Source organism: Nocardia miyunensis NBRC 108239 (genome assembly GCF_001613065.1).
Classification (GTDB): Bacteria; Actinomycetota; Actinomycetes; order Mycobacteriales; family Mycobacteriaceae; genus Nocardia; species Nocardia miyunensis.
This window is the reverse complement of the sequence record NZ_BDBQ01000053.1, coordinates 57,672-114,578: the sequence shown is the minus strand read 5'-3', so window position 1 is coordinate 114,578 and position 56,907 is coordinate 57,672. Positions and strand designations below refer to the sequence as shown.

At 67.3% G+C, this 56,907-nt stretch carries 56 protein-coding genes (2 of these 56 running past the window's edge); 35 read left to right on the top strand and 21 right to left on the bottom strand.

What is annotated here, in order from left to right; all coding sequences use genetic code 11:
• From NM2_RS23665 to NM2_RS23650, 4 genes are all read right to left on the bottom strand, one after another.
• A protein-coding gene (locus tag NM2_RS23665) for an LLM class flavin-dependent oxidoreductase (protein ID WP_067672896.1) crosses the window boundary here: on the bottom strand, positions 1-599 show its 5' portion. Its footprint begins 205 nt before the window's first position; only the first 599 of its 804 coding nucleotides appear in the window; the start codon lies at positions 597-599; its stop codon lies off the left edge, out of view.
• 234 nt (positions 600-833) lie between these two features.
• Positions 834-2,129 carry an MFS transporter gene (locus NM2_RS23660; RefSeq protein ID WP_084531477.1) on the bottom strand — a complete coding sequence of 432 codons (1,296 nt, stop codon included), beginning with the start codon at positions 2,127-2,129 and terminating at the stop codon, positions 834-836.
• A 164-nt stretch (positions 2,130-2,293) separates the two neighbouring features.
• Entirely contained in the window at positions 2,294-2,998 is a 705-nt protein-coding gene (locus NM2_RS23655) for a GntR family transcriptional regulator (protein WP_067672892.1), read from the bottom strand.
• Between the two features lie 47 nt (positions 2,999-3,045).
• Positions 3,046-4,461 carry an aldehyde dehydrogenase family protein gene (locus tag NM2_RS23650; RefSeq protein ID WP_084531475.1) on the bottom strand — a complete coding sequence of 472 codons (1,416 nt, stop codon included), beginning with the start codon at positions 4,459-4,461 and terminating at the stop codon, positions 3,046-3,048.
• Between the two features lie 87 nt (positions 4,462-4,548).
• On the opposite strand from NM2_RS23650, the gene NM2_RS23645 reads away from it, so the two are divergent.
• The 12 genes from NM2_RS23645 (at position 4,549) to NM2_RS23590 (ending at position 16,373) form a co-directional block, all read left to right on the top strand.
• Positions 4,549-5,463, top strand: coding sequence for a dihydrodipicolinate synthase family protein (locus NM2_RS23645; protein WP_067672889.1), 915 nt, complete (start codon positions 4,549-4,551; stop codon positions 5,461-5,463).
• Positions 5,464-5,600: 137 nt separating this feature from the next.
• The gene (locus NM2_RS23640) at positions 5,601-6,611 is read left to right on the top strand and encodes a dihydroxyacetone kinase subunit DhaK (RefSeq protein WP_067672886.1); all 1,011 of its coding nucleotides are present in this window, start codon (positions 5,601-5,603) and stop codon (positions 6,609-6,611) included.
• Positions 6,608-7,246 carry a DAK2 domain-containing protein gene (locus NM2_RS23635; RefSeq protein WP_067672883.1) on the top strand — a complete coding sequence of 213 codons (639 nt, stop codon included), beginning with the start codon at positions 6,608-6,610 and terminating at the stop codon, positions 7,244-7,246. The genes NM2_RS23640 and NM2_RS23635 overlap by 4 nt, the downstream gene beginning before the upstream one ends.
• Before the next feature lie 151 nt (positions 7,247-7,397).
• Positions 7,398-8,783, top strand: coding sequence for an ABC transporter substrate-binding protein (locus NM2_RS23630; protein WP_067672880.1), 1,386 nt, complete (start codon positions 7,398-7,400; stop codon positions 8,781-8,783).
• A 27-nt stretch (positions 8,784-8,810) separates the two neighbouring features.
• Entirely contained in the window at positions 8,811-9,761 is a 951-nt protein-coding gene (locus NM2_RS23625; RefSeq protein ID WP_067672877.1) for a carbohydrate ABC transporter permease, read from the top strand.
• A gap of 8 nt (positions 9,762-9,769) precedes the next feature.
• Entirely contained in the window at positions 9,770-10,627 is an 858-nt protein-coding gene (locus NM2_RS23620) for a carbohydrate ABC transporter permease (protein WP_067672874.1), read from the top strand.
• A 43-nt stretch (positions 10,628-10,670) separates the two neighbouring features.
• A complete protein-coding gene (locus tag NM2_RS23615) occupies positions 10,671-11,876 on the top strand; it encodes a lactonase family protein (protein WP_067672871.1) in 1,206 nt (401 codons plus the stop codon).
• Entirely contained in the window at positions 11,873-12,772 is a 900-nt protein-coding gene (locus NM2_RS23610; protein ID WP_067672868.1) for a hypothetical protein, read from the top strand. Before NM2_RS23615 ends, NM2_RS23610 begins: the two co-directional genes overlap by 4 nt.
• On the top strand, positions 12,765-13,745 hold the full coding sequence (locus NM2_RS23605; RefSeq protein WP_084531472.1) for a substrate-binding domain-containing protein: 981 nt from the start codon (positions 12,765-12,767) through the stop codon (positions 13,743-13,745). Before NM2_RS23610 ends, NM2_RS23605 begins: the two co-directional genes overlap by 8 nt.
• 47 nt (positions 13,746-13,792) lie before the next feature.
• On the top strand, positions 13,793-14,656 hold the full coding sequence (locus NM2_RS23600; protein WP_067672865.1) for an amidohydrolase family protein: 864 nt from the start codon (positions 13,793-13,795) through the stop codon (positions 14,654-14,656).
• Positions 14,657-14,664: 8 nt separating this feature from the next.
• A complete protein-coding gene (locus NM2_RS23595) occupies positions 14,665-15,699 on the top strand; it encodes an amidohydrolase family protein (RefSeq protein WP_067672862.1) in 1,035 nt (344 codons plus the stop codon).
• The gene (locus tag NM2_RS23590; RefSeq protein ID WP_157121264.1) at positions 15,696-16,373 is read left to right on the top strand and encodes a 4-carboxy-4-hydroxy-2-oxoadipate aldolase/oxaloacetate decarboxylase; all 678 of its coding nucleotides are present in this window, start codon (positions 15,696-15,698) and stop codon (positions 16,371-16,373) included. Before NM2_RS23595 ends, NM2_RS23590 begins: the two co-directional genes overlap by 4 nt.
• 18 nt (positions 16,374-16,391) lie before the next feature.
• On the opposite strand, the gene NM2_RS23585 is transcribed toward NM2_RS23590, so the two are convergent.
• From NM2_RS23585 to NM2_RS23570, 4 genes are all read right to left on the bottom strand, one after another.
• Positions 16,392-16,832 (bottom strand): hypothetical protein, encoded by a 441-nt coding sequence (locus NM2_RS23585; RefSeq protein ID WP_067672859.1) that lies wholly within the window; start codon positions 16,830-16,832, stop codon positions 16,392-16,394.
• The gene (locus NM2_RS23580; protein WP_067672856.1) at positions 16,825-17,148 is read right to left on the bottom strand and encodes a hypothetical protein; all 324 of its coding nucleotides are present in this window, start codon (positions 17,146-17,148) and stop codon (positions 16,825-16,827) included. Before NM2_RS23580 ends, NM2_RS23585 begins: the two co-directional genes overlap by 8 nt.
• A gap of 173 nt (positions 17,149-17,321) precedes the next feature.
• Positions 17,322-17,579 (bottom strand): alpha/beta fold hydrolase, encoded by a 258-nt coding sequence (locus tag NM2_RS23575; protein ID WP_157121263.1) that lies wholly within the window; start codon positions 17,577-17,579, stop codon positions 17,322-17,324.
• Complete coding sequence (locus NM2_RS23570; protein WP_157121262.1) at positions 17,525-18,154, bottom strand: alpha/beta fold hydrolase; 630 nt, start codon at positions 18,152-18,154, stop codon at positions 17,525-17,527. The genes NM2_RS23575 and NM2_RS23570 overlap by 55 nt, the downstream gene beginning before the upstream one ends.
• 237 nt (positions 18,155-18,391) lie before the next feature.
• Here NM2_RS23570 and NM2_RS23565 point away from each other — a divergent pair, with 237 nt between their 5' ends.
• Complete coding sequence (locus NM2_RS23565; protein ID WP_067672847.1) at positions 18,392-19,627, top strand: multidrug effflux MFS transporter; 1,236 nt, start codon at positions 18,392-18,394, stop codon at positions 19,625-19,627.
• 47 nt (positions 19,628-19,674) lie between these two features.
• The gene (locus NM2_RS23560) at positions 19,675-20,412 is read left to right on the top strand and encodes a GntR family transcriptional regulator (RefSeq protein WP_067672844.1); all 738 of its coding nucleotides are present in this window, start codon (positions 19,675-19,677) and stop codon (positions 20,410-20,412) included.
• A gap of 123 nt (positions 20,413-20,535) precedes the next feature.
• On the opposite strand, the gene NM2_RS23555 is transcribed toward NM2_RS23560, so the two are convergent.
• The gene (locus NM2_RS23555) at positions 20,536-20,958 is read right to left on the bottom strand and encodes a DUF6924 domain-containing protein (protein ID WP_067672841.1); all 423 of its coding nucleotides are present in this window, start codon (positions 20,956-20,958) and stop codon (positions 20,536-20,538) included.
• 447 nt (positions 20,959-21,405) lie between these two features.
• Entirely contained in the window at positions 21,406-22,026 is a 621-nt protein-coding gene (locus NM2_RS23545; RefSeq protein ID WP_067672836.1) for a hypothetical protein, read from the bottom strand.
• Between the two features lie 375 nt (positions 22,027-22,401).
• Here NM2_RS23545 and NM2_RS23540 point away from each other — a divergent pair, with 375 nt between their 5' ends.
• The 3 genes from NM2_RS23540 to NM2_RS23530 all read left to right on the top strand — a co-directional run bounded on the left by NM2_RS23540 (position 22,402) and on the right by NM2_RS23530 (position 25,879).
• Positions 22,402-22,980, top strand: coding sequence for a DinB family protein (locus NM2_RS23540; protein ID WP_369690333.1), 579 nt, complete (start codon positions 22,402-22,404; stop codon positions 22,978-22,980).
• Positions 22,981-23,111: 131 nt separating this feature from the next.
• Complete coding sequence (locus NM2_RS23535) at positions 23,112-24,461, top strand: long-chain-fatty-acid--protein ligase (RefSeq protein ID WP_067672833.1); 1,350 nt, start codon at positions 23,112-23,114, stop codon at positions 24,459-24,461.
• On the top strand, positions 24,458-25,879 hold the full coding sequence (locus NM2_RS23530; RefSeq protein WP_067672830.1) for an acyl-CoA reductase: 1,422 nt from the start codon (positions 24,458-24,460) through the stop codon (positions 25,877-25,879). The genes NM2_RS23535 and NM2_RS23530 overlap by 4 nt, the downstream gene beginning before the upstream one ends.
• A gap of 77 nt (positions 25,880-25,956) precedes the next feature.
• On the opposite strand, the gene NM2_RS23525 is transcribed toward NM2_RS23530, so the two are convergent.
• The gene (locus NM2_RS23525) at positions 25,957-27,648 is read right to left on the bottom strand and encodes a DUF885 domain-containing protein (protein WP_067672936.1); all 1,692 of its coding nucleotides are present in this window, start codon (positions 27,646-27,648) and stop codon (positions 25,957-25,959) included.
• A 91-nt stretch (positions 27,649-27,739) separates the two neighbouring features.
• On the bottom strand, positions 27,740-29,200 hold the full coding sequence (locus NM2_RS23520; protein WP_067672827.1) for a FadR/GntR family transcriptional regulator: 1,461 nt from the start codon (positions 29,198-29,200) through the stop codon (positions 27,740-27,742).
• A 136-nt stretch (positions 29,201-29,336) separates the two neighbouring features.
• On the opposite strand from NM2_RS23520, the gene NM2_RS23515 reads away from it, so the two are divergent.
• The 5 genes from NM2_RS23515 to NM2_RS23495 all read left to right on the top strand — a co-directional run bounded on the left by NM2_RS23515 (position 29,337) and on the right by NM2_RS23495 (position 35,108).
• Positions 29,337-30,380 (top strand): zinc-dependent alcohol dehydrogenase, encoded by a 1,044-nt coding sequence (locus tag NM2_RS23515; RefSeq protein ID WP_218025970.1) that lies wholly within the window; start codon positions 29,337-29,339, stop codon positions 30,378-30,380.
• Positions 30,381-30,492: 112 nt separating this feature from the next.
• A complete protein-coding gene (locus NM2_RS23510) occupies positions 30,493-31,347 on the top strand; it encodes an SDR family NAD(P)-dependent oxidoreductase (protein ID WP_067672934.1) in 855 nt (284 codons plus the stop codon).
• Between the two features lie 205 nt (positions 31,348-31,552).
• A complete protein-coding gene (locus tag NM2_RS23505) occupies positions 31,553-33,343 on the top strand; it encodes a glycosyltransferase family 39 protein (RefSeq protein ID WP_067672821.1) in 1,791 nt (596 codons plus the stop codon).
• 284 nt (positions 33,344-33,627) lie between these two features.
• Complete coding sequence (locus NM2_RS23500) at positions 33,628-34,926, top strand: cytochrome P450 (protein WP_067672818.1); 1,299 nt, start codon at positions 33,628-33,630, stop codon at positions 34,924-34,926.
• A complete protein-coding gene (locus tag NM2_RS23495) occupies positions 34,923-35,108 on the top strand; it encodes a ferredoxin (protein ID WP_067672815.1) in 186 nt (61 codons plus the stop codon). The genes NM2_RS23500 and NM2_RS23495 overlap by 4 nt, the downstream gene beginning before the upstream one ends.
• 34 nt (positions 35,109-35,142) lie before the next feature.
• Here the strand turns inward: NM2_RS23495 and NM2_RS23490 are convergent, their stop codons facing one another.
• Positions 35,143-35,955 (bottom strand): SDR family NAD(P)-dependent oxidoreductase, encoded by an 813-nt coding sequence (locus NM2_RS23490; RefSeq protein ID WP_067672812.1) that lies wholly within the window; start codon positions 35,953-35,955, stop codon positions 35,143-35,145.
• 126 nt (positions 35,956-36,081) lie between these two features.
• The gene (locus tag NM2_RS23485) at positions 36,082-37,689 is read right to left on the bottom strand and encodes a class I adenylate-forming enzyme family protein (RefSeq protein WP_084531469.1); all 1,608 of its coding nucleotides are present in this window, start codon (positions 37,687-37,689) and stop codon (positions 36,082-36,084) included.
• 323 nt (positions 37,690-38,012) lie between these two features.
• Between NM2_RS23485 and NM2_RS51780 the strand changes: the two genes are divergently transcribed.
• On the top strand, positions 38,013-38,738 hold the full coding sequence (locus NM2_RS51780; protein ID WP_245718177.1) for an SRPBCC family protein: 726 nt from the start codon (positions 38,013-38,015) through the stop codon (positions 38,736-38,738).
• Between the two features lie 33 nt (positions 38,739-38,771).
• Here the strand turns inward: NM2_RS51780 and NM2_RS23475 are convergent, their stop codons facing one another.
• Positions 38,772-39,128, bottom strand: a complete 357-nt coding sequence (locus NM2_RS23475; protein WP_067672801.1) for a hypothetical protein — start codon at positions 39,126-39,128, stop codon at positions 38,772-38,774.
• A gap of 134 nt (positions 39,129-39,262) precedes the next feature.
• Here NM2_RS23475 and NM2_RS23470 point away from each other — a divergent pair, with 134 nt between their 5' ends.
• The 6 genes from NM2_RS23470 to NM2_RS23445 are packed head-to-tail and all read left to right on the top strand — an operon-like array spanning position 39,263 to position 44,138.
• A complete protein-coding gene (locus NM2_RS23470; protein WP_067672798.1) occupies positions 39,263-40,189 on the top strand; it encodes a cyclase family protein in 927 nt (308 codons plus the stop codon).
• A 31-nt stretch (positions 40,190-40,220) separates the two neighbouring features.
• A complete protein-coding gene (locus NM2_RS23465) occupies positions 40,221-41,441 on the top strand; it encodes an alpha-hydroxy acid oxidase (protein WP_067672794.1) in 1,221 nt (406 codons plus the stop codon).
• 46 nt (positions 41,442-41,487) lie between these two features.
• Positions 41,488-42,291 (top strand): HpcH/HpaI aldolase family protein, encoded by an 804-nt coding sequence (locus NM2_RS23460; protein WP_067672790.1) that lies wholly within the window; start codon positions 41,488-41,490, stop codon positions 42,289-42,291.
• A 38-nt stretch (positions 42,292-42,329) separates the two neighbouring features.
• Positions 42,330-42,518, top strand: coding sequence for a ferredoxin (locus NM2_RS23455; RefSeq protein WP_067672787.1), 189 nt, complete (start codon positions 42,330-42,332; stop codon positions 42,516-42,518).
• Positions 42,518-43,735 (top strand): cytochrome P450, encoded by a 1,218-nt coding sequence (locus tag NM2_RS23450; RefSeq protein ID WP_169816229.1) that lies wholly within the window; start codon positions 42,518-42,520, stop codon positions 43,733-43,735. The genes NM2_RS23455 and NM2_RS23450 overlap by 1 nt, the downstream gene beginning before the upstream one ends.
• Positions 43,736-43,757: 22 nt before the next feature.
• The gene (locus tag NM2_RS23445; RefSeq protein ID WP_067672781.1) at positions 43,758-44,138 is read left to right on the top strand and encodes a nuclear transport factor 2 family protein; all 381 of its coding nucleotides are present in this window, start codon (positions 43,758-43,760) and stop codon (positions 44,136-44,138) included.
• Positions 44,139-44,219: 81 nt separating this feature from the next.
• Here the strand turns inward: NM2_RS23445 and NM2_RS23440 are convergent, their stop codons facing one another.
• Positions 44,220-45,611 carry an aldehyde dehydrogenase family protein gene (locus tag NM2_RS23440; RefSeq protein ID WP_084531467.1) on the bottom strand — a complete coding sequence of 464 codons (1,392 nt, stop codon included), beginning with the start codon at positions 45,609-45,611 and terminating at the stop codon, positions 44,220-44,222.
• Positions 45,608-46,090 (bottom strand): SRPBCC family protein, encoded by a 483-nt coding sequence (locus NM2_RS23435; RefSeq protein ID WP_067672778.1) that lies wholly within the window; start codon positions 46,088-46,090, stop codon positions 45,608-45,610. The genes NM2_RS23440 and NM2_RS23435 overlap by 4 nt, the downstream gene beginning before the upstream one ends.
• 288 nt (positions 46,091-46,378) lie before the next feature.
• On the opposite strand from NM2_RS23435, the gene NM2_RS23430 reads away from it, so the two are divergent.
• From NM2_RS23430 to NM2_RS23415, 4 genes are all read left to right on the top strand, one after another.
• Positions 46,379-46,570, top strand: a complete 192-nt coding sequence (locus NM2_RS23430) for a ferredoxin (protein WP_067672930.1) — start codon at positions 46,379-46,381, stop codon at positions 46,568-46,570.
• Positions 46,571-46,634: 64 nt separating this feature from the next.
• Entirely contained in the window at positions 46,635-47,615 is a 981-nt protein-coding gene (locus NM2_RS23425) for a phosphotriesterase family protein (RefSeq protein WP_067672775.1), read from the top strand.
• Positions 47,612-48,856, top strand: coding sequence for an NAD(P)/FAD-dependent oxidoreductase (locus NM2_RS23420; RefSeq protein WP_169816228.1), 1,245 nt, complete (start codon positions 47,612-47,614; stop codon positions 48,854-48,856). The genes NM2_RS23425 and NM2_RS23420 overlap by 4 nt, the downstream gene beginning before the upstream one ends.
• Before the next feature lie 12 nt (positions 48,857-48,868).
• Positions 48,869-49,840, top strand: coding sequence for a zinc-binding dehydrogenase (locus tag NM2_RS23415; protein WP_067672772.1), 972 nt, complete (start codon positions 48,869-48,871; stop codon positions 49,838-49,840).
• Positions 49,841-49,901: 61 nt separating this feature from the next.
• Here the strand turns inward: NM2_RS23415 and NM2_RS23410 are convergent, their stop codons facing one another.
• The 4 genes from NM2_RS23410 to NM2_RS23395 all read right to left on the bottom strand — a co-directional run bounded on the left by NM2_RS23410 (position 49,902) and on the right by NM2_RS23395 (position 54,379).
• Positions 49,902-50,873, bottom strand: coding sequence for an SDR family NAD(P)-dependent oxidoreductase (locus tag NM2_RS23410; RefSeq protein WP_067672769.1), 972 nt, complete (start codon positions 50,871-50,873; stop codon positions 49,902-49,904).
• A gap of 16 nt (positions 50,874-50,889) precedes the next feature.
• Entirely contained in the window at positions 50,890-51,882 is a 993-nt protein-coding gene (locus tag NM2_RS23405; protein WP_067672766.1) for an alpha/beta hydrolase, read from the bottom strand.
• 16 nt (positions 51,883-51,898) lie between these two features.
• Positions 51,899-53,548 carry a flavin-containing monooxygenase gene (locus NM2_RS23400; RefSeq protein WP_067672763.1) on the bottom strand — a complete coding sequence of 550 codons (1,650 nt, stop codon included), beginning with the start codon at positions 53,546-53,548 and terminating at the stop codon, positions 51,899-51,901.
• Positions 53,549-53,731: 183 nt separating this feature from the next.
• Positions 53,732-54,379, bottom strand: coding sequence for a TetR/AcrR family transcriptional regulator (locus tag NM2_RS23395; protein ID WP_067672760.1), 648 nt, complete (start codon positions 54,377-54,379; stop codon positions 53,732-53,734).
• Between the two features lie 226 nt (positions 54,380-54,605).
• On the opposite strand from NM2_RS23395, the gene NM2_RS23390 reads away from it, so the two are divergent.
• Positions 54,606-55,817, top strand: a complete 1,212-nt coding sequence (locus tag NM2_RS23390) for an acetyl-CoA C-acetyltransferase (protein WP_067672926.1) — start codon at positions 54,606-54,608, stop codon at positions 55,815-55,817.
• A gap of 27 nt (positions 55,818-55,844) precedes the next feature.
• A protein-coding gene (locus NM2_RS23385) for a 3-hydroxyacyl-CoA dehydrogenase NAD-binding domain-containing protein (protein WP_067672757.1) crosses the window boundary here: on the top strand, positions 55,845-56,907 show its 5' portion. 1,178 nt of this gene lie beyond the right edge of the window; only the first 1,063 of its 2,241 coding nucleotides appear in the window; it begins with the start codon at positions 55,845-55,847; its stop codon lies off the right edge, out of view.

Here is a 56,907-nt window from a genome sequence, read left to right as displayed (position 1 = left end):
TCACCGATGATCGGCACATGTAGTGCGAGTTCGGGATCCCCGAGCGCACGGACCTCATGTGCCAGCCGGGTGACTTCGGCCCGCGACTCGTGCGGCATCAGGGCGAAGTTGACCGTATCCGCGACCTGGGCCGCCAGCGCCCGGGCCTTGGGGCCGCGCACGGCCATCACCACGGGGGTGTGAAGGTCGGGGCCGTCGAGATCGCGCAGCGCTGTGATGGTCCCCCGCACCTGTGCCAGCCGCTCGCTCGGCGGGATCACGGGCAGTCCCAGTTCGCGCAGTTCGTCCTCGATGCCGGGTCTGCCGGTGCCGATGCCGAATTCGAAACGGCCGTCGGTCAGTAGCGACAGCGAGTGCGCTTCCCACGCCGTCATCCAGGCCGGGCGCAGCGGGGCGGCGTACACCCAGGTGCCCACACGCAGGTCGGTGAGGGCCGCGGCGGTCGCCAGCATGGGGCCGGGCGCTGGTTGCATGCGCGGGACGTCGGGCGCCAGCAGTGTCGAGTAGCCGCTGTCGGCGATGCGGCGCACGCGATCTCGCCAGATCGACGGGTCGGTTCTGAGCGGGGCAACGACTCCGAATCGGAACGGTCTCGTCATGCCTGGACTCCTGTCTGTCGGTATATCCAGAGGTATCGACGACGGACCCGCTCGAAACTCATCGGTGCAGGGCGATTCGGCCTCCCTCGATCCCCCGCGAACGACCCCGAGGTCGTATCTCCGGATCCGGAGATCTTGCGTAAGGCGTTGGAGGGCAACCTCATTGCGCCGTTCCTCAGCGGGCGGGTACGTCATCGCGGCGACGATCGATGGTGACGGTGCGTCAGCGGTCGCTCACGGCTCGGTGCGGTCGCCGGTCCGGTTGAGCGGCCGCCAGCACGCGGCCGCGCAGGCGGTGAAGCAGATCGCGATGACGACGAAGGACCACCGCGGTCCCCAGTGGTCGGCGATGGACCCGACACCGATTCCGGTGATCGGGCCCATGCCGGGCATGACCATCGTCCAGGCGCCCATGATGCCGCCGCGCAGGTCGTCGGGGGAGGCCAATTGGGTGACCGTGTTGGCAAGTGCGATCAGGCAGATCGAGCACATGCCGCACAGCACCGCTCCGGGGAAGGCCAGTGCGGCCGGGCCCAGACCGGTGATCAGGGTTGCCAAACCTGTTGCGGCGGCGGCGAATACGACTCGCCGTCCCCGGTCGCGCCGGCCGAGCTTGGATGCGAGGATCGCGCCCGGCAGCGAGCCGACGCCCAGGCAGGCCACCAGCGCGCCGTAACCGGCGCTGGGCAGATGCAGGGATTCGGAGGCGAATTGCGGGAAGTAGGACGTGGTGCTGACCAGGGTCGTGCTGACCACCGCGAGGAGCAGGCAGGAGCGGATCGGCGGTGAGCGCAGCGCGACACGCACCGCGTCGCGGACCCGTCGCCGCGGCGCGGCGGCATGACGAGGCGGGCTGAACCGTGGCGGATAGCGCAGCAGGACCAGGGCGGGCGGTAGATATGTGATCGCGTTGACCAGGAAGCAGACCGCTGGTCCGAGCGTGCCGAGCAGGACGCCGCCGATCGCCGGGCCCGTCATGCGGGCCAATGACAGGCTGACCTCGTAGAGTCCGATCGCCTGGGGGAGATGTTCGCGGCCGACGTACTGCACCACGATCAGCTGGCGCGCGGGGCCGTCGAAGGCGGTGATGACACCGGCGACGAAGGTCAGCGCGTAGATGATCCTCACGTCGGGTGCGCCGCTGGCGAGTGTGATCACGCCGAGCGAGCCGCTGGCGACCAGCGCCGCGATCTGCGTGCACAGCAGCACCGCTCGCGGGCCGAGCCGGTCCACGACGGTGCCGGTGAACAGGCTCAGCAGCAGCCCGGGGCCTTGGCCGGCGACGATCAGCAGCGCGAGCGCCAGCCCACTGTGGGTTTGCAGGTAGACCAGCCAGGCCGCGCCGATGTTCTGCGTCTGCAGTCCCGCCGAGGACAGGATCTGGGCGAAAAACCAAGAGCGGTAGTCGCGTTCGCGCAGCAGACCGCCGCGGCCGGACCGGCTGACCGCGGATGTCGGTGGTGCGGATTCGGGCGCGGTGCTCCCGGTCTGGCAGTCCGGGCGGATCATGGTCACCTCTGGTGCGGTCATCGAGCGGACGCTGCGCTGGGGCGAACCGGCCGATGTCTTTGGGCCGGAACCGATCCGGATCTCGGCGGCGGGGTCCGTCCGTGCGCGAGGACCGCTGTGGCAGATAGTTCTCGGGTGGCTGTGAATGCGTCCTGGCGGTCGATCGACCGGTAGGACGTGCGGGTTCAGGTCGCGGGCTGCTCCCCGTCCACCTTCGAGACGACGATCTTGATCTTCTGCAGAGCGCGGGTGAGGTGGCCGCGGAACTCTTCCTCGGCTTCGGCCGCGGTGCCGTTCTCGAGCGCCGAGAGCAGCGTGAGGTGGTCCGGAATCAGCCTGCTGAGGTCGTCGGGATTCTTGCGGGACAGGAATGCGCGCACTCCACGGAACTGCATCACCACCGAATGCCAGGTCTTGACCAGCAGGGCGCTGCCGGCCAGTTCGCATACGGCCTCGTGGAAACGCAGGTCGGCCTCCAGGGCCGCCATACCGTCCTTCGCGGCGACCGCCGCGGACAGCTGTTCCAGGGCGGCTCGGCACGCGCTGGTGTCGACGGTGTCCTCGCGACGCTTGATGCGCCGGACCGCCCACGCTTCGAGTTCCTCACGCAGCTCGTAGGTTTCGGCGATCTCGTTCCAGCTGAACGAACGAACAGCCCAGCCTCGATACGGGAGACTCGAGATGATGCCCTCGTCGGTCAGCTGCCGGAGCGCTTCACGCACCGGAGCCTGTGAACTGCCGTATTCGTCGCAGAGCTGCGCGACGATGAGCCGGTGTCCCGGCGGGAACGTTCCGTCCAGTATGCTCGCCCGGACGCTGGCGTAGATCCGCCGCTGGACGGTCGTGTCCAGGATCCGATCGGTCCGCCCTGCTGCCTGCCCACCTGCCATGCGCGCAACCGTACCGTGTGCCGGCTGTTGGTCATCCGACCGGCTAATCATGACCGGGAGCCCGGGCTCGGCCGGTCGGGGAAGTTCTGCAATACGACCGGACGCAGGAATCGATCCAGGGCGAAGCGGCCGACGGCGGTGTCCCGGGCGGAACTGCTGGCGGGGTAGGGGCCGCCGTGCTGCATCGCCGTGGTCACCGCGACTCCGGTCGGCCACTCGTTGAGCAGGACCCGTCCGGCGAACCGGGCCAGCCGGTCGGCCAGGGTCCAGGTCGGGAGGTCCGGTTCGGCGGTATGGATAGCGGCGGTCAGCTCGCCCCGGAACAGGCTCGCCGCGGCGAGCAGTTCGTCTTCGTGGTCGTAGCGGACGAAAACCGCTGCCGGGCCGAAGAGTTCGGCGAGATAGGGCTCCGGGTCGTCCAGGACGGCGCGCAGCGAGACCTCGTAAGCCCGTGGTGCGACGGCGTCCCCGTCGTCGTTGCCCGCGTAAATCGTGGTGACGCCGGGAAGGGCGGCGAGCCGGGAGGTTTCGGCGAGGAAGCGCTCGCGGATGGAACCGGTCAGCATCCGGGCGGCGGACACGGCGGCGGCCTTCTGCCCGATGACCTCCAGGTCGGCCGACGCGGGCAGGAATACGATGCCGGGCTTGGTGCAGAACTGCCCGACACTCAGGGTGAACGAGGTGACCAATCCGGCGAGGGTGTCGTTGTTCGCGGCGGAGGGCAGGATGAAGATCGGGTTGACGCTGCCGAGTTCGCCGTAGAACGGCACCGGGCGCGGCCGGGCGGCGATCAGGTCCGCGAGTAGGCGGCCGACGGCCGTGGATCCGGTGAACGAGACCGCTTCCACGCCGTCGTCGACGATGAGGGCGCGACCGGCCTCATCGCCTTCGATCAGGGCGAATGTGCCTGCGGGATAGCCCTTTTGCTCGATGACCTCCGTGGCGAGGGCCGCGACGGCACGGGAGAGTTCGAGGTGGCCGGGGTGCGCCTTGACGATCACGGTGCAGCCGGTCGCCAGTGCCGACGCGGTGTCCCCGCCCAGCACCGAGAACGCGAAGGGAAAGTTCGAGGCGGCGAAGACCGCCACCGGCCCGAGCGGCACCAGCCGCCGAGCCAGCCTCGGGCGGGGCGCGACCGGCCAGTCCGGATCGGCGTCATCGGTTCCGCCGTCGAGGAATTCGCCATCGGTGACCTGGTCGGCCAGGAACCGTAGCTGAAACGCCGTGCGGCCCAGTTCGTTGTGCAGTCGCGGCAGCGGCAGCGCCGTCTCGGTGTGCGCGATCGCGACGAGTTCGGATTCGTGCTCCTGCAATGCGTCGGCCAGCGCTCGAAGCAGATCGGCGTGTTCGGTTGGCGTCCGCGCGAGATTCGTCGCGAAGGCGGTGGTCGCGTGCTGCACGACCGATTGCACGAACTCGGTGTCCGCCGCGTTCTGCACGGCTGGGGTGTTCACGACCGTCACTCGTCTGCCTCCTCGGTAGTTGCGCGATTATCGATTATCGACCATAGTCTCTCTGGACGACAGCACCAACAGAAGGATCCGATTCACATGGCAGTGCTCACCAAAGACGACGTGCGCGGCATCTTCCCCCCGCTGTACACACCCTTCGACGCGGACGGTGAGATCAACGAGGCGGCGTTCCTGGCCGACATCGACTACCAGCTGCAATTCCCGGTGACCGGCCTCGTCGTCGGCGGCAGCACCGGTGAGGGGCATGCGCTTTCGGGGGAGGAGCTGACCAGGCTGACCCGCCTGGCCGTCGAGCGGGTGGCGGGCCGGGTTCCGGTTGTGACCGGGATCATCACCACGACCACCCGCGACGCCGTTGCCCGCGGCCGCGCGGCGAAGGACGTCGGCGCGGTCGGCGTGATGGTGACCCCGCCGATCTACCAGGCCCCGAGCTTCGACGGATTCGTCGATTTCTACGACCGGATCCACCGTGAGACCGAGCTGCCGGTCATCATCTACAACGTGCTGGCCTCGGCCTCGGTGACTCCCGAGGTCACCCGCAAGCTGGCGGACATCGACGCGGTCATCGCCACCAAGGAGAGCGTTGGCGGCTCGTTCGCGACGCTGTCGGAACTGCTCGATACCGTCGCCGACCGGATCTCGGTGACGTGGGCGCAGGACCACCTGCTGTTCCCCGGACTCGCCCTGGGCGCGACCGGTTCGATCTCCGGCACCGGCGCGATGTTCCCCGCCGAGAGCATCGCGATGTTCGACGCCATCCAGCGCAACGACTTCGCCGAGGCCCAGCGCATCCACTACGCCATCGCGCCGCTGACGCGTGCGGTGATGAACGGCAAGAACTGGCCGTCGTGGGTCAAGGCGGTCGCCACCCTGCAGGGCCGCGAGGTCGGACCGGCGCGCGCACCCTTCGTGCCGCTGTCGAAGGAGGAGCTCGAGTTGCTGGAGCAGGGGCTTGGAGTGGCGAAGACCGCGCTGTCCGGGAACGCGTCCTGAGCTGAATTCGCAGTTCCTGGTGATCGAGGTGGCAGGGGGATGGCCGGGACGGTGACCACCGCTGTCCTGCCGCCCGCCGCCTGCGCCGCGACAGCTGTGAGGGGGCTGTACGCGGTGTCCCGGACAAGGAGACTTTCGTGAAGAAACTGATCAATCAGCCGGACCGATTCGTCGACGAGGTCATCGACGGGCTGCTCCTGGCGCACCCCGATCAGCTGCGCTCGGCATCGGAGGACAACCGGGCGCTCGCCCGGGCCGATGCCCCGGCGGCCGGACGGGTAGGCATCGTGACCGGCGGAGGGTCTGGGCACCTTCCGATGTTCCTGGGGTATGTGGGCCGGGGACTGTGCAGCGCGGTCGCGATCGGCAACGTGTTCTCCTCGCCGTCGGCCGAGCAGATGCTCGCCGCGACGCGAGCAGCCGACGGCGGTGCGGGTGTGCTTTACCTGTACGGGAACTACGGCGGGGACGTGTTCAACTTCGACCTCGCCGGTGATCTGGCCGAGGTGGAGGGTATCGACACCCGGACCGTCCTGGTCACCGACGACGCGCTCAGCGCACCCGCCGAGCGGGCCTCGGAACGTCGCGGTGTCGCGGGAATGGTGTTCGCCTTCAAGATCGCGGGGGCCGCGGCCGAACGCGGCGACTCCCTCGACGAGGTCGCTCGGCTGGCCGCCAAGGCGGTCGCCGCGACCCGCACGGTCGGCGTCGGTCTTTCCCCGACGATCCTGCCCGAGGCGGGCAAGCCCACCTTCACGATCGGCGATGACGAGATGGAGATCGGCATCGGGATCCACGGTGAGCCGGGAGCCGAGCGGACGAAGTTGAAGTCCGCGGACGAGATCGCGACGACCCTCATCGAGGCCGTGCTCGCGGATCTGCGGCCGGAATCGGGAAGCCGGGTGGCGATCCTGGTCAACGGGCTCGGCGCGACACCGCCGGAGGAGCTGTATCTGCTGTACCGCCGCGCGCGGGCCGTGCTCGACGCGAACGGCCAGGTCGAACATCGCAACTACATCGGCGAATTCGCGACCAGCCTCGAGATGGCGGGTGCTTCGATCACGGTCATCGCTCTCGACGATGAACTCGCCGAGTTGCTGGACGCGCCCGCGTCCTCGCCCTTCTTCACCCAGGCAGTGCGATCATGAGCGCGGATCTGCCCACCGATATGGTCGTCGGGATCCTCGACGACGCTCTCGACCGGCTCACCGGCCGGACCGAGTACCTGCGCGAACTCGACGCCGCCGTGGGCGACGGCGATCTCGGTATCACCGTCGGCCGGGGCGCTGCCGCGGTCCGGGAAGCGCTGCGGACCGCCACGCCCGCGGACCTCGAGGGAGTGCTGATCACCGCGGCCTCGGCCTTCTCCCGGGCGAACCCGTCCACGATGGCGGCGTTGGTCGGCACGGGACTGCTCGCCGCGGCCAAGGGCGTCGCGCCCGGCGTGCTGTTCTCCCCGGCTCTGGTCCCGGACATCCTGCGGGCGGTCTACGACCGGATCGCCGAGCGAGGCAAGGCCGACCTGGGCGACAAAACCGTTCTGGACGCCATCGCGCCCAGCATCGTGGCGGCCGCGAACGTCGCTCCGGGAACGCTTCTCGCCGCCATGATCGACGCGGCGCAGAGCGGACTCGACGCGACGACGAATCTGCCGGGCCGGCGCGGCCGGGCGGGATGGGTCGGGGAGCGCGGGGTCGGGCACCCGGACCCGGGTGCGGCGTTCTACGTGGAGCTGCTGCGGGCGATCGCCGCCGCGGCCGAGTCGTCGGCAGAGCCGAACTGACCGCAATTTATCGATAATCGAGTATCCCTTTGTCCTGGTGGCGACGATGTGATCGGGTGAGCCATATGGCTCCACCGCCGGATCTCGTCCCGCCGACCTCCGCACGAGGTGGGACTCGAAGCACGACTCAATGACGAGATACGAGGTCTCAATGACGAGAGCACTCAGGTACCGCGGAACGACCGTGATACTCAGCGGTCTGGTGGTGGTGCTCGTTTTCGCGACGAGCGCCTGCGGCCGGCACTGGCCGACGGCGACCGGCGGGGGATCGGCAAAGGCGGTGGCGTTGCCCGCAGAGCTGACCCGCGCGGCCCAGGACAGGGCGACCGCCGACAACGGCGGCAAGAAGATCGGCGGTTCGCTCAACGTCGTCGGCATCGTCAGCGGACCGGAGGGCGCCATCCTGGCCGCGGCGCTGAAACCGTTCGAGGACGCGACGGGTATCAGGGTCAACTATCAGGGCTCGCACGACGCGAACACCATCGTGTCCACCCGCCTGAGCGCGGGCACGCCCCCGGACGTCTATTACGCGGGCACATCCGGCGGCCTGAAAACATATCTGAAGGGCGGACACCTCGTGCCGCTGAACACGTTCATGGACGTCGACGCTCTGCGGAACGAGTTCTCGCCGCAGCTGATCAACTCGATGACGGTCGAGGGAAACCTCTACGGCCTGTTCGCCGAGACCGACTCGTACGTCCTGTGGCACAACCCGAAGAGCTACACCGGCCCCTCCTCCTTCGGCGCCTGGGAAGATCTCGCGGCCTGGTCCAAGCGCCAGGCCGAGACCGGCACCGCGCCGTGGTGCATGGCGTTCAGCCAGGGCGCGGGCACCGGCGCGGCAGCCACGTACTTCATCGAGAGCATCATGCTCGCCCAGCACGGACCGCGGGTCGTGGACCGGTTCACCCGCGGCGAACTGCCCTTCACCTCCCCGGAGGTGAAACAGGCGTTCAGCGAGTTCAGCAAGATCGCCAGCGATGACCGCATGGTCGACGGCGGCCCGTACCAGGCATTGTCGACCCCGACCGCGCAGATCGGCGCGGGAATGTTCACCCGGCAGCCCTCGTGTCAGCTGACCCAGTACGGCGAATTCGGGCAGAACGTGTTCATGTCGAACAGCCCCCGCAAGCTGGCGCCCGGCGTCGACATCGCATCCCTGCCGTTCCCGCCCGGTCACTCCGGCGGCAGCCAGCTGATGAACGGTCACGTCGCCTATCTGATGAAGGACACCCCGCAGGGCCGGGCCTTCATGCGCTATTACGCGAGCGCGGAATTCCAGTCGCTGCTGGCGGCGGGCGGCGAATGGACAGTGGCGAACAAGAAGGTCGCACCGTCGGCGCTGCCGAACCAGCCGATGCGTGACATCCAGGCGCATATGGACCACGCCACCTCCGCGGTGCTCGGCTCGCTCACGCAGATGGACCCGGTTCTGCTCAGCGCGTACTACCGGGCCTGCGTCAACGTGATCGCCGATCCCTCGAGTCTGGACGCGATCCTGCAGGGCATCGAAGAGATCCGGGCCGGAAACGAGTAGCAACATGGCTGTTCCAGGAGTGAATCCATGACGAATCTGATCGTCGGCGTGATCGCCATCCCGATCGTGGTAACCGGTTGGCTGATCGCGACCGAGAAGGTCACGGTCCCGATCCGCAGGACGAGCCTGCGAGCGCGGGTCCGCGCGGGAGCGTGGTTCCTGCCCGCCGCGGCGGTGCTCGGCGCCGTTCTGATCTACCCGGTGCTGTACAGCATCGTGAAAAGCTGCTACAACGCCGACGGATCCGACTTCGTGGGCTTGTCGAACTACTGGCGGATATTCACCAACGCCTCGGTACTGCCCGTGCTGCGGAACAACCTGATCTGGGTCGTCGCGTTCACCGTGGTGACCACCCTGGTCGGGCTGATCGTGGCGATCTGCGCGGACCGCGTCCGCTACGAGCGGATCGCGATGACGATCGTCATGCTGCCCACCGCGATCTCGCTGACCGCGACGGCCGTCATCTTCCAGCTGATGTACCAGTACCGGTCGGAGCACAAGCCGCAGACCGGCACCGTTTCCGCGCTGGCCTCGCTGATTCCTGGCATCGGGTCGCAGGCATGGATCCAGAACCCGCGGCTGAGCACGTTCTCGATCATCCTGGCCGCGGTGTGGGTGCACGCGGGCATCGCCACCATCATCCTGTCGACCGGCGTCAAGGCGATCCCGGCCGAACTCGTCGAGGCCGCCCGGATCGACGGGGCCAACGGACTGGGGATCCTGCGGCACGTCACGCTGCCGGTGCTCTGGCCGACCATCGTGACCGTCGGGACGATCCAGGTCATCTACGCCCTGAAGATCTTCGACATCGTCTACATCATGACCGGCGGTTCCTACAACTCGGACGTCCTCTCCAACAAGATCTACACCGAGCTGTTCCTGGCCAACGACCTCGGACAGGCCAGTGCGCTGTCGGTGTTCCTGGTCGTGCTGGTACTGCCCATCGTCTACTTCAACATCAGGCAGCTGCGGAAATGAGACAGCCCATGCGTACAGCCACCGCGTCGGTGGCTCGGCGACTCGCACGGATCCCCACCCACGTGTTTCTCATCGTGGTGTGCGTGGCGTGGGTGGTGCCGATCCTCGGAATGCTCGTCAGCTCGTTCATCCCGAACACGTTCAGCGTGAACAACGGCTGGTGGACGGCGGTGGCGAGAGCCCCGTTCGGCGTGAACAACTATCTGAACGCCTTCAACCAGAACCATCTCGGGCCGAAGTTCCTGGCGAGTATCGCGATCGCCGTGCCCACCACGGTGATCGGCGTCCTGCTCTGCTGCGTCGCCGCGTTCGTGCTGACCATCATGTCGCTACCCGGACGCCGGGCGGTCCTGCTCTTCGTCACCGCACTGCAGGTGATCCCGCCGCAGATCGTGCTGGCTCCGCTGTTGCGCATGGTGCACAGCGTCGGCTTGGACGGGACCGTGGCCTCGGTGTGGATCTACGAATTGGGATTGTCGGTCCCGTTCGGAATCCTGGTCCTGACCGCCGCGTTCGAGTCGGTCCCCCGGGAACTGGTCGAGGCCGCGTCGATCGATGGCGCGTCGAATGTCGACACCTTCCTGCGCGTCGTGGTCCCGGTGACCCGGGGCAGCATCGCCGGGGTCGGCGTCATCTTCTTCCTCTGGGGCTGGAACGAGTTGCTCGGTCCGCTGATCTTCATCGGCGCGCAGGGCAGCAACTCCCCGCTGACGACGACGATCGCCAGCCTGGCCCAGGGGGAGACCCAGGACCAGAACCTGATCCTGGCCGCCGCGGCGCTCTCGATCGTGGTGCCCGCCGCGGTATTCCTTGCCCTGCAACGGTTCTTCGTGCGAGGCGTGCTCGGCGGCGCGGTCAAGGGGTGAGCTGTGTTCGTCCCCGGCCGGGGCTCGACTGGAGGAAGGAAATATGAACCTCACGGCACATGAACGACTCGTGATGGTGTCGTCCTGGACCGACGGCCTGTACGGCGCGGGCGATCGCGGGGGAGTGCACGTCTACCGAATCGCCGAGCCGGACGGAGAATGGGAGCTCGTCGGCACCCACGACACGAACCTGAACGTCGGTTTCCTCGCGTTCGATCCGGTTCGGCCCGCGGTCTACGTGCTCGATGAGCGCAAGGACATCGTCGGCGGGACCGGCGGCGGCTTCGCCACCAGCTATGCGATCGACCCGGAAACCGGGCGGTTGACCCGCGAGGACACGGTGTCCTCGGTGGGGCCCAACCCGTCGTATGTGAGTGTCGACCCGAAGGGCCGGTTCGTCTTCGTGGCCAACCACGGCAACGCGCACCACGCGGCGGTTCGCGTCCGCTGGGACGACCGGACGCGCACCGCCGCGGCGGACATGCTGTACGACGACGGGACGGTCGCCGTGCTGCCGGTCCGGTCCGGGGGGCTCGGCCCGGTGTGTCACGTGGAGATTCTGGCCGCCGAACCGGGCCCCGACCCGACCCATCAGCGGGGTTCGCACCCGCACGCCGCCCTGATCGATCCCACCGGGCGTTTTCTGGTCGTCTGCGACAAGGGCACGGATCGGATCCGGACGTTCCGGATCCACGAGGACGGCCGCCTCGGCGCGGCGGGCGGCTATTGGTCCGCGGCCGGGCGCGCGCCTCGGCACCCGGCGTTCCACCCGTCGAACGGGCTGCTCTACGTGGTGAACGAATTGCATTCCAGCATAGACGTTTTCGCGTTGAACACCGACGACGGTTCGCTCGAATACCGGCAATCGGCATCGACGGTGCCGTTCCGCGACCCGGGCGACAACCACCCGTCCGATATCGCCTTCCATCCCGGCGGCGGCTACCTGTACGCGAGCAATCGCGGCGATGACTCGGTCTGCGTCCTGGCCGTGGACCCGGCGGACGGCACGTTGGAGCCGCTCGAACTCGTCGATGCCGGAGGCGGGCGACCGCGCGGGATCACCGTGGACCCGGACGGTCGCGCGGTGTACGTGGCCTGCACCGACTCCGGCGTCGTGGCCGTGCACCGGATCGACCTCTTGACCGGGAAACTGCTCGCGGACCGTCGGGAGATCCCGGTGCCGCGGCCGACTTGCATCCGATTCCTGCCCGCGACCCGGGGATCGATCACCACGGGAGACGACCTGTGAAGCGTTTGAAGATCGCCGTCGGACCGCACGCTCATCTGGAACCGCTGCGCGACGGACGGGTCACCAGCTCGCTCGTCGAGTTCGACTTCGCCGACCACCCTGTCATCAGCCGGGCGTTCGCGCCGATGGTCGAGCGCCAGGCGTTCGACGTCTCGGAGATCGCCCTGGGCGCGTTCCTCCAGGCGCACGCCGCCGGAAAACCGCTGGCCCTGCTGCCGGCCGTCGAGGTCGGCGGTTTCCACCACGCGTACCTGCGCCGCCTCGCCGCCTCCGACCCGGTGCCGCTGACGGAAGTATCGGGCGGGACACTCGGAAGCCGCTCCTACAGCCAGACCACCGGACTGTGGGTGCGCGCGATTCTCGCCGAACAGTTCGGCGTCGACCTGGACACGATCACCTGGCTCACGCAGGAGGCCGCGCACAGCGCCGGCTACACCGACCCGCCCAACGTGCGGCGCGATCCGCAGGCTCGCTCGACGCCCGACCTGCTCGATGCCGGGGAGATCGTCGCGGCGGTGATCGGCCCCGAGATCGAGGGGACCGTCCCCGTGCTCCCCGATCCCACGGCCGCCGCGGACGAGTGGTTCGCCGAACACCGGACCGTCGGAATCAATCACATGATCTGCCTGACCCACGAGGTCTGCCAGGACGCGGATGTCGTGGCCGAGGTGTACCGGATGATCACCGAATCGCATGCCCTCGTGCTCGGTGCGGCCGAAGACCGCGAGCTGCTACCGGGCGTCCCGGGAGCCGTCCGGGAGGGCGTCGAGCGGGTCCGCGCCGCGTTCGACCTCGGTGCCCGGTACGCGCGGGACCAGCGGATGATCCCGAGCGCTCCCCGGCTCGACGAGGTGCTCCCCGAGTCGCTGCGGGACGCAGGAGGCAGCCGTGCCTGAACGTCCTTCCACCGGCGAACTGTCGATGGTGATCGCGGAGTACCCGCACACCGGGGCGCTGATCCGCGAACCGGTACGCACACCGTCCGGGCTGCTGCTGCGGCACGTTCCCGTGCACCCGATCGTCGACGCCTACCGTCGCATGGTCCGCGGACTCGAATTCGACATCTGCGAGCTCGCGATCTCGACCTACCTGATCGCCCGGGAGCACAGCGTTCCCGTCACCGCGCTGCCCATCCCGCTGAACCGGCGCTTCCACCACGGCGACGTGGTGTGCCGGGCCGGGCGAGGGATCCGCTGCGCCGCGGACCTGGCAGGACGTCGAGTCGGCGTGCGCGCCTACTCGGTGACCTCGGGGATGTGGGTGCGTGGACTCCTGCGCGAGTACGGACTCGACGACGCCGGCGTGACCTGGGTCGTCGACGACGAGGAACACGTCCGGGAGTTGCGTCTGCCCGGCAACGTGGTGTCCGCGCCCGACGGCCGGTCCCTCGCGGACCTGTTCGCCTCCGGCGACATCGACGCGGCCATGACCGGATGGGCGGGCATCGGGCGCACCGGCGCGGCGGCCGGGGGGTGGGCCGAAACCGACTCCTCGCGCGAGGACGCGTACCAGCTGTTCGCCGACCCGGCCGCCGAGGAACGGGCCTGGTTCGAGCGGACCGGCATCTACCCGATTCACGGCGTGCTCGTGGTCCACGACGAGACTCTGCGCGCCCATCCGCGGCTGGCCGAGGAACTGTGGGCGCTGTTCGGCAATTCGCGAGCGGACCTCATGAGTGAAATCGCTTCCGGCAGTACAGATCCCGAGGTCCAGCGTTACCGCGAGCTGATGGGCGTCGTCGGTGACGACCCGCTGCCGTACGGGCTCGCGGCCAACGAGGTGAGTGTCGAGGCCGCGATCCGCTTCTGCCGCGACCAAGGTCTGCTGACCCGCAGCCCCTCGCCCGCGCAGATATTCCATCCCGTGTGACTTCGCGCGGTCGCAACACCGCAGCAGTCCAGCCAACCAGGAGAACGATGCGATATATCGACATCCACACCCATGTCATCTCGCCCGACCGCGACGCCTACCCCCTCGATCCGCTCGGCGGCGTGCAGTCGGGCTGGTCGCAGGAGCGGACGCTGACCCCGCGGCAACTGCTCGACGCGATGGACGAAGCGGGTGCGGACAAGGCCGTCGTGGTGCAGGCATCCACCGCCTACGGTTTCGACAACAGCTACGTCGCGGACTCCGTGGAAAAGCACGGTGACGGTCGGCTGCTCGGCGTCGGCTCGGTCGACATCCTGGCCGGCGACGCGACGGACCGGCTCGACCACTGGGTGAATCAGAGGGGCCTGGTCGGCATCCGGCTGTTCTCCACCGGCAGCACCATGCCGAGTCAGGCCACCTGGCTGAACGACCCGCGCACCTTCGACGCCTGGGGCTGGATGCAGGACAACGACCTACCGGTCTGCGTGCAGATGCGGCTTTCGGGCATCCCGCGGTTGCTCGACATCCTCGCGAGGTTCCCGCGCCTGCGCATCGTCCTGGATCACGCGGCCCAGCCCGACCTCGAAGGCGGGCCACCCTACCCCAACTCCGCCGCGTTGTTCGAGCTGAGCCGCTTCGAGAACGTCCATCTCAAGCTGACCAACGACAATTTCGAGCGTGCGGCCGCCCGCGAAGGCGGCGCGCAAGGACTCGTCGCGGCCCTGGTGGAACATTTCACGGCGCGCCGAATCGCTTGGGGGACAAACTTTCCCGCTACGGAGGGGAGGATGAGCGACCTCGTCCGCGCCGCCGAGACCGCGTTGGCCGGACTCGATGAGCGCGACCGGCAGATGATCTTCGCCGACACGGCCCTGTCGCTCTACCCGCGTCTGCGCGAGCAGGAAAGCTGAGGGGACAGATGGTTTCGAAGATCGATATTCACGGCCACTACACGTCCGCACCACCGCAGTTGGACGCCTTCCGCGGTCGTCAACTGGGCGAGGTCAACAAGTCCCGCAAGAAGAATCTGGGCATCGATGACGAAGAGATCGTCGCATCGCTGGCCGCCAATCTCGCCGCCATGGACGCGCGCGGGATCGACCTGGTGCTGTTCTCGCCCCGCGCGTCGGGCATGGGACACGACTACGGCGATGCGCGGATCAGCCGCATCTGGACAGAGGTCAACAACGATCTCATCCATCGCGTCCGCGGCCTGTTCCCGAACCGGTTCGCCCCGGTGTGCCAGCTGCCGCAGAGTCCGGGCTCGCCGCCGCAGGAGTGGCTCGACGAACTCGACCGCTGTGTGCTCGAACTCGGTTTCGTCGGGTGCAATATCAACCCGGACATCTCCGGCGGGCTGACGCCGCTCACCCCGTCGCTCGCCGACCCCTACTGGTATCCGCTGTGGCAGCGGATGGTCGAACTGCGCGTCCCGGGCATGATCCATGCCAGCTCGACCCACGTGCCCGGCATGCACGTCAACGGCGCGCACTACCTGGCCTGGGATCACGCCGCGGTGGTGGAACTGACCGCATCGGCGGTATTCGACGAGTTCCCGGACCTGCGACTCGTCATCCCGCACGGCGGTGGCGCGACCGCATTCCATTTCAACCGGCACCGGTCGCTGCATCGGGCGGAGGGTCTGCCGCCGTTCGAACAGGCGGTGCGCAACCTGCACTTCGACACCTCGGTGTACGACGGTGATTCGATCGGCATGCTGGTGCGCAAGATCGGGGCCCGGAACATCCTGTTCGGCACCGAGATGTTCGGCACCGCGCGCGGGGACGACCCCGAGACGGGCAGCCCGTTCGACGACGTCGGGCGGCTGATCGATGGTCTCGCCGAGCTGACGGCGCAGGACCGCGATCTGGTGCTGTTCGAGAACGCGCTGCGCATCTACCCGCGACTCGCCGACCACCCGGCGGTGCGCGGCTCGGAAGGAGCAACCGCGTGAGCCACGGTCCGAAGATCGTCCACTCGATCACCCGAGCCGACGCCGAAAGTGTCAGTGCCCTGGGCGAACTCGGCACGGCCACCGTGCACGAGGCGTACCGGCGGCGGGGTTATCTGGCCGGTATCGAGCAGCGAGTGCCCGGCGCGCGGCTGGCCGGAACCGCGGTCACCTGCCTGAACTACCCCGCCGACAACCTCATGCTCCAGGCCGCGATCGACGTGTGCCGTCCCGGTGACGTGCTGATCGTCGCGGTGACGGCCCCGTCGGTGCACGGCATGCTCGGTGACCTCCTGGCCACCTCCTGCCGAGCCCGCGGACTCGCCGGTGTCGTGCTGGACTCGGGAGTGCGCGACATCGACGAACTGCGCGCCATGGGCTACCCGATCTTCAGCCGCGGGATCTCCGCCCTGGGCACGACCAAGACCGGCCTGGGCTACGTGAACGTCCCGGTGAGCTGCGGCGGGGTTGTGGTGTACCCCGGTGACGCGGTGATCGGCGACAGCGACGGAGTGGTCGTCGTCGAACAGGACGCCGTCGCCGAAACGCTCCGGCTGGCGCGCCTGCGGGAGCGGAACGAAGCGGGGATCCGCACGAAACTCTCGGACGGGAACTCCTCGCTCGAACTCGGCGGGCTGCACGAGTTCCTCGTCCGAGAGGGTGTGGAGGGCGCCTGACCCGACTGTGATCCCTTGTCAGCGACCGGCTTTCGCGGCTTCCTCGGCCAAGACCGGCAGCACGTGCTCGGCGAACAGGCGCATGGTGCGGTGGGCGTCCTCGGTCCGGACGCCCGGGGTGCGAACTTCCAGCCCGAGGTGAGTGGTCAGGCCCTGCGGATGCTCGCCGCGCACGATCGGGAGGTAGAAGTCGATGATCTGATCGACCGTACCCACGATGGGGGTCGCGAAGGCGACCTGCTGACCGGTCTCGGCTCCCTTGCGCAGCGTCTCCATGGACACCAGCGCCGACTCCGGCGGCTGCTTCCCCTCGAGATCCTTGCGCGAGCCGTAGACGTTGCTCATCCACAGACACGGTTCGGCGATGGACTCGAAGGCTTCCTCCCAGGTGTCGGCGATACCGACGGGATTCACGAAGCCGATCAGGTGATCCTCGGCGCGGCGGCCGTTTTCAGCCATCACTCGCCGGTATGTGCCGGTGTGGTCGGGTGCGCGCGATGCGTTCCAGCACCGGGAACAGCTCGCCCGGGTACATGTCGAGCCCGCCGAGGTCCGCGCTCACCAGACCCCATCCGATTCCCGTGCCGCGCAACAACTCCAGCGCGCGGTCGGTCATCCTGCCCGCCGCCTCGCAGGCTTCGGCTTCGGCCTCCAACTCCGCGGCGACCCTCTCGACAGCCGACAACAGCCGGTCGCGGTGTTCGGCCGAGGCCGGATCGGCACCCGGACGACCAGCCGGTGTGGCCGGTGCGGTGATCTGGTCGGAAGCTGCCATGGAACCTCGATCGGGTTGCTGCGAATGACGCAGGTGAACAGGCGAACCGGCGAAGACGCGTTCGCCGTGTGACTCGCACCATATGATATTTCAGTATTGGTATCAAGATATTTCACTGACTGGGATTCACTTCGGGCCGAGCAGTGTTGGCTGGGCCGGAATGCCTTGTGGGCCTACGTATTCGACACGAACCCGACGAACTTCTCGACGAGGGCGACGAAGATGTCCGCCGCGGTGTTCTGGAGATCGTGTGAGCCCGTGGGGATCAGGACGAACTCCGCGTGCGGGAGCGCCGACGCGATGGTCTGCTCCTGACTGGGCTTCAGGATCTCGTTCTGCTCGCCGAGAAGTGCGAGTACGGGGATGCCGCGTCCGTTCACCACCGCGAGTGCGGCCTCGGGATACATGTCCAATTGGACCCGGCGGAACATGGCGAAACGGTCCGCCATCTGCATGCGGATGTAATCCGGTGTCGCCCAGGGCTTCCGGGATGCGTCGGGGGCAGTGGATACGGCGGAGCCTCGCCGGTCCCGGCCGGTCCGGATTCGGCCGGCGGCGGCAGGATTTCCGACGGCGGCACGCGGTGGTCCTCGTCCCGGACCGGCGCCATGGATCCCTCCAGCACGATTCCTCGCACCCGGTCGGGGAGCGTGGCCGCGATCTCCAGCGCATTGGAACCGCCCATCGAGGTGCCGATGAGGAAGAACTCGCCGTCGACGAGATGTTCGATGGCCTCGGCCAGCAGACCGCCGAGTTCGCCGGTGGTCATCGGGCGATCGAGGTCGGTCTTGCCCGCCCAGCCCGGCGGATTGATCTCGATGACCCGGTAGGTTCGCGCCAATTCGTCCTTGGCCGTGGACATCTCGAGCCCGGCGGACCCCGGGATCGACACCAGGGTCACCGCCGCCCCGTCCGGTCCCGCCACCGCGTAATCCAGCGTGAACTCACCCGCTGGGACGGTGAGGTGCCGGAAGTCCGCACCCGGTCGCCGGATCTGCTCCGTCATTCTGTTCTCCTGCTTCAGGCGCACGGCCCGTTCGACGGGCGTGGCGCACGGTCACGGTTGCATTTGCCACTGATATATTACCCAGTGTCGATTCCGGTATTATTTGCCAATAGTGACATTTCAACCGGATCGTGCGATGCAGAATGCCCGACCTTCGTCGAGCCGGGCGCCCGGCGTGGATGCTTCCGCGTGGGGAGGATGGTTCGATCTGTCCCCGGCCGAGAGACGATACTTCGAATGAGTTCACGCACTGTTCCGGTCCGAATCCTGGTGGTACTGGGCGCCCTGTCGGCGTTCGGCCCGCTTTCGATGGATCTGTACCTGCCCGCGCTTCCGGCACTGGCCGGGAATCTGCACACCTCCGCGGCGGCGGCCCAGCTCACCGTGACCGGTTGCATGCTCGGCCTGGCCGCGGGGCAATTCTTCCTCGGGCCGGTCAGCGACCGGTACGGGCGGCGGATACCGCTGTTGCTCACGCTCACCGCCTACGCGGTGGCCTCGCTGCTGTGCGCGGTGGCGCCCTCGGTGGGGATCCTCGTCGCGGTCCGGTTGATCCAGGGCCTGGCCGGTGGCGGCGGCATCGTGATCGCGCGCGCGATGGTCAAGGACCTCTACGACAGCGATACGGTCGCCTGGGCCTTCTCGATGCTCATGCTGGTCTCCGGCATCGCCCCCGTGCTCGCGCCGGTCGTGGGCGGACAATTGCTGCACCTCATGCCGTGGCGCGGCCTGTTCCTCGTGCTGTCGCTGGTCGGCTGCGTGCTGTTGGCGGCCGCGGTGGCGGCGCTGTCGGAGACCTTGCCGCGGGAGCGGCGCAACCTCGGCGGAATCGGGGCCGCGGCCCGGCAGGTGCGGATTCTGGTCGAGGATCGGCGTTTCGTCGGGTATACCGCCGTGCTCGGCCTGGGTTCGGTGATCCTGTTCTGCTACATCGTCATGAGCCCCTTCGTCCTGCAAACCGGTCTCGGACTCGGCAGCGTGGCGTTCTCGCTGATCTTCGCGGCCAACTCGATCGGCCTGATGATCGCCGGGCGCGTCAGCGGGATGCTGGTGACCCGGTTCGGCCCGGACCGGGCGTTGACCGTCGGGCTGACGATGGGCGTGCTGGCCTGTACTGCCTTCGCGGCGACTGCGATTCCCGGGCTGCCGCTCTGGGCGATGTTGCCCTTCCTCTTCCTGGCCGTGTCGTCCGTCGCGATCGTGATGCCCAATGCCATGGCGCTGGCCCTGCTCACGCACGGCAGCCGGGCGGGGACCGCGTCGGGCCTCATGGGGATGGTGCAGTTCGTACTGGGCGGCGTGATCGGTCCGCTGGTCTCGTTGATCGCGGCGACGCCCACCGTGATGGCTGTGACGATGGCGATCGCGGCGGTGTGCGCGGCCGCGGCGCGCTACGGCGCGGCTCGGGTCGTGGCGAGTGCCGACTCGGCCGCACAGACTCCGCCCACCGTGGCGGATCAGGCGGAACGGTGAGGCTCTGCTAGTCTTGCCCCGCTGATATTTCACAGAGACGAGGGACTGTGACCACACCAGCCAAACCGGCGGTATCGCTGGGTGAGGCCGCCTACCAGCGCATCCGGGACGGGATCGTGTCCTGCAAGCTGGCGCCCGGTCAGCGGCTCACCGAGCGGGCGCTGGCCGAATCGACCGGCTTCGGTGCGTCGCCGATCCGCGAAGCGCTCACCCGCCTGGATCACGACGGTTTGATACAAACGGTGCCGCGCAAGGGGTATCGCGTCAGGCCACTGACGATCAAGTCGGTGGACGACCTGTTCGAATTCTGGCTCCTGGTCGGGCCCGATATGACGCGGCAGGGCATTGTGCGCGCCACCGACGCGCAGCTCGTGGAGATCGTCGCTGCCGCTGAGGCGTCGTTGCGACCGGGGGGCGACGCCGCCACGGTCCGGGAGACGGCCATGCGGGGTGTCGCGCTGGCCGAGCGGCTGTTCGAGTTGCTCGCCGAGGCCACGGGGAACGAGTATTTCGTCAGTACCTTGACGCGGTTGTCGGCGGAAATGTCTCGGGTGTGGATGCTGGTCATCGACTCCGAGCTGCTGGATACCGGTGTCACCGCCCTTTCCGCGGAGTTCGTCGCGAGCGCCGCCCGCCGGGACGGCGACGAACTCGCGCGCCAGTGCCGGGCCTACATCGAAAATTCGCACTTGCGCGTGCTGCGTACGCTGGCGCGCTGGCCGTCGGTCATCACCTCCGAGGTCGTCCCCATCGGTCGTTCGGGAGCCGACGCGGATCTGATGTAATAGCTCGCGCAGATCTCCGCCCCGCGAATTCGCCTGCCGCTGCGGCGTATTCGGGATCCACGGCTCGGTGACGCAGCCCGGACGCGTCACGCTGCCCGCCGCCTGAGCGCCGAAACCGGCTGCTCAGGTCATACGCTCGTACACCCCCTCGCCGGCGAAGTCTTCGAAGTCCATATTGGCGAGATCCAGGTTCGTGCAGATCTCGATCGCGGCGTCGGGGAGCAGGCGGAACTGGGTGATGAACTCCTCCTCGTCGTCCTCGAAGGGGTTGCCGTCCCATTCGGTCGTCACGGCCAGCAGGGGATGTCCGGGTTCGCGCATGGTGATGTCGTCGGCGATGAAGATCACCGCCGGTGATTCCGGATGGGGTAGCGCCTCGCATACCCCGCGCAGCACCTGTTCGGTCGGCGCACCAGCTAGTCGGGGATCGGTGACCTGGTGGGGGTCGACCGGATCGTTGTCGAACCACGGCAGGCGAACCTGGTCGAGCACCCGATTCCAGGCGTCCTCGTCGGTGAAGTCGGTGCGGACCACCAGCGGGGTCATACTCCCATCCGTCGATCACCAGGAGCGAGCCGATCGACGCCGCGGGCGCGGGCCTCGGCGCGAGGACGCCGCCGAGCAACTCGCCACCCAGTTCGGTTGCACCGGGGACGATTTCGGCCGTGCGGAACAGCAGAGCGTGGGAGTGCGACGGGTGCACGATCTCCGGCAGGGCGGCGACCTCCGGCACCTTGGCGCCCTTGCGGCGGTGCGGGAATTCCCGCAGTTCGGTCACGAGCTCGCCGTCTCGATGGACGCTGAACGTCGAGAAGCCGCACTCCTCGTCGGGGTGACGCACGGTCGCCACCCACGATGCCGACGTCGCCACCGGCAGGTCGGGATCGTCGGTCAGCAGCAGCGCATGCGCGCCCACAGCGAGGGTCGCCACGATGGTCCCGCCGTCCGGATGTGTTGTGTCCCTGTGCCGTTGGAGTTCGGACCAGGTGCCTGTCACCGTGTGACGACCCCGAGCTGATCGAGGACCTGGCGCGGCGTGGTGTCTCGCGCTACCGCAACGCAGTGACCTGTGCCGATCAATGCGGTGAACCAGGCGGCCAGGGCGTCGTCCTGCGCCAGCTCCGGGGCACGGACCGGCGTGGGCCGCTGCGAGCCAGGGGAGGAGGCCCACACCGGATTCCCCGTGTCGTCGCGCAGCTCGGCCGCGCCGCGCTCGACGACGAGTTCGACGCCCGGTCCCGAAATCTGTTCCAGTACATCGCCGTTCAGCTCGCGCAGGCGCAGGAATCCGTCGTGATCGAGGCTCAGGACGTTCTCCGTGTCGGGGAATCTGTCCCAGTGCGAGGGGCGTCCCCGCACGATCATCCGGACCACGCGACCGTCGTGGAACAACACGGTCGACCCGTCGGCACTGGTCAGCGACTGCCCGCACAGGCTCTCACCGCGGCGCAACGTCGATCCCCGGGGCACCGGCCGGGGTGCGTCCGCGGTGGGCGCGTCGGGGATTCCGGAACTCCACACCACCTCGCCGTCCGCGTCGATCAGTACCAGCTCACCGCTGTCGCGCAGCTCGAGTCGTCGCACGCCCAGCCATGGGGTGCTGGTGCCCCACACGTAGTGGGCGTCAGGCGATCGCCGTCGCTCAAACGCACCAGTAGACGTGTGGCGGGAATCCACTCCGCAGCCCCCCTCGCGCGCCGCCACATCCGAAATGCGAACGCGGACAACTCATCCGACATCGGCCCCACCGATCCTCCTCATCTGATCCGAACGCCGAAACGAATTCCCCCGGCGGCACATCGTCCTGTGCGACGGTCTCGGATATCGGACCGCGGCCCCGAAAGCGATTGCCGCGAACCCGATCTCGGCAAACCCCGGTGCGGCCCGATATCCGTGTGCGGGACAGAGCATAGGCACGGCCACCGACACATTCCCGCCGAGCGGCATCCGCCCCGGTCAGCGCCGGGTCCCGGAATCGGATCTGCCATCATGGCCACGCGGCAGGGCGACCTGTCCGGCCGACCGAATTCGCCGCCGCCCCCGCCGATCCGCAACGCCGAGAGAATCGAGCCGACGATGACATATTCCATACCGCTGCTCACCGTGGGCACGGAGCGCGAGTTGCTGGAGGGTGTGCTCGATCGCAATCGGGCCGAACTGGCCAACGCGGTGCGCGGGCTGTCCGAGCAGGATGCTCGTCGCCGGCTGGTCGCGTCGGTGACCACCCCGATCGGGTTGGTCAAACATGCCGCGGTCGCCCAGCGGATCTGGTTTCAGCACATTCTGGCGGGTCTGCCCAAGAGCGCATGCGATGGCGGCACGACGTCGGGGGATGCGAGTTTCGTTGTCGGCGACGAGGAGACCGTGGCCGATGTGATCGCCGAGTTCGAGCGCGTCAACGAACGTTCCCGTGCGATCGCCGCCGGATTCGATCTCGACGAGATCCGGACGCATCCCACCCTGGGCGAGGTCAGCCTGCGGTTCATCTACCTGTTCCTGATCGAGGATCTCGCGCGGCACTGCGGTCACGCCGACATCCTGCGCGAGCAGATCGAACACCCGCTGTAGCGCGCTCCCGGCCTGGTCTTTCCCTCTGCCTCTTGCGTCGCGACGCGATCCGCGAATAATGATACGCATGAGATGCCATTTATCGAACCCGCAGTGACGGCGCCGACAGCTACAGAGGAAGGACGCTCCTGGTGGGCTCAGCTACAGAAGAACTGACGCGACTCGTGGATGCCGAGGACCGCTTCGACCACTCACACGCCGATCTGCGCGAGATGCAGATCCAGGCGATCGACGAGCGGTTCCAAGACCGCAGGGACAGGATCAGGCTGCTCGGGCACCGGGCCGCCGAAGCCGGTATCAGCGCGGTTCGCACCCTCGACGACGTTGTGCCGCTGCTGTTTCCGCACACCGCGTACAAGAGTTATCCGGAGAGCTTCCTGATCGACCAGCGCTGGGACCGGCTGGGCAAATGGCTCGGTACCGTCTCCCCGTATCCGATCGCGCCGATCGAGACCGCCGACATCGACGGAATCGACGAGTGGATCACGCGATTGCAGGCCGCGGGCCACTACGTCTCGTGCTCCAGCGGCACCACCGGCAAATCCGCGATGCTGCTCGCCTCCGAACGCGATATGGCGTGGTCCCGCAAGGACACCGTCAATGTCTTCTCCTGGGGTTCGGGCGTGCGGCCGGGCCGGGACCGCCGGATGATGGGCGTCGCACCCACCGCCGCGGTGCCCAAGAACCTGATCACCGGCGAGGCCCAGGAGGCCGCGTTCGGCGATCCGGACAAGAAGCGATTCCGGCTGCCGATCCCGCCGCTGACCGTCGGCGCGCTCACCATGATGGTGGTGCTGCGCAAGAAGATGGCCGACGGCACCGCCACGCCCGCGGAACTGATCGCCTTCGAACGCACCTCGAAAGAACGTCAGGAGACGCTGGACAACGCGCTGGTGGCGGCCGCCGAGGCGTTCATCGAGTACCGCGCGGACAAGCTCTACATCGGCGGCATGTGGAACGCGCTCTATCACGTCGCCAAGCTGGTGCGCGAACGTGGTTACGCGGCAAAGGATTTCAACCCGGACAACTGCATCTACGTCGGCGGCGGGCTCAAGCGCGCCCAGTTGCCCGAGGACTACCAGCATTTCGTGCACGAGACGTTCAACATCCCGCCCGACCGGGACTTCCAGAACTATTCGATGCAGGAGCTCAACTCCGGTATGCCCAAGTGCCGGCGCGGCGATCGGTATCACGTGCCGCCGTGGGTGGTGCCGTTCGTGCTGAACGAATCCGGCGATGCCCTGCTGCCGCACGGCTCCGGCGAGATCGAGGGCCGGGCCGGATTCTTCGATCTGTCCCTGGACGGGCGCTGGGGCGGGGTCGTCACCGGGGACAAGATCTCCCTGGATTTCGATCAATGTGCTTGCGGGGCAAAGGGTCCGTCGGTACGCAACAATATCGTCCGCTATGCGGACATCGCCGGTGACGACAAGATCGGTTGCGCCGGAACCGTCGATGCCTATGTGCGAGGACTGTCGTGACCACTGCCGATATTCGCGAAACCGCTTCCGAGCCCGTTGTTTCCGCACCGTTCTTCCTGCGCGGTGAACTGGTCGAGGGCGAGGATGTGACGCATCGCTCGCGCGACCTGGGTGTCACCTTCGCCACCCCGGTCATCGATCTGGACAAGGCGGTGCACCCCCGCGCCGAGGTCCCGCCGCTGCTGAACGTGCCGCTGGCGGAGATCATCGATTTCCTGGTCGCGACCGGCGAACGGTTGCGCGACCCGGACAATCCCTTCGTGCGGGACTGCATCGATCGCATGACTTCGACCCATGTGCTGCCGCGCTCGGTACTGGAGGCTCAGGTCGTCGGCGCTGCTTATTATTTGGACAAACGTCTGCTGGAAACCGTTGTCGCGCAGAACTTCCCCGATCCGCGGGCGCTGGACGAGTGGATCCCGAAACGGGATTTCACCGGCCGCAGGAGTTTCGTGCGGGCCTTCGCCCCGCGGCTGATCCATGTGCTGCCCGGCAATTCGCCCGGCACCGCGGTGAAGTCGATCGCGCAGGGGGCGCTGGTCAAGGCGGTCAACCTGTTCAAGATGTCGTCGAGCGATCCGTTCACCACCGTCGCGATCCTGCGCACGATGGCCGACATCGATCCGGACCACCCTGTGGTGCAATCGATGTCGGCGGTGTACTGGCGCGGCGGGGACGACGCGGTGGAGCGGACGCTGTACCGGCCGCAGTACTTCGACAAGATCGTGGCGTGGGGCGGCGGCGACGCCATCGACAACGTGATCAAGTACCTGGGCCCCGGTTTCCAGCTGGTGTCCTTCGACCCGAAGACCTCGATCTCGATGGTGGGCCGACAGGCGTTCGACTCCGACGAGGCGCTGGACACCGCCGCCGAACTCGCCGCGACCGATGTCATGGTGCTCAACCAAGAGGCTTGCGTGGCAAGCCGTTTCGTGTTCGTCGAGGCGAGCGCGGACGAGGTGGACCGGTTCGGGCAGCGGCTGCACGAGCGCATCGTGGCCAAGGCCGCGAACTCAGGCGACACCCGCCCGCTGGACGGCGAGCTGCGCGATCAGGTCGACATGCTCACCATGCTGGACGAGTTCCGAGTGTTCGGCCGGACCGACGGGACCGGCCTGGTGATCCGCTCCGACGAGCCGGTCGACTTCCACCCGATCAACAAGATCGCCAACGTGGTTCGGGTCGACTCGCTCGATGACGCGGTGCGGTACGTCAACGTCGCCACGCAGACCGTCGGGTTCTACCCCTTCGACCGCATGGCCGACTACCGCGATCGGCTGGCCAGCGGTGGCGCGCAACGCATCGTCCGGCTCGGCGAGGCGGGGCCGAGCACCATCGGCAACCCGCACGACGCGATGTATCCACTGCACCGGTTCGTGCACTGGATGGCCCACGAGGACGGTGTCCAGGAGCGGTAGGGCGGAAATCGCGCGGTCCGCCTCATCGCGCGTCGTGGATGAGGCGGACCGGCTTGTACCGCAGACCTTTTCGGCGATCAGAGCCGGGAGAGCTCGTCCACCAGATCGTCCAGGCCGAGGGAGCCCTGGGACAGGGCGGCCATATGCCAGGCTTTGAGGTCGAACGCGTCGCCGTGGCGTTCGCGGGCGTTGCCGCGGCCGAGAAGCCAGGCGCGTTCGCCGAGTTTGTAGCCGATGGCCTGCCCCGGAATGGTGAGGTAGCGGGTCAGTTCGCTTTCCACGAAATCGGCTGGGCGGCTGCTGTGTGCGCCGAAGAATTCCTGTGCGAGTTCGGGCGTCCAGCGTTCGCCCGGGTGGAAGGGGGAGTGCGCCGGGATCTCCAATTCCAGGTGCATGCCGATGTCCACGATGACCCGGGCGGCGCGCATCATCTGGGCGTCGAGGTAGCCCAGGCGCTGTTCGGGGTCGGTGAGGTAGCCGAGTTCGTCCATGAGCCGCTCCGCGTACAGCGCCCAGCCTTCGAGGTTGGCGCTGACGCCGCCGACGGTGGCCTGGTATCGGGAGAGGTTCTCCGCGACGTGGACCCACTGCGCGAGCTGGAGGTGGTGTCCCGGGACGCCCTCGTGATACCAGGTCGAGACGAGGTCGTAGACCGGAAAACGGGTTCTTCCCATGGTCGGCAGCCAGGTGCGGCCCGGACGGGAGAAGTCCTCCGAGGGTTGCGTGTAGTAGGGCGCCGCGGCTCCGCCGGGCGGTGCGATGCACGACTCGACGCCCCGGACTCGTTCGGCGAGTTCGAAATGCGTGCCGTCGAGTTCGGCGATGGCCTGATCCATCAAGCCCTGGAGCCAGTCCCGGACCTCGTCGACACCTTCGATGTGCTTGCCGTGGTCGTCCAGGTAAGCCAGCGCGACCCATGGCGTTTCGGCGCCGGGCAGAATCTTCTCGGCCTCGCGCCTCATCTCGTCGAGCAGGCGGTGGAACTCGGACCAGCCGTACGCATACGCCTCGTCCAGGTCGAGGTCCGTGCCGTTGAAGTACCGCGCCCAACGTGCGTAGCGTTCGCGGCCCACCGTGTTCGGCGCGCCCTCGATCGCCGGTGCGTACACATCGCGCATCCAGTCGCGCAGTTCGACCACGGCCGCGGTCGCTGTGCGGGCCGCTTCGTCCAGCTTCGTGCGCAGCGATCGCGGGCCCGCGGCGGCGAATTCCTCGAACCAGCCGCGGCCTTCGCCGTCGACGTCGGCCCACTCGGTGAGCTGCTCGATGAATGTGGCGGTCGGGCGCGGCGCGGCGGGCAGGTTGCGCCGCAACCCGAGCGCGAGCGATTCGCGGTAGCCGCCCAGCGCGGCGGGGGCGGCACGCAGCCGTTCGGCGATCGCCGCCCAGTCCTCGTCGGTCTCGGCCGGGGTCACGGTGAACACATCGCGTATCGCGTGCGGGGGCGTGTCCATATTGCCGACACGCCGCAAACCCTCCCCGGCCTCGTGGACCGCCAGCTCCGCGGTCAGCCGCTCGCGCAGCAGCCGAGCACACCGGCGTTCGATGTCACTGTTCGCGCCCGGCCGGCGTTCGGCCTCGTCGAGCCGCTCCAGCGTCCGACGCGCCAATGCGGCGAGAGCCTCCTGACCCGCGGGCGACGGGTCGGGCAGTCTGCTCGAACTCTCCGGTACGCCAAGGTAAGTGCCGGTCACCGGATCGAGGGCGATGAGCTCGTCGACGTAGGCGTCGGCGACCTCCCGGGGCAGCGGATTCGTGGTCTGCGACATGTGGCCCATCCTCGTACGACCCGTCACCGGTGTCACTCGAAAATCGCAGCACCGGTCACGGGATGTTGCGGTCGTTGTACGACAAGGGGTTTCAGCGCCACCCGGGGGTGAGGGTGTCGAGGTGGCGGCGCATGCGGTGACGTGCGATTCCGGCGTCGCCGCGCAGGATCGCGTCGAGGATATGGGCGTGGGCCTGCGCGTCGGGCATCGGTTGTTCGTGTCCGGCTGCGTGTCGTCGGAACAGCTCGGTGAGGATCGAAAGAAACAGCGACAGTACGGGATTGCCTGCGAGCGCGGCCAGTTCGGTGTGGAACAGATCGCCCTTGTCCGGATCCTCGGACGGCTCCTCCGACGGCCGGCGCACGGCCCGGCCGAGCCGTTCGGCCGCCACGGGATCGCCCTCGGTGAGTCGTTCGGTCACCCGGGCGACGATGCCGAGTTCGATGGCATTGCGCACGGTGTGCAGATCCGCGGCGCTGACGCCCTGATACTCCAGATACAGCGCCATGGTGTCCACGCTGGCCTGTGGTTCGGGTGCGGCGACGATCAGCCCGCCGCCGGGGCCGCGGCGCATCCGGGCCACCGAGTGGTATTCCAGCAGCCGCACCGCCTCGCGCAGGACCGCGCGGCTGACGCCGTATCGGGTCAGCAGATCGGTCTCGGAGCCCAGCACCATGCCGACCTGCCAGCCGCGTTCGGTGATGTCCTCGTGGATCCGGCCCGCGAGAACCTCCGCGAGTTTGGCCCCGGGCCCCTCGACCGCTTCTGGTTCGACCACCGCGCCCGTGATCCGGGAGGCGCGTGGCACGCGATACTTCTCGATCCACGCGGCCACCGATTCCAGGTGCGCGGCCAGCGCGGTCTGGGCGCGTGCGCCGTCACCGGCGATCACCGCGTCGGCGACGGCACTGTGCTCTTCGTGCCTGACCGCTTTGGACTCCGCGACCTCCGCTCGCGAGAGTTTGCGGGAGGTGTGGGTGTATCGCGCGGTGAGACGGGTGAGCACGTCGATGAACAAGCGCAGCACCGCATTTCCCGACAGCGCGCCCAGCATCAGGTGCAATGGGTCCTCGGACGAACTCTCCGGATCGTCCCGGCCCGCGAACTCCTCGGCCAGGATCGCGCGCAGAGTCTCGATGCCCTCCTCGGTGATCCGGTCGGCGGCCAGGCCCGCGGCGATGGGCTCGAGCAGCAGCCGGGCCTCGAGCAAGTCCGCGACGCTGGTGCCGACGTATTCCAGGTAGATGACGATCGCCCGGGTGGCCGGACCGGCATCGGGCGCGCAGACGAACAGGCCGCCGTTGGGGCCGCGCCGCATCCGGGCGACCTGATGGTGTTCGACCAGGCGTACCGCCTCGCGCAGCACCGACCTGCTCACCCCGAACCGCTCGCGCAACCCGACCTCCGAACCCAGCGTCTCGCCGACCGGCCAGCCCCGCCGGATGACGGTCTCCTCGATGCGATGCGCTATCCGGGCGGCCAGCGTGCCGCCGGATTCGGTCTCGATACGCGGCTCACCGTCGGCTGATTCGGTCTCGACGGCACTCGCCATGGACGCTCCTCGGGGTTCGGGATCCTCAGTGTAGGCAGCGACGGCCCCGCCGATCGTCGTCGTCCGTGACGCTGGCGATGATGTAACTGGCTAGACCATCGGTCCGTCCGGAGAAAGCAGGTGGCAGATGTCCTCGATGAAGCTCGTACAGACCGGCGACGTGGACCAGATCCGGGTCGTCGAGATCGAACGGCCGGTTCCCGGTCCGAACGACGCGCTGGTGCGGATCCGTGCGTGCGGGATCTGCGGCACCGATGTGACCTTCCTGCACATGGGCGGCACGCCGATCGACGCGCTGGGCAATCGGCTCGGCGCGGGCGTGCTGCGTTCGCTGCCGCTGGGGCACGAACCGGCCGGTGAGATCGTCGAGGTCGGGGCCGAGGTGAGCGGGTTGCGGGCCGGGGATCACGTCGTGGTCGATCCGCAGGCCGCGCCCTCGGGCATCATCGGCTGCGGCGGTGCGCTCGGCGGGATGGGCGAATACCTGCTGATCGAGAACGCTGTCGTAGGGAAAAGTGTTGCGGTACTTCCTGATTCGATACCCTTCGAGGTCGCCGCGCTGAACGAGCCGATGGCCGTTTCGCGGCACTGCGTGAACCGCTCGGAGGCCGGGCCGGGTGACAAGGTAGTGGTGTTCGGGGCGGGTCCGATCGGTCTGGGCGCGGTGATCTGGCTGAAACTGCGCGGCGTGGCGCATGTGGTGGTGGCCGATGTGATCGCCTCGCGGCTCGAGACCGCGCTGGCGGTCGGGGCCGACGCGGTGATCGACTCCTCGACCGAGGACGTCGCGGCGCGGCTGCTGGAACTGCACGGCGAGGGCCGCAACGCGCTCGGGCAGCCGCGTCCGGACACCGATGTCTACCTCGATGCCGCGGGCGCGGCCGTGGTGGTGAACACCGCGCTGCGCAGCGGTAAGTGGGGTGCGAAGCTGGTGGTGGTCGCCGTGCACAAGCAGCCCGAGCCCATCGATATCGGCGCGATGCTGCGCAGTGAGATGGTCATCATCGCCTCGCAGGGCTATCCGACCGAGATCTTCGAGGTGACGCCCGAGATCGCCGAGCATGCGGAGCGTTTCGCGAAACTGATCAGTCACCGGGTGCCCTTCTCGGATGTGGCACGCGCCTTCGAGCTTGTCCTCACCCCGGGCGCGGCGGAGAAGGTGGTTGTCACCTTCGACTGATCGCCCCCGCGCGCAACCCCTGGATAAATGGTGACTCTCGCGTATCATTATGGTGGCTGGTAACCATGCGCGATGCCAGAGATCGTGCTGAAAGTTCTTGGGAGACACCATCTTGCCCACCGATTCGAAGGCTCCCGTCGCGGTCGTCACCGGCGCCAGCGCCGGGATCGGCAGGTCCACCGCAGGTCGGCTCGTGGAGTTCGGCTGGCAGGTGATCGGCGTCGGCCGCGATCCGCGGCGCTGCGCCGAAGCCGTGGAACAGCTCGGCGCGAGCGGAACGTTCACCATGCTGCGCGGCGACTTCACCCTGATGTCCGAGGTTCGTCAGGTGGCCAGGGTGATCGCCGCGCTCACCCCGCGCGTGAACGTTCTGATCAACAACGCCGGAGGCGTCCGCGACCGGCGGATCGTCACCGCGGAGGGCACCGAGGCGACCTTCGCGGCCAATCATCTCGCACCCGTCCTGCTGACGCGGGAGCTGCTGCCGCTGCTGCGTTCGAGCACGGCGCACGGCCCGGCCCGGGTGATCGCGGTGTCCTCCAGCGCGCATCGGATCTGCAAGGGCCTGGATTGGGATGATCTGCAGAGCCTGAACGACTTCGACGCCACCAAGGCCTACGCCCGCGCGAAACTCGCCAACATCCTGTTCACCCGCGAGCTGGCCCGTCGGGAGGGGTCGACCGGAATCGTCGCTCAGGTGATGCATCCCGGTGTGGTCGCGAGCAACTTCGCCTCGCACGGGAACGCGGCGATGCGTGCGCACATGGCCGCGGCCGACACCGTCTCGCCCGACGAACCGGCGCGCACGCTGGTGTGGCTGGCCACCGGCGAGGAGGGCGGCCGCGCGGGCGGACGCTACTTCCACCGCGAGGCCGAGGAGACACCGGCTCCGCCCGCCCAGGACGACGCGGCAGCGGCGCGGCTGTGGACCGAGAGCGAGAAGTTGCTCGCCGGCCTGGGGCTGTAGTCCGGGTCCGACCGGTTTGGGCGGCGAAATCGGTTTTGCCGCAATTAATTTCATCGCACTCGGGGTGTTCACAGATATTTCGCAGTGCCCTCTCACCTAGTGAACAGACCGAGGAACGATCATGGATCGGAGGGTGGTAACCGCCGCCTGCTGCTGATGCCGTCCCGGCGCGGATTCCGAGCCGCCGCATGTCCTGGAGGAGACGATGACCGTGATCGCCGTGGTTCGCGAGTCGGGGCGGCAGGACTCGGCGGACGCGGTGTCGCACGGACGGCGATATCGGCGGTATGCCGCGGTGACGGGCCTGCTGATCGTGACCGCGGTGCTGTATCTGTGGTCGCTCGGGGCGCAGGGCTGGGCCAACGACTTCTACGCCGCCGCCGTGCAGGCGGGCACGCGGAGCGCGAAGGCCTGGTTGTTCGGATCGTTGGATGCGGGCAACTCGATCACCGTCGACAAGCCGCCCGCATTTCTGTGGGTGATGGTGCTCTCGGCGCGCGTGTTCGGACTGAATTCCTGGTCGATGCTCGTGCCGCAGGCGCTGATGGGTGTGGGCAGCATCGGGCTGCTGTATGCGACCGTGCGGCGCTACAGCGGGCACATCGCCGGTCTGCTGGCCGGGGCGCTACTGGCCGTCTCCCCGGTGGCCGCCGTGATGTTCCGCTACAACCATCCCGACGCACTGATGGTGCTGCTGTTGATCGCGGCGGCATACTGCACGCTGCGGGCGGTCGAGTCCGGATCTACCCGCTGGGTTCTGCTGGCCGGAACCGCGATCGGCGTCGCGTTCCTGACCAAGCTGTTGCAGGCGTTCCTGGTGATACCGGCGTTCGGGCTGGTCCTGCTGATCGCCGCGCCGGGGTCGTGGTGGAGACGCGCGGGACAGGTGCTGGCGGCGGCCGTCGCGGTGGTGATCTCCGGTGGCTGGTATGTGCTGCTGGTGAGCGTGTGGCCCGCCTCGGCGCGACCGTATATCGGCGGTTCCTCGACCAACAGTCTGCTGGAGCTGGCTTTCGGCTACAACGGCATCAACCGCGTGGTCGACGGCGCGGGCGGAACCGGCGGTGGCGCACCGGGTATCGGCCGATTGTTCGGAGCCGATCTGGGGACGCAGGGGTCGTGGTTGCTTCCGGCGGCGCTGATCGGTCTGGTGGCGGGACTCGTGCTGACCGCGCGCAGGCCGCGCACCGACCTGATGCGAGCCGGTCTGTTTATGTGGGGTGGCTGGCTGATCGTCACCGGCGCGGTGTTCAGTGTGATGAACGGGATGATTCATCCGTACTACACCGTGGAGCTGGCTCCCGCTGCCGCCGCGCTCATCGCGGTGTCCGCAACCGAACTGTGGCGGCGGCGTGCCCAGTGGCGGGGACGAGGAGTCCTGGCGGCGCTGATCGGGGTGACCGGTCTCTGGGCGTTCGCGCTACTGGACCGCACGCCGCACTGGCTGCCCGTGTTGCGCTGGCTGATTCTGCTCGGATCACTCAGTGCCGCAGTACTTCTCGTGGTCGGCGGGAAGCGGCTCATGCTGGGCGCGGCCTGCGTCGGCCTGGTATCCGGTGTGGCCGGGCCGGTTGCCTACACGCTCGACACCGTTGCCACCCCGCACGGGCAGCTGGCCGGCCCGGACGTGCACGGCGGCGGTCCCGACTCCGCGGCGCCGGCGAACAACACCGCCCTGCTGACACTGTTGCGGAGTACTCATACGCGTTGGGCCGCAGCGGCTGTCGGATCGATGACGGCGGGCCCGCTGGAGCTGGCCGGTAACGTCTCCGTCATGCCGATCGGCGGATTCATCGGCGGCGATCCCGCGCCGACCCTCGCGCAGTTCCAGCAGTATGTCGCCGCACGCGAGGTGCGTTATTTCATCGCCCCGGTCGGCGGCGATCGTCACGAACCAGCGGCCGGGAGTCCGGCGGCGGCGATCACGGCCTGGGTCACCCAGCACTTCACCTCGATGAGAGTCGGCGGCGTGACCGTCTACGACCTGGCCGCGTGAGCTCGGATGGTTCGGCGGCGCGACCGTTATAGAGTGCTCTGAATAGAGCGATAATGGACCGAGTGATGCTCGCCATCCGTCTCGGTCGCGGATCGGTCCCACGTGGATTCATCTTGCAGCTCAGTGTTGTCCGCTGGTCGAAGCGTACGATCCCGCTCGGCCTGCGTTTGACGAGCTCTGTAGCTGATGTGAATATGAGTGTCATCAATTGATGGTTCATGTTTCGCGGTGGTCGCGGCTCGCGCCAGTGAGGTCCCGCGAACCGTGCCGAAGGGAGCCCCGCAGTGGCGGACGAGAACGAGAGCGCCGATTTCTTCCTGGGAACGGAGTTGCTCGCGGATCCCTATCCCTACTTCGAGGAACTGCGGGCGCAGTGCCCGGTGCGGCGGGAGGAGCGCCACGGGGTGTACATGGTGACCGGTTACGACGAGGCGTTGGCGGTATTGAACGACAGTGAGCGTTTCTCCTCGTGCACGTCGGTGACCGGTCCGTTCCCGGGTTTTCCGGTTCCGCTGGTGGGTGATGACATCAGCGAGCAGATCGAGCGGCATCGGGACGAGTTGCCGCTGAGCGATCAGCTGCCGACGTTCGATCCGCCCAAGCACACCCAGCATCGGGGTCTGCTGATGCGGCTGATCACCCCCAAGCGCCTCAAGGAGAACGAGGATGCGATGTGGGCGCTGGCCGATCGGGTGCTCGATGACTATCTGGCCGCGGGGTCGGGGGATTTCATCCGGGATTTCGCCGGTCCGTTCACGCTGTATGTGATCGCGGATCTGCTGGGTGTGCCCGAGGCCGATCAGGCGGAGTTCCTGCATGCGCTGCAACGGGATCCGCATCGGGAGGGGCCCGGGGTCGGCAATGTCGAGGGTGAGTCGATGGAGCACAATCCGATCGAATTCCTGTACGAGAAGTTCTCCGCGTACATCCGGGATCGTCGCGCGCAGCCGCGTGGTGACGTCCTGACGAGTATGGCGACCACGGCGTTTCCGGACGGTACCGAGCCGGAGGTGATGGATGTGGTGCGGGTGGCGGCGAATCTGTTCTCCGCGGGCCAGGAGACGACCGTGCGGCTGCTCGGCTCGGCGCTGAAGCTCATCGCCGAACGTCCCGAACTTCAGCGGTGGCTTCGTGAGGATCCCAGTCGCACAACGAATTTCATCGAGGAGGTATTGCGCACCGAGAGCCCGATCAAGGGCGACTTCCGGCTCTCGCGGGTACCGGTCACCGTCGGCGAGGTGGATCTGCCCGCCGGGACCACGCTGATGGTGGTCAACGGTGCGGCCAATCGCGATCCGCTGCGTTTCGACGATCCCGCGACATTCGACCCCGCGCGCTCGAATGCCCGCTCGCACATCGCTTTCGGGCGTGGCATTCACACCTGCCCGGGTGCGCCGCTGGCCCGCGCCGAGGCGCGGGTGGCCCTGGAACGCCTGCTCGCCCGCACCACCGACATCCGGGTCGACGAGCGGGTGCACGGCCCCGCCGACGCGCGCGAATACGAGTACGTCCCGACGTTCGTGCTGCGCGGGCTGACCGCGCTGCACCTGGAATTCGATGTGGTGCAGGGGGTTTCCCGATGAAGGTGGAAGTCGATGCGGACCGCTGTCGTGGCCACGGCATCTGCCTGACGCTGTGTCCGGAGGTCTTCACGCTGCACGACGACGGCTATGCCGAGGCGGCGGCGGAGGTCGACGCCGGGTTCGAGGATGCGGTGCGGGCGGCCGAGCGTGGCTGTCCGGAGCGTGCGATCCTATTGGGCTGAATCGCCACATTGCCGGGGGTGGGTGTCGAATCATTCACCCCGGCAATGGTTTTCTTGCACTGCTCACGGCCTTGGCCATGGCCGTGAGCGCCTGGTCGCGCGGCAGGCCCAGGAGTTGTTCGAACTGTCCCCGGTAGTGCTCGCTGGGCACGTGAATCGGCCCGTGCCGCAGGTGTTCCAGGGCCGAGGCGGCGACATCGTCGGGCGACATCAGATCGTGCAGGCTCGCGGGGTCGATGCCCTGTAGGCGCGGGGCCTCGGTGTCGGTCGCGCCGGGGCACAGCGTCAGTACGTCCACGCCCGCCGGAGTCAGCTCGCCCCACAGGGCCTCGCCGAGCGCGTTCACATACGCCTTGCTCGCCGAATAGCCCGCGGAGAAGGGGCATCCGAGGAATCCCTCGACCGAACTGGTGAACAGGATTCCGCCGCGCCCACGCCGCTTCAAGTGAGGGACCAGGCCGTGTGCCAGCTGGGTGGGGGTGTGGCAGTTCACGGTCATCATGTCCGTCAGGGTTCGGGCGTCGCCGAGTTCGAACGCGCCCTTCACACCGAATCCCGCGTTGCTGATCAGCAGTCCCACGTCCAGGGCGGAGATCGCGTCCACGATGCGGGCCGCGGCCGTGGGATCGGCCAGGTCGGCCTGCTGCACGGTGATCTGGACACCGTGCTCGCCGCTCAATTCCTCGGCGAGCGCAAGCAATCTGTCGAGTCGGCGAGCGACCAGGACGAGATCGATTTTGCGCGTTGCCAATTGGGTCGCGAATGAGCGTCCGATGCCCGAGGACGCGCCGGTGACCACGGCGACCGGTCCGTATCGGTGTGCGAAATCCTCCATGCTGGTCCTCATCTGTCCGCTGTTCCGGACGGTCGACGTTCCGCTGCTCGCGGTGTGATGTCCGAGGCCGACCGGTCCTGTTGTGTCACATGCACACTACATGCATCATGCATAGGAAGGTCGCGAATCCGTTGGCTGTTAGGTGCCCGGGCCACCGAGTCGCGGGGCGTTGAGGGTGGGTCTGTTCGCGGCGCGGTTGGCGACTTCCCTGCGCTGGATCTTGCCGCTCTCGGTGCGCGGGAAAGGGTCGTACCAGACGATGATCTGTTCCGGCAGTTTCCATTTCGCGAGACCGGCGCGCAGCAGCCGGTCGGTGATCTCGGCGAATTCGAAGTTGTGCGGACGCGCGCAGTGGATGGCCAGGACGAGCCGTTCTCCTGTTTCGGGGTCCTCGACTCCGTAGCTGACGGATTCGCCGAGGTCGTTCAGGACGGTCGTGACCTCGTCCACCTCCGCGAGCGAGATCTTCATGCCCTTGCGTGCCACGATCTCCTTGAGGCGGCCCTTGATGGTGAGCCGTCCCTCCCGGATGTCGGCTTGATCGCCGGTGCGCACCCATTCGCCGTCGAAGGCGTCCCTGTTGTGCTCGGGATCGAGGTAGCCGAGAAATCGGTGCGGGCCGCGGACCAGCAGCTCGTGGTCGTTCTCATCGCGGATGGCGATATCGACGCCGGGCAGCGGAAAACCCTCGTCGGAATCCGAGGCCGGCGAATCCGCCTCGACCTTGCTTCCGGTCGAGAACGGCACCTCCGACGAGCCGTACACCCGGATGGGAACGATGCCGTAGCGCGTCACCGCGGTGTCGACCAGCCGCCGCGGAATCGCGGTGCCGCCCAACGCGATCGAGCGCAGGGGCAGATCGGTGAGCTGTCGGGCGTCGCATTCTCCGAACAGCTGATCGATGATGACCGGCGCTCCGCCGATCAGGGTGGCGTTGTGTTCGAGTATCCGCGTGAGTGAGGAGGCCGGATCGAACCGGTCCTCCAGGACCAGCGTCGCGTGCGCGTGCAGCACCATGTGCAGCTGGACCACGCCGGTGATGCCCGCGAGGGGGCTGGAGAGGAAGGGGACGTCGGTTTCGGCGAAGCCCAGCGCGCGGGCCATGTTGGCCGAGCCGCTGCGCAGCGTATTGAGGCTGTGCACAACGCCTTTCGGCGTGCCGGTCGTCCCGGAGGTGAACAGCACGACCGCCGCGGCGTCGAAATCGTGCGGCGCCGGGTCGTCGGGTGTGGCCGTGTCGGCAGTGGCCGAGAACTGCTCGAAGGTGATGACCGGCCCGAAGCCGCTCAGGCCGAGTCGTTCGGTGTCCTGCGCGCAGGCCAGCGTCAGCGCGGGGCGTGTCGCGGTGTGCGCGTGCCGGACATCGGATGTGCCACAGCGCCGATCGAGCAGCACGGCGACATATCCGCTGTAGAGCGTGGCGAGATAGGCCGCAACGGCGGCATTGGTGAGCGGAGCGACGATCAGGACCGGATCGCCCGGCCGCAAACCCGCGGCACGCAGTTGTCCGGTGAGGGCGGCGACGACCCGGGCGAGCTGCCGGTAGGTCCATTCGGCGGCGTTGTCGATCAGCGCCGTACGGTCCCCGCCCGCGGCCAACTCGCGATAGTGGGTGAAACGCGGCTGGGGCTCCAGCCAGTACCCGTCCCGGCGATAGCGTTCCGCCGACCAGGGCAGCGGCGGCCGAGTCGGCGTCACCGACACCCCGAGCCGTCGTGCGGTGCTCTGCGATGACGATGGTGGCATCAATCCGTCAGCCCTTCCGTGCAGCGACCGAATGCGAATCCACGATAGACAGCTAATTTAACAGTGTCTAGTTTCCTCCCGGAATGCTGTTCGATATTGCGAAATATGTTGCAGCACTATGTAATTAGGTAACCCGATCTAGTCGCAGGCGGTCATAGCCATTGGTTGTGGCCGTGGTTATTGGACATCGGCGCGCCTGGATTCGACCATCGGTGGACCACCCGGATGCGGATCACGCACCGGCGGATTCCCGTTCGCATGTCGACGGTCGGGTCGCATGATGTGGCGCTGTCGCGAGAGCCGATGTGAGAGTGAAGGGTTCGATGCCGAGATTGCGAAAAGGCGACGTGCTGAGCTCATCGATCGCGATCTCGGCGACCGCCGGGGAAGTCTATGCCATCGTATCGGACATCACCCGCATCCCGCAGTGGAGTCCGGAGACCGTCTCCGCCGGATGGGTCGCCGCGGACCGATTCCGCTCGCGGAATCGTCGCAGGCTCGCCGGGTGGCGGACGGACGCGCGGGTGGTCACCGTCGAGCCGGGGCGGCGGTTCTCGTTCGTGGTCGAATCGATGGGCGGCGACTGGACGCAGTGGACCTATGTCATCGACGAGACTGATCCGGATACGGTTCGGCTGACCGAAGAGTTCCGGATGTGCGTCGACCTGCCGACCGCTGTCCTGATCTTCGAGCGGTTGTGCCTGTTCGTCTTCGACCGTCGACGTGATCTGGCGTCGAATCTCGATACCTCGGTCGCGCGCATCAAGGCCATCGTCGAGGCGGAGCGCCGGCGCCGTGAGGAGGTGGCCCGGCCGCAGGACAGGGCGACCGTCGAGAATTCCAACAACGTCTCGCTCACGGAGCCGGAGAAGGCGGCCCGGATCATTCTCCGAGGTATGGACCGCAACCACGGCCGGATCCTGATCGGCGCCGACGGCCGGATCGCCGCGGCCGCCCCTCGTCTGCTCGGCGCCTCGTACTCCGGAATCATCGCTCGGGCGATGCGATTCGCGCTGAAGAGAAAAGCAGCGACCGAGCGGCCCGCGTGATGCGGAAGCAGGGTCCGATCGCTTCGATGTGCGCTACCGGTCGAAGATGCCGAGAGCCTTGGCGCAGATCGTCGCGATTCCGTCGACGTCGCGGGCGATGTCGGCGTAGTCCATCTGCCCGTAGGTCCATCGCAGCAGACCCGCCCAGTACACCTTGTCCATGTAGTCGATCATGGTGTCCCAGTCCTCGCGCTCGACGCCGGGCGGCGGTCCCCAGCCGAGCGAGCCCTTGGTGAGCAAGCGCTGATCGCGAACGAATTCATCGGAGCTCAACATCGACAAAGTGTAGGTGCGCAACATGTTCGGATGCTTTTCCAGAACAGCCGCGGACGTGTGGATGATGTGGCGCAGGGCGCTGAGCGAGGCGGTCTGTTCCGAGGCCGGGCTCACATCCTCGACGACCTGCCGGATCCAAGTGGTGCTCAGAACGTAGGCGAGGTAGTCGCGTGATTCGAAGTTTCGGTAGATGGTCGCGCGGGCGAGACCGGTGATTCACCTCACCTGGCAGCGAAAGGCGAAGTGCCGTGGAAACTTTCAAGGAGCTCGGCAAGAGATTGTCGAATTGGGGGCGGTGGGGCGCGGACGATCAGAAGGGCACCCTGAACCTCATCACCGCCGAGATGGTCCGGGCGGCAGCGAGTTCCATCCGGTCGGGCAAGGTCTTCGAGTTGAGCCTGCCGCTCGGGCACGACGGACCGCAGCGCGGCGGACACGGGCGGTTCAATCCGCAGCATTCGATGACGGTGATGCCGGGTGAGTTCGAGACCCCGGACGGTCTCGTGGTGGCCGACGACATGCTGATCCTGCCGCTACAGTGCGCGACCCAGTGGGACAGCCTCGCGCACGTCGGATACGACGACAAGTACTACAACGATGTGACCGCGTCGGAGACGATCACCGCGATGAACGGCGCGAAGCGCAACAGCATCGACAAGGTGCTGCCCGGCGCGGTCGGGCGTGGCGTGCTGCTGGACATCGCGCGACTGCGCGGCGTCGAATGGCTCAGGGTCGAGGACGACCCGATCGGTCCCGAGGAACTGGAACGGGCCGAGTCCGAGCAGGGTGTACGGGTCGGCGAGGGTGACATCCTGCTGGTCCGGACCGGTTGGCGGCGCAAGGCGATCGTCGACGGGTGGTCGTCGGAGTGGATCCGGACCAATCCCGGCCTGGGGCTCGACTGCGCCGAATGGCTGCGCGATCGCGAGGTTTCGGTGCTCGCCTCGGACAACTGGGGGATCGAGGTGCAGCCCTCGCGCACCGAAGGCGCATACCTGCCGCTGCACTGTGTGATGCTGCGCGACGTCGGCATGATGTTCGGCGAGATGTTCGACCTGGAGGAGCTGTCCGCGGATTGCGCCGAGGACGGGCAGTGGGATTTCTTCTTCTCCGCGCCGCCCCTGCGAGTGGTGGGGGCCGTGGGATCGCCCGTGGCCCCGATCGCGGTCAAGTGATGTCACATCCGTCAGCCGAGGAGTCCCGCTGATGCCGGTTTTCAAGTACAAGCTGTCGTCCCGGCCGGGTCCGATCACCGTCGAGGACTATCGCGTCCGCGCGCGGCGCGCGGTTCCGGACATGGTCTGGGCCTATGTGGATTACGGCGCGGAGGATATGGCGACCCTGGCGGCGAATCGGGCCGCATTCGATCGCTACGCGCTCAAGTCGAAGGTGCTCACCGGCAACGAGGCCACCGATCTCGGCACAACAATTGCGGGACAAGACCTTTCGGCTCCGATACTGCTCGCGCCGACGGGTGCGGCCGGTCTGTCGCACTGGACCGGCGAATTGGGCGCGGCGCGGGCGGCGGAGCGCGCGGGCACGCTGTCCATCGTGAGCACCGCGTCGTCGTATTCCTTCGAGGAGATCGCCGCGGGTTCCGAACGCGGCCATTTCTTCCAGCTCTATCCGTGGGCGGATCTGGCCACCGACAGGCACGATCTGGCCCACGACCTGATGAAGCGCGCCCAGAACGCCGGTTACACAGCGATGTTCGTGACCGTCGATGTGCCCACGCACGGCAACCGGGAATCCGAGCGCAAGCGCGGCATGGGCAATCCGCCGGTGCTCACGCCCAGACGTGTCCTGGACGCGGCGATCCGGCCGAAGTGGTGGGCGGCCTTCCTCAAATATCAGCGGACCTCGTTGCGCAATCTGGTCGACACCGGCGAGAAGGCGGGCGGCGCCAGGACCGCCATGAAGACGCTCGATCGTCAATTCCGCATGATGCGACCGGAATTGAACTGGGACGACTTCGCCTGGATGCGGGAGAACTGGCAGGGGCCGCTCTATATCAAGGGCGTCCTGGACGCCGACGACGCCGAGCGTGCGGTCGGCCTCGGAGCCCAGGGCGTGGTCGTGTCGAATCACGGTGGGCGGCAACTGGATTGCGCCCCTGCGGCGCTCGACGCCCTGCCCGCGATCGCGGCGCGGGTCGGCGACCGGGCCGAGGTGCTGATCGACGGCGGAATACGCCGGGGGACCGACGTCATCAAGGCGCTGTGCCTCGGCGCGGACGCGGTCTGCATCGGCAGGCCCTATCTCTACGGGCTCGCCGTCGACGGGCCCGACGGCGCGAAGGACGTGGTCGAGATCCTGAAAGCGGAGATACGGCGAGCCATGACGCTCATGGGCGTCGCGAAGCTCGAAGACCTCGACGAATCGTGGCTGCTCCCGGCGGGGGCTCCGGTTCCCATCGTCGGCCGCTGACCCGACCTCACCCTCGAACCTCGTTACGAGAAGGAAGCCGATCGATATGACACACCAACGCCTGCGTGAACTCTGGGACGCCGACAGCCCGGCATTCGGTGGCTGGGTTGCCGCGGGAAACGAGTTCTCGCTCAACATATTCCGTGGTGCGGGCTTCGACTATGCCGGCATCGACTGCCAGCATTCGGTGCTGGACGAGGTGACGGTGGCCGGGTGGCTGGTGCGCACACCGCCGGGTGGCGTGCCGACCATCGTGCGGGTGTCGAAGAACGACACGACGCTGATCGGACGCCTCGCCGACGCGGGCGCGGACGGCATCATCGTGCCGATGGTGAACTCACCCGAGGACGCCGCCGCGGCGGTGTCGGCGGTGCGCTATCCGCCACGCGGGGTGCGCAGCTTCGGGCCGACGGGTTCGGGACTTCCGATCGCCGACCTCGACGCGATGGGCGACCGGGTCTCCGTCTTCGTCATGGTCGAAACCGTCGAAGCCCTCGAGAACGTGGCCGGTATCGCGGCGGTGCCGGGGGTCACCGGAATCTATGTCGGGCCCGCGGATCTGTCGATCGGGCTCGGGCTGAATCCGATGCGGGCCTTCACCTCCGATCAGCTGGTCGAGCCGTTCGAACGGATCCGGGCCGCGTGCGAGGCCTCGAATATCGTGCTCGGTCTGCACCAGCTCGACGCGGTGGGGGCTCGCCGATGGGTCGGGCGAGGAGCGCGCATGGTGAGTCTCGGTTCGGACTCCGGGATGTTGCGGACCGCGGCGGCGAACGAGCTCAAAGCCGCTCGTGCGGCTGAGGATACGAACTCGACCCCGGCCGAGGCGGCGACACCCTACGGTCGCTGACCGGCCGGATTCCGAGCAACGCAGAAGTAGGAGTTTCCATGCACATCGAAGTCGACAGGGACAAGTGCATCGCCAGTGGCGCGTGCGTTTTCGCGGCGCCCGCCATCTTCGATCAGGACGACGACGGGATCGTGCTCGCGATCGTCGCCGATCCCACACCCGAGCAGGAAGCCGGCGCCGCCGCCGGAATCCGGGCGTGCCCGGCCGCCGCGATCCGGAGCGAATGATGAGCAGCGCGTCGTCCACGGTCCCCGCCGTGAACCAGGACCTGACCGATTGGGACTTCTGCCAGGATCCCTATCCCGAGATGGCGCGATGGCGTCGCCTCGGCCCCGTCGTCTACAACGAGTTCGCCGACCACTACATGGTCACCGGATACCGCAACTGTTCGCGAACACTCGCCGCGGTGCGGAAATTCAGTTCGCAGGACATGGAAGAGCTGTTCGTGCGGGCATTCGGCGGGGTGACCATGGAGGCGCTCGATTCGCCCAGGCACCATGACATGCGCGGTATCTGGTCGGAGTTCTTCCAGCGGGACTCGCTCGAAACGCAGCGTGAGCTTGTCACCGAAATCGTTGCCGCGCAGGTGGATCGGTTCGTGGAGCGGCTGCGCTCCGGTGAGACGCTCGACGCGATTCCGAATATGACGCGCGCGATACCCACCCTCGTCATCGCGCGGATGCTGGGTATCGATGAGTCGATGCACCGGCGGTTCAGCGAGTGGAGCGAGGCGATGGGCGGGACGCAGGAAGGCTCCTACGATCCCACGCCCGAGGGCCGGGCGGTGCTGCGCAAGGGCGCCGAGGCGACCGCGGCGCTCAATGCCTACATCGCCGATGTCGTCATCGCCCGCCGCAAGGCCGCGCGGGGCGAGGATCTGGTGTCGATGATGGTCTTCCACGACTATGCCGCGGAGATGACCGAACGCGAGATCATCGCCAGCAACAGCCAATTGGTCTTCGCGGGCAACGAGACGACGGCCAAGCTCATGGCGACGACTCTCGTCGCCCTCGCCCAGTACCCGGACCAACGCCGCGCGCTCGCCGCCGATCGTTCGCTGATTCCCGCGGCCATCGAGGAGATCCATCGCTGGCAGACGCTGGTGCAGGTGTTGCCGCGTCGCGCGTGCTCGGACGAATCGGATGTCGACGGCGTCCGGGTACCCCGGGGCGCGGAGGTGAAGGTCCTGATCGGCGCGGGCAACCGTGACCCGGAGCGCTGGGAGCGGCCCGACGAATTCGACATCCACCGGGAACCGCGCCAGCATCTGGGCTTCGGCTTCGGCATGCACGTGTGCCTCGGCCTCAACCTCGCCCGGCTCGAGCTGCGGATCTGGCTGAATCAGATCCTGGACAAGATGCCCGATTTCGAATTGGCCGATGCGATCGTGTACGGCCGCGGACTCGGTCTGCGGGGTCCCAAGTCCGTCCCACTGGCGTTGTGAACGGCCGACGGAGAATTTGATTATGACCATGGATTCCAACGCGATTCACGCCCTGCTGGCACGGTATGGACGATTGATCGATCAGCGCCGCGCCGAGGAGTGGAGCGAGTTGTTCGTTCCGGACGGCTGCCTCCAGGTCGCCGGTCAGGCCCCGATCGAAGGGCGTGCGGCCCTGCGTGAATTCGCCGCGAATTCGCCTGTGGGAACACATATCACCGGTATCCCGGAACTGCGTGTGGACGCCGGGCGGGTGCTGGCGTCGGCGTCGTGGATCTTCGTCCCGCAGGGGCGTTCCGAAATCCGGGCGGGCTTGTACCACGACGAGATTCGGCTGCCCTCGGGCGTGAGTGACGCGCTGTTCGTCCGCCGCGACATCGAGTTCCTGCCGTCCGGGAAACGGTAGATCGAGGCCCTCTCGGGCGGCGTCTACCATTCTCGGACAACCTTGGGCGCGCAGCGGCGCGTCGAGGTCGGTCGAGAGGTGCTAACGCCGGATCCGCTTCTCGCCGCGTTCGGTGAAGGGCGGGCGGGCCATGCGCAAGAGGACGTCGGATGCGTTGCGGCGGTGGAAGATCGAGCGTTCGTGGCTGAACGTGCGGATGCTCTGTTCGCCGTGGTAGGAACCCATTCCGCTGGGGCCGACTCCGCCGAAGGGAAGGTCGGAGATGCCGAGCTGGACCATGACCGCGTTGATCGTCAGGGAACCGGAGGACAGATCGTTCACGAGCGTGGCCTGTGCGTCCGCCGACGTGGTGAATGCGTATGCGGCCAGGGGATGGTCGTTGCGGCGGATGGCCGCCACCGCCTCGCCGAGATTCTCGACCGTGACGATGGGCAGGATCGGCCCGAAGATCTCCTCCCGCATGACCGGTGCGTCGAGCGGGACGTCCACCAGCACCGTCGGTTCGACGTATCTGTCCGCGAGATCGTGGTCGCCGCCCAGCGCCACGGTTCCCGAGTCGAGCAGACCGATCAGACGCGCGGTGTGGCGTTCGTTGACGATCCGGCTGTAGTCGGGATTCGACCTCGGGTCGTCACCGTACAGGCGATGGATCGACTCGCGCAGCGCGGCGACCAGCCGTGGTTGGACATCGGGCGTGGTGAGCACGTAATCCGGTGCGACACAGGTCTGTCCGAGGTTCGTGCACTTGCCCCACGCGATCCAATCGGCGGCCTTCTCGACGGGGAACGTGTCGTCGACCCAGACCGGCGATTTGCCGCCGAGTTCCAGGGTGACCGGGGTGAGCGTCTTCGCGGCCGCGGCCATGACGACCTTGCCGACGGTCTCGTTGCCCGTGAAGAAGATGTGATCGAACTTCTCGTTCAGCAACTCGGTCGCCGCTTCGACATCACCCTGCACGACCTTCACCGCGTCGGCATCGAGATACCGGGGCAGCAGGTCGGCCAGCACCGCGGAGCATCGCGGCGTCAGCTCACTGGGCTTGAGCACCACCGTATTTCCCGCGGCGAGGGCCCCGATCAGCGGAATGAGCGCGAGGTGCAGCGGGTAGTTCCACGGGGCGATGATCAGTACCGTCCCGAGCGGCTGCCGGTGCACCACCGAGCGACCCGGACCGATGGTCAACGGCGTGCGCACCTTGCGATCGCGAGTCCACTTCTTCAGGTTCTTGCGCACATGCGCCGATTCGGCCAGAACCGAGTGGACATCGGTCATATAGCCATCGATCGGTTTGCGGCCGAGATCGTGCAGCAGTGCCTGTTCGAATTCGGCGGCGCGCTCTTTCAGCATCGTTTCGAGGGCGAGCAGTTGATCGACGCGCCAGGACAGCGCGCGGGTCCTGCCCGAATCGAATGCCGCGCGTGCGGCCCGCACCTCGTCGGCGACCGAGACCTGTTGCGGGGCAGGCGCGGTCACGGCTCGACCTCGGGTGCGTTGATCGCCTTCTTGACCGCCTCGTGGTACTGGTCGATGTACTTCGGATCGAAGACGCGGGTGGTGCCGGGCGGCAGTTCGGTCCCCTTCGGGACCTCCAGGGTCATGCTCCGGTGGAACACCGTGACTCCTTCGCCGGGCGACAGGAACGAGTACGAGACCGTCATGATGCCTTCGTATCCGCCGCTGCCGTCCTCGCGATTGTGCCCGAGTGCGCCGTAGGACTGGAAGACCCAGCGCCACGGCCGCTGCGCGGTGATCAGGCGCCACGAGTAGCGCTGCGGACTGTTGCCCGCCTCGTGCCAGATATCGCCGACTTTCAGCGGCAGTTCGTCGACACCCTCGATCATCTCCGAACCGGGATACACCTTGACCCAATTACGTGGATCGGTGACGAAGTCGTAGATCTCCTCGGGCTTGTTCTGGAATGCCGTCTCGGAACTGACCTGGAGGATTCCCATGTGACCGCCTTACTTCCGTGCTCGGTGTCCGGACAAACGTGGCCGCGGGCGTACCGAATCACTATGTGCCGGTGCCGCGACGCCTGTCCAAGAACCGGGTTCATAACCTTCGGTTATGGGCGGTGCGCACGGGCGCTGCCGGGAAGTTCCGGTCGTCGATAACCGATCGGCATGTCCACAGGTATTGGCGATCCGGACAGATTCGGTCACACACTGGGTGAACCCGTGGGACAGGACGTCACCGACGTCATAAATCAGCCCGGCAACCGAATTGACGAGGGTATCTTCATGAAAGTGATTGTCGACTGGGATCTGTGCGACGGCAACGGGGTGTGCGCCATCGAAGCCCCGACCGTCTTCGAGATCGATGACGACGACGAACTGCATGTGCTCACCGACGAGATCGGCGACGCCGAGCGTGCCCAGGTCGACTCGGCGGTCCGCGTGTGCCCCAAACGGGCGCTGCGCCTGGAGCCCTGATCCGATACCCGTCGAATCCGCCACGGCCGCAGGAAGTTCAAATGCGTCGTGGGAAAGGAAGAAGATGTCCACCGTTGACACCGTTCGTGGTCCGGTACCGCTGGATCAGTTGGGGCAGACCCTGATTCACGAACACCTCATCATGATCTCCGCGGAGTTCGAGAAGTTCTACCCGGAGTTCGCATGGAGTCTCCCGCGCGAGGAAGTGGTGGACAAGGTCGTCACCGCGTTGCAGGAGGTGCGCGATCGCGGCATCACCACGATCCTGGACTGCACCGCCTTCTTCCACGGCCGCGACATGGATTTCGTCAAGGAGGTCAACGATCGCGTCGACATGAATGTCATCGTGTCCTCGGGCATCTACACCTTCGACTATCTGCCCTATCACCTGTCGTACCGCAAGGGCGATCCGGTGGAGAAGGACATGCTGACGCGGATGTTCGTGCGGGACATCACCATTGGCGTCGGCGATTCGGAAGTCAAGGCGCAGTCGATCAAGGTCGCCACCGATCGCGAGGGCATCACCGAGAACATCGAGCGCATCCTGCGCGCCGCGGCATGCGCGTCCGGGCAGACCGGTGTGCCCATCACCGTGCACACTCATCCAGCGGACAAGCTCGGCCCGCAGATCCAGAAAATCTTCGCCGAATACGGAGCCGACCTGACCAAGGTCGTGGTCGGCCACAGTGGCGACAGCTCCGACCTGGACTATCTGCGCAGCCTGATGGACGCGGGGTCCATGGCCGGATTCGACCGCATGGGGCTGTACATGGCCGGCACCGCGAGCATGGACGAGCGTCTGGACACGATCGCCACCCTGTGCGGTGAGGGATACGCCGACCGGATCGGGCTCTCGCACGACGCGGTGCTCTACTCCGATTGGGGCCCGCCGGGTGTGGCCGCCAAGCGGTTTCCGACCTGGGTGCCCACGCACGTGTCCGATGTGATCCTGCCCGCGCTGCGGGAACGCGGAGTAACCGACGCGGATATCGACACCATGACCGTGTCCGCACCCGCCGCGCTGTTCGACGGTATCCACCGGTGACCGTGCCCGCCGCCGTCGGGCCGATCGCCGTCGTCGGGGCGTCGCTCGCCGGGCTGACCGCGGTGCAGACGCTCGTCGAATCCGATGCGGTCACGCATGTCACCGTCTTCGGATCCGAACCGCATCTGCCCTACGACCGGCCGCCGCTGTCCAAGGAGGTGCTGAAAGGCGCATGGCCGGCCGAACGGTGCGCGCTGGAACTCGTCGACGACGATCGGGTCATCTGGCGGGTGGGCACCGAGGCGGCCGGCCTCGACACGACCGATCCGTCGGTACCCCGGATTCGCCTGCGCGACGGCGCCGTTCACGATGTCCCCGGCGGGGTGGTCATCGCGACGGGCGCGTCTCCCCGGACGCTCGCCGGTGCGGAACTGGCCGGTGTGCACGTGCTGCGGTCCCTGGACGACGCGGTGGGCCTGCGCGCGGACCTCGACCGGCGGCCATCGCATGTGGTGATCGTCGGCGGCGGGTTCATCGGGGCCGAGGTCGCCGCGGCATGCGTGCAACGTGATCTGCGGGTGACGCTGCTGGAAATCCAGGACGCGCCGTTCGAGCGTGTGCTCGGCGCGGAGGTCGGCGAGGCGGTCATCGCCGAGCATCGGCGTCGCGGCGTCGACGTGCGGACCCGGACCGCGGTGGCCGCGCTGTGCGGCACGGATCGGGTCGAGCGGGTCGAATTGGCCGATGGCACAAGCCTTCCCGCGGACGTGGTGGTGCTCGGACTCGGCGTGACGCCGAACGTGGCGTGGCTGGAAGACAGCGGAATCACCGTGGGCGACGGCGTCGAATGCGATGCCACACTGCTGGCCGCGCCTCGTGTGGTGGCCGCGGGCGACGTGGCACGGTGGCCCAATCCGCGATTCGGCGAGTTCCGGCGGATCGAGCACTGGGACAACGCGATTCGGCAGGGGCGGCACGCCGCACTGCGCCTGCTGGCCGAGCACGGGCACGGGACCGCCGAACCGTATGCCACGGTGCCGTGGGTGTGGTCGGATCAGTACGAGAACAAACTTCAGGTGGTCGGCTCCACCCTCGGGTTCGAGGAGGCCGTGATCGCCCACGGCTCCGCCGATGAGCAGCGCTTCGTCGCGCTGTACCGGCGCGGTCGGCACCTCGTCGCCGCGGCCGGGTTCAACCGGGCCAAATTGGTCACCAGGTACCGGCGGATGCTGGTCGAGCCCGTGCTGTGGACGGACGCGCTCGCCGAGGCGCAGCGGGCCGCCGCGCGGACCGCGGTATGAGAGAGGACAGCTATGTGGGCTCAAATGCTCAGTGCGCCAGGTAAATTCGAGGAGATCGAGGTTCCGGCTCCCGATGCCGCCGATCTCGCGGCGGGGCAGGTGTTGCTGGCGACCAAGGCGGGCGCCATCTGCGGCAGCGATCTGCCCAACTTCAAGGGATCGCCGTTCCCGCATCCGAAGAACCAGGGCCGGTGGGTCACCAGCGCACCGGGTTTTCCGATGCACGAGGTGGTCGGCGAGGTCATCGCCTCCAACCACGCCGACCATGCGAAGGGTGACCTCGTCGTCGGCTGGGCGTCGGGATTCGACGCCATCGCCGAGGTCATCGTCAGCGACGGCGCGGGGCTCGCCGGATACGACGCCGGGCTCCGGCCGTCCACCGCCGTGATGCTCCAGCCGCTGGCCTGCGTGCTGTACGCCGTGGAGCAGCTCGACGACGTCACCGGCAAGACGGTCGCCGTGGTCGGTCAGGGGCCCATCGGGCTGCTGTTCAGCCACGTACTCTCCAGGCGGGGCGCGGCGCACGTGATCGGCGTGGACCGGGTCGACCGCAGTGACGCGGGTGCGGCGTTCGGTGTCGACGAGGTCGTCACCGCGAGCGCGAATCTCTGGGCCCCGTCGCTCGCCGCTCGCGAACGTCCCCAGGTGGTCGTGGAGGCCGTCGGACATCAGGTCACCACCATGAAGAACTGCCTGGACGCGGTCGCGTTCGGCGGGGAGATCTACTACTTCGGCATCCCGGACGACCAGGTGTATCCGATCGAGATGATGACCCTGCTGCGCAAGAATCTCACGCTGCGCTCGGGGGCGACCATCGAGCGCAGACGAGTGCTCGACGACGCGAATCGCTATCTCGCACAACACCCGGAACTCGCCGACGGCTACGTCAGCCACGTATTCCCGGCGAGTGAGGTCGAAGACGCGTTCCGCGCCGCGGTCGCCCCTCGGGTCGGTCAGTTCAAGATCTCGATCGATATGGCTTGATCGGCCGGGACGTGAGTCGTTCCGACGCGTTGAAAGCTGTTGTGCGAGAGCGATATCGCGACTACTCCGAAATTCCGTCGCCAGCCGCGGTCCGCACCGGCAACGGGCTGTTGGCGATCTCTTTCTCATTGATCACGGTCCAGCGCATGGTGTCGGTCAGGAGGCGGAAGCCCTCGAGGTCGACTATCGAATCCCACTCGTCCCGGACGATTTCCGGGGTGAGATCGAGGCCGGGGTGGGTGTATCCGACGGTCTCGCCGATGAACAGGCGCGACATCCGCCGCAGTCCGTCGACGAATGCCTCACCGTTCACCGGGCACGACTCGTGGCACAGCAGGGCGACCAGCGGCGCGACCAGGTCGGGACCGCGGTCGGCGATCTCGTCGGGGACCGCGATACCCGCATCGTGCAATCCGGCGGCCATCATGCGCGTGAACGCCATGGGCGCAACCATATTCACCTTGATCCCCTTCTTCCGGCCCACCTGCGCCAGACTGCGGCCGAGTCCGAGTACCGCCGCCTTCGCGGTTCCGTAGGCGACGGTGTTGTCGGCGCCGAGCGCGCTGGTGGATGTCGTCAGCACCACCCGGCCGTATCCGGCTTCGGTCATATGCGGCCAGGCGGCCTGCGTGACGTTGAACGAGCCCTGGATGTGGACCGCGAACTGCCTGCTCAGCCATTGGGCGTCCATCTCGGGAAACGCGTCGTTGGTGAAGATGCCCGCGTTGTTGATCACGATGTCCAGACGGCCGAATGCGCCGATCGCGGTATCGATCAGTGCGCGGGCGCCGTCGGCGGTCGTCACGTCGGAGGTGTTCGCCACCGCCGTCCCGCCCCGGGCCGAAATGGCCTCGGCCGCACTGTGTGCCGGGGATTCCGCGGCCGAATCGCCGTCCATCGCCACCCCGAGATCGTTCACCACGACCTTCGCGCCGCGGTCGGCGAGCAGACCGGCGTACGCCTGTCCGATCCCGCGGCCCGCCCCGGTCACGACGGCGACCCGTCCCGTGTAATCCAGTGTGTTCTCGCTCATTGGATGGTGTCCTGTTTCAGACGGCGGCCGGTGCGGCCGCGCGGTAGTGGCGGGTGAGGGCGTCGATGAAATCGCGGGTGTGGGCCAGGGCCAGCCGGGCGCCCGGAACCATGTTGTAGCCGTGCGGCCCGCCGGGGTGGACATGCAATTCCGTCGGAATTCCCTTCTCCAGCAATCGTTTCGCGTAGGTGATGTTCTCGCCCGCGAACAGGTCGAGTGCGCCCACGCAGAGGAAGGCGGGCGGCAGGCCGCCGGTGTCCTCGACCCGTGCCGGGGCGGCGTAGGGCGAGACGTCGTCACCGCCGGGCCGATGTCCGAGATAAGAGGTCCAGCCGTAGACGTTGTCGGACGCGGTCCAGACGAATTCGCCTGTGTGCGTGTGTGGTTCGGCGGTGCTGGCCGTGCGATCGTCGAGCATCGGATAGAGCAGCACCTGGAACGACACGGGGACCTCGCCGGTGTCGCGGGCGCGGATCGCCAGCGCGGCGGCCAGTCCGCCGCCCGCGCTGGAACCGCCGACCGCGATGCGTGTGCGGTCGACACCGAGCGCATTCGCGTTGTCGGACAACCACTTCAGCACGGCATAGCTGTCGTCGAGGGGGCCCGGGGCGGGAGTTTCCGGCGCCAGTCGGTAGTCGACGGAGACGACGATCGCACCGGTTTCGGCGGCGATTCGGCGGCAGGTCAGATCGTCGTCGTCGGCCGCACCCATAACATAGCCACCGCCGTGATGCCACAGCAGTGCGGGTGCGGATTCCTCCTGGTCCTGCGGTTCGTAATACAGGATGCGCACGTCCGGTCCGCCGTCGAGGCCGCGCACATGGCGCTCGGTGCGGGTGATCGCGGGAAAGAGTTGTGCGCCGTCGGGCGCGGCGGCCATCGAGGCGCTCAGGCGCGCGCGCACGGCGGCGATGGTCTCGGCACTCAACTCGAACAGCGGGAAGGCTTCCATAGCGGACGCGATCTCGGGATCGAGCAGATGACGGCTGGACGGGGCTGCGGAAGTCATCGTTGAAATCCTGTCTCTAGTTTCGCACCGGGACTTCGGCGGCATCCGGCTGGACATCGGCCGCGGCGGACATCGTGAAGCCTCGATAATCGGCCGAGGCGACGCCGTCGCAGATTTTGCGGTAGCGGCCCGCACCTCCGACGAATGGCATGAACACCCGTGGTTTGCCGGGAATATTTGCGCCTAAATACCACGAATTTCCGCGCGGGAAAAGGGTGTGCGATGCCGCTTCGTTGACGGTCTCGACCCAGGAATCCTCCGCGTCCAGGAGTGCTTCGACTCGCGTATAGCCGTGTTCGCGCAAGTAGACGAGCAGGTCGGCGACCCAGTCGACGTGCTGCTCGATAGAGATGATCATGTTGACCAGTACCGAGGGGCTGCCCGGCGCGGTCAGCATGAAAAGGTTCGGGAAACCCGCCGTCGCGATACCCAGGTAGGTTCGCGGTCCGGCGGCCCATTTGTCGCGCAGCAGCACCCCCTCGGTGCCGCGAATATCGATCGCGTTGAGCGGACCGGTCATGGCGTCGTAGCCGGTGGCGAAGACGATGACGTCGAATTCGTATTCGGTGTCGCCGACCCGCAGGCCGCGCGGAGTGATCTCTTCGATGGGCGTTTCGCGGACGCTCACCAGATCCACATTGTCACGGTTGTAGGTGGCGAAGTAATCGGTGTCGAGACAGATTCGTTTCGCGCCGATCGGATAATCGTACGGGAGCAGCTTTTGTGCGGTATCCGGATCATCGATGATATCGCGGATACGTTCGCGTACATATTCGGCGGAGAGATTATTGGCCTCGATATCGACGGAGGTGTCGTTGAAGAGACTGAGGAAGGATGTGCCACCGCGAATCCACCGCTCGGTCAGCAACTCCTCGCGCCGCTCATCGGACACCGAGAACGCGCTGCCGACGGGCGGGATGCCGGGAACGCCCGACGGTGCGACCCGTGCCTCGGCCCGATGCTCCGGATAGCTGGCCTTGAATTCGGCGACTTCCGCCGCGGTGAGCGGACGGTTGCGCGCCGGCAGCGAGAACGCGGGCGTCCGCTGGAACACCGTGAGATGTCCGGCCTGCTCCGCGATCTTCGGTATCGCCTGGATCCCCGACGATCCGGTGCCGATGACGGCGACCTTCTTACCGCTGAAATCGACACCCTCGTGCGGCCATTGCCCGGTGTGGAAGATTTGGCCCCGGAAGCTGTCGAGTCCGGGGAACGGAGGAATGCGCGAGGAAGACAGGCAGCCCACCGCCGTGATCAGGAAAGGCGCCGCGACCAGTTCGCCACTGTCGGCGCGGACCGTCCATTCCCGCGATTTCTCGTCGAAATCCGCGGATACGATCGATGTTTCGAAGGTGATGTCCTCGAGCAGGTCGAAACGATCGGCCACATGTTCGGCATACGCCAGAATCTCGGGCTGGGCCGGAAACCGTTCGGTCCATTCCCATTCCTGCTCCAATTCCTCGGAGAACGAATAGGAATAGAACATCGACTCGACATCGCAGCGGGCGCCCGGATAGCGATTCCAGTACCAGGTGCCGCCGACACCGGAACCGCGCTCGAATACCCGGACGCGCATTCCGAGGTCGTCGCGCAGGCGGTGTAATGCGTACATGCCCGCGAATCCCGCGCCGATGACGACGGCATCACACCGCTGGACCTCTGCCATGAAGTGCTCCTTCTACACTGCTCACCCCGACCACTTCATGCTGCAAGGACTTGTTTCCCGGGTCATCGGACAATCAGCGCGAATCGCGAGCCGATTGGCTACCGTTTCCGTGCACGCGCGCAACGGCCGTCCCCGCGCCGTCACGGCCGACGAGTGGTTCGCCCCCGCGGTACCGACTGATATCTAATCGTCCGAATCGGCGCGGGACGGTGTGGTCGGCTGTTTCGTCTCCGCTTCGTGGAGCTCCGCGGCGATGAGGTCGATGAATTTGTCGCCGATCCGCCGGGCGTCCTCGTAGGAGGCGGCCGAGAGCCGGACGCGGCTGAACACCGCGCTGTTGATTCCCCACAGCATCAGGCCGAGATCTCTGGCGCGCTCCTCGCCGAGAATGCCGAGTTCGCTGACCAACCAATCGAATCCGGCCTGCTGATGGTCGGCGAGCATCTGATGGATGAGCGGGTTGGTGCTCGCGTGCAACGAGTGCTGCATGGCGAGAAAGTTCGGATACTTCTTGTTCGCGGCGACCAGCAGATGCAGTTTCGAACGCAGGCGTGTCGCCGCGTCCTTACCCGGATGCGGTGACGGTTCGTGCATCGGCCGCACCCACTCGAGCAGGGCCGTCGCGTAGACATGCTCCTTGGACTCGAAGTAGCGGTACAGCGTTCCGAGGGCAACCTGGGCGCGCTGAGCGACGTCGCGGATGTGGATCTGGTCGTAGCTTCGCTCGACGAGCAGGTCGATCGCGGCCGCCACGATCTGTCCGCGGCGGGCGAGCTGCCAGTCGGGTAGGTCCGCCTCCGGTGGCGTCTTCGAGGCACTGCGGCTTGGCATCGGGTTTCCGTTTCGATCGACGCGAGTGGGCGGTTCGCTTGCGGTCACGATAGTGACCGGATGGGCTGCGTGAACTGTGGACTCCGGAAGATTCTGAAGTTAGAGTCTAATTCTATCCGATGTGTTCGGTCGTGGTGATGAGTTCCGCCGGCCGAGCAACCGCGCGACGAGCGGCTCGCGGATCCCCTTCCCCTGCCCCGGTTCCCATCGACACATGGAGAGATTCATGGACGAAGTCTTCATCTACGACCACGCCAGGTCACCCCGCGGACGGGGAAAATCGTCCGGATCCCTGCACGAGATCACCTCTGTCGCACTGATCACCCAGGTGCTCGCCAGACTGCGGGAACGCAACAACCTGGCCGCCGACGCCATCGATGACGTCGCGCTCGGTGTGGTCAGCCCGGGGGCGGAGGCGGGTGCGACCACGGTGCGGATCGCCCCCATCGCGGCGGGTTTCTCGGATACCGTCGGCGGCCTGCACCTCAATCGGGCCTGCGCGTCGGGTATGGAAGCGGTTACCGTGTCGGCGGCCAAGATTCGGGCGGGGTGGGCCGACAGCGCGATCGGCGGAGGGTACGAGAGCATGTCCCGGGTGCCGCCCGGCACCGGCGGCGGTGGCGCGTGGGGCGTCGATCCCGCGCTCACCGCGGAACATCCGTTCATGATGCAGGGCGTGGCCGCCGACCTGTTGGCGAGCCTGCGCGGCGTCGGCCGTCCCGACCTGGACGCCTACAGCCTCGCCAGCCAGGAACGCGCCGCCAAGGCTCAGGCGGGCGGATTCTTCGACAACGCGCTGGTACCCATCACCGACGTGATCGGCACGGTCGTGCTCGATCGTGACGAGCACCTGCGTCCGGATACCACCCTGGAGAAGCTGGCCGCACTGCCCGCGGCCTTCGGATTCGAAGGCGGCGCACTGGGTTTCGACGAGATCGCCATCCAGAAGTACCCGCAGCTCACCGAGATTCAGCACGTCCACACCGCCGGGTCGAGCTCGGGTGTGGTGGACGGCGCGGCGGGCGTGTTGATCGGCAATCGCGAATTCGGTGAGCGCAGCGGCCTGCGTCCGCGCGCGGTGATCAAATCGTCGGTCACCTACGCGACGGATCCGGTCCTGTTCCTCGACGCGCCGCCGGAGACCTGCCGACGGGCGTTGCGGCGCGCGGGCATGGGCGTGGCGGATATCGACCTGTGGGAGTTGAACGAGGCATTCGCCGTCGTCCCAGTCGTTTTCATGGATGAAATGGGCGTCGAGCACGAGCGCCTCAACGTCAACGGCGGGGCCATCGCGCTGGGCCACCCGCTCGGCGCCTCGGGGGCGATGATCCTGGGCACCCTGCTCGACGAACTCGAACGCCGGGACCAGTCCACCGGGGTGGCCGCGCTGTGCGCGGCGGGCGGCATGGGCATCGCGACAGTCATCGAACGAGTCTGACCAGGACGGCACACAGTAATGACAACAATGACCAACAGCATCGGATACGACGTCGACGCGGACGGTATCTGCACCTTGACGATGGATGTCCCCGGTGCGCCCGTCAACGCCGTCGGCAGTCGGTTCATGGCGGACCTCGCCGCCGCGATCGACCGCGCGGTGGCCGACGCCGCCGCGAAGGGAATCCTCCTGGTCTCCGGTAAGGACACCTTCCTGGCCGGGGCCGATCTGAAGGAGATGGACAGCGCCAAGGGCAGCGAACCGTCGGCGGAGCTGTCCCCGGCGCAGCGGCTCGACCGGCAGCAGGTGATGTCGAATGCGTTGCGCAAGTTGGAGACCTGCGGCAAGCCAGTCGCGGTCGTGATCAACGGCGCGGCCGCGGGCGCGGGCCTGGAGCTGGCGCTGGCCTGCCACTACCGGGTCGCGACCGATGCGCGTGGCGTGGTGCTCGGGCTGCCCGAGTCCCAGGTGGGGCTGATCCCCGGCAGCGGCGGCACCCAGCGGCTGCCGAGGCTCATCGGTGTCGAGAAGGCCTTGCCGCTGATGTTGCAGGGCAAGCTCGTCCCGGCGGGGCAGGCGAAGGAACTCGGCATCGTGGACGCGGTGCTGCCGCCGGATCAGGCGCGCGAGCGGGCTCGGCGGTGGCTGCTCGAGGACGGCGATCCGGTGCAGCCGTGGGACAAGAAGGGCTACCGGGTTCCCGGCGGGCTACCCGCCTCCGCACCGGACGTCGGCCGGATCTTCCTGTTCGGCAACGCCATGACCAGGGCCAAGACCTTCGGCAACGCGCCGGCGCAGACCGCCATCCTGGCGGCGGTGTGGGAAGGTATCCGGCTGCCCTTCGACACCGCGGTTCGCTTGGAGGGCAAGTACTTTCAGCGCGTCTTCGAGGATCCCACGTCCAAGGCGATCATCCGGACGATGTTCGTGAGCAAGAAATCCGCCGACAAGCTCAGCGCCCGGCCCGCCGGAATTCCCAAGGCGGACATAAAGACGCTCGGCATCGCGGGCGCCGGAACCATGGGCGCGGGGATCGCGCTGGCCGCGGCCAAGGCGGGCCTGCGGGTCGTGTTGCTGGACACGACCGAGG

Excerpts from the sequence above, each read along its gene's own strand:
- NM2_RS23630 (WP_067672880.1), top strand. The coding sequence starts at position 7,398 with ATGACGAGAGCACTCAGGTACCGCGGAACGACCGTGATACTCAGCGGT.
- NM2_RS23635 (WP_067672883.1), top strand. The coding sequence starts at position 6,608 with ATGAGCGCGGATCTGCCCACCGATATGGTCGTCGGGATCCTCGACGAC.
- NM2_RS23425 (WP_067672775.1), top strand. The coding sequence starts at position 46,635 with ATGTCCACCGTTGACACCGTTCGTGGTCCGGTACCGCTGGATCAGTTG.
- NM2_RS23565 (WP_067672847.1), top strand. The coding sequence starts at position 18,392 with ATGAGTTCACGCACTGTTCCGGTCCGAATCCTGGTGGTACTGGGCGCC.
- NM2_RS23390 (WP_067672926.1), top strand. The coding sequence starts at position 54,606 with ATGGACGAAGTCTTCATCTACGACCACGCCAGGTCACCCCGCGGACGG.
- NM2_RS23570 (WP_157121262.1), bottom strand. The coding sequence starts at position 18,154 with ATGACGGAGCAGATCCGGCGACCGGGTGCGGACTTCCGGCACCTCACC.
- NM2_RS23445 (WP_067672781.1), top strand. The coding sequence starts at position 43,758 with ATGACCATGGATTCCAACGCGATTCACGCCCTGCTGGCACGGTATGGA.
- NM2_RS23615 (WP_067672871.1), top strand. The coding sequence starts at position 10,671 with ATGAACCTCACGGCACATGAACGACTCGTGATGGTGTCGTCCTGGACC.
- NM2_RS23430 (WP_067672930.1), top strand. The coding sequence starts at position 46,379 with ATGAAAGTGATTGTCGACTGGGATCTGTGCGACGGCAACGGGGTGTGC.
- NM2_RS23405 (WP_067672766.1), bottom strand. The coding sequence starts at position 51,882 with ATGACTTCCGCAGCCCCGTCCAGCCGTCATCTGCTCGATCCCGAGATC.
- NM2_RS23600 (WP_067672865.1), top strand. The coding sequence starts at position 13,793 with ATGCGATATATCGACATCCACACCCATGTCATCTCGCCCGACCGCGAC.
- NM2_RS23540 (WP_369690333.1), top strand. The coding sequence starts at position 22,402 with ATGGCCACGCGGCAGGGCGACCTGTCCGGCCGACCGAATTCGCCGCCG.
- NM2_RS23515 (WP_218025970.1), top strand. The coding sequence starts at position 29,337 with ATGAAGCTCGTACAGACCGGCGACGTGGACCAGATCCGGGTCGTCGAG.
- NM2_RS23450 (WP_169816229.1), top strand. The coding sequence starts at position 42,518 with ATGAGCAGCGCGTCGTCCACGGTCCCCGCCGTGAACCAGGACCTGACC.
- NM2_RS23620 (WP_067672874.1), top strand. The coding sequence starts at position 9,770 with ATGCGTACAGCCACCGCGTCGGTGGCTCGGCGACTCGCACGGATCCCC.
- NM2_RS23455 (WP_067672787.1), top strand. The coding sequence starts at position 42,330 with ATGCACATCGAAGTCGACAGGGACAAGTGCATCGCCAGTGGCGCGTGC.
- NM2_RS23490 (WP_067672812.1), bottom strand. The coding sequence starts at position 35,955 with ATGAGGACCAGCATGGAGGATTTCGCACACCGATACGGACCGGTCGCC.
- NM2_RS23460 (WP_067672790.1), top strand. The coding sequence starts at position 41,488 with ATGACACACCAACGCCTGCGTGAACTCTGGGACGCCGACAGCCCGGCA.
- NM2_RS23505 (WP_067672821.1), top strand. The coding sequence starts at position 31,553 with ATGACCGTGATCGCCGTGGTTCGCGAGTCGGGGCGGCAGGACTCGGCG.
- NM2_RS23520 (WP_067672827.1), bottom strand. The coding sequence starts at position 29,200 with ATGGCGAGTGCCGTCGAGACCGAATCAGCCGACGGTGAGCCGCGTATC.
- NM2_RS23525 (WP_067672936.1), bottom strand. The coding sequence starts at position 27,648 with ATGTCGCAGACCACGAATCCGCTGCCCCGGGAGGTCGCCGACGCCTAC.
- NM2_RS23485 (WP_084531469.1), bottom strand. The coding sequence starts at position 37,689 with ATGCCACCATCGTCATCGCAGAGCACCGCACGACGGCTCGGGGTGTCG.
- NM2_RS23435 (WP_067672778.1), bottom strand. The coding sequence starts at position 46,090 with ATGGGAATCCTCCAGGTCAGTTCCGAGACGGCATTCCAGAACAAGCCC.
- NM2_RS23580 (WP_067672856.1), bottom strand. The coding sequence starts at position 17,148 with ATGGCAGCTTCCGACCAGATCACCGCACCGGCCACACCGGCTGGTCGT.
- NM2_RS23625 (WP_067672877.1), top strand. The coding sequence starts at position 8,811 with ATGACGAATCTGATCGTCGGCGTGATCGCCATCCCGATCGTGGTAACC.
- NM2_RS23400 (WP_067672763.1), bottom strand. The coding sequence starts at position 53,548 with ATGGCAGAGGTCCAGCGGTGTGATGCCGTCGTCATCGGCGCGGGATTC.
- NM2_RS51780 (WP_245718177.1), top strand. The coding sequence starts at position 38,013 with ATGCCGAGATTGCGAAAAGGCGACGTGCTGAGCTCATCGATCGCGATC.
- NM2_RS23555 (WP_067672841.1), bottom strand. The coding sequence starts at position 20,958 with ATGACCCCGCTGGTGGTCCGCACCGACTTCACCGACGAGGACGCCTGG.
- NM2_RS23410 (WP_067672769.1), bottom strand. The coding sequence starts at position 50,873 with ATGAGCGAGAACACACTGGATTACACGGGACGGGTCGCCGTCGTGACC.
- NM2_RS23495 (WP_067672815.1), top strand. The coding sequence starts at position 34,923 with ATGAAGGTGGAAGTCGATGCGGACCGCTGTCGTGGCCACGGCATCTGC.
- NM2_RS23575 (WP_157121263.1), bottom strand. The coding sequence starts at position 17,579 with ATGTTCCGCCGGGTCCAATTGGACATGTATCCCGAGGCCGCACTCGCG.
- NM2_RS23660 (WP_084531477.1), bottom strand. The coding sequence starts at position 2,129 with ATGACCGCACCAGAGGTGACCATGATCCGCCCGGACTGCCAGACCGGG.
- NM2_RS23595 (WP_067672862.1), top strand. The coding sequence starts at position 14,665 with ATGGTTTCGAAGATCGATATTCACGGCCACTACACGTCCGCACCACCG.
- NM2_RS23395 (WP_067672760.1), bottom strand. The coding sequence starts at position 54,379 with ATGCCAAGCCGCAGTGCCTCGAAGACGCCACCGGAGGCGGACCTACCC.
- NM2_RS23465 (WP_067672794.1), top strand. The coding sequence starts at position 40,221 with ATGCCGGTTTTCAAGTACAAGCTGTCGTCCCGGCCGGGTCCGATCACC.
- NM2_RS23655 (WP_067672892.1), bottom strand. The coding sequence starts at position 2,998 with ATGGCAGGTGGGCAGGCAGCAGGGCGGACCGATCGGATCCTGGACACG.
- NM2_RS23585 (WP_067672859.1), bottom strand. The coding sequence starts at position 16,832 with ATGGCTGAAAACGGCCGCCGCGCCGAGGATCACCTGATCGGCTTCGTG.
- NM2_RS23645 (WP_067672889.1), top strand. The coding sequence starts at position 4,549 with ATGGCAGTGCTCACCAAAGACGACGTGCGCGGCATCTTCCCCCCGCTG.
- NM2_RS23415 (WP_067672772.1), top strand. The coding sequence starts at position 48,869 with ATGTGGGCTCAAATGCTCAGTGCGCCAGGTAAATTCGAGGAGATCGAG.